Below are 48,978 nucleotides of genomic sequence, written 5' to 3' on the forward strand. Positions count from 1 at the left end.
CAGTTCGTCCTTCGAAAGCCGCTGCAAATCATTTCGATCCATGGCTGTATGGATTCAGAAATCCGTGCCCGTGACAAGGGGGTGGGTAAATACAAGAATGTTACTTTTCGAATATTTTTATCATTATGAAATTTGAAAAATTCAATGCGAAATATATTTTAAGATATATTAATAATATTAATCCAATTTAATATTTATTATTATGGGTATTTACATGTTTTATGCGTAATAAAATAATTTGTTTACATAGAATTTACATAGAATATAATTATCAATGTCGAATAAAAATTTAATTCGGCATTTAATAGTTAAACGAAATAAGAGAGGGTTCACTATGCAGGAAAGAGAGATGGATGATCGCATGTCGCTCCGTACAGATGAGGAGCGCGCAGCCTGGAACCGGTATATGCGGAACTTTCGGCGATCTTTCAAGGAGAAGGGGTTGACCAGTTTGTCGACCGTCGTGAAGACAGAACATGCTGAATTCATTGAACGGTTTGGACGGGAAACGGCTTGTGATTCAAAACGTGAAGCGCTGATGACCATCATTGACAGTTTCAAAAAGCAATATGATCAGGCCAAGAATGAAAAGGCCTAGACTTAAAAGTGCTATCGAAGAGGAGGGTGTGTGAATATATTCACAGGAATATAATCTCACGCCTTTTCCTTTGATGGATGGTTGGCCAAGAATGTTGTGAATGATGTTTTGAGAATATACGGGCTGCATTCTTCAGCTTGTTTGTCACGTTCCAGCATTTCGCCGAAACTGGTCTGCCGCAGGATCTGATTTGGCTGTTTAGGCAGATAGCGTGCCTAGCACCATCGCGGACAAGCCGGTTTCAGTGCGAGCACTGCTTTCCAATTAGGTCGCAGGCTGCCGGGAACTTGCCTTTGCAGCTACCCAATGATTGTGCCGAGCTTTGTGGATCACGCGGATTGATCTTTTACCGGTTCGATTTGGAACGGGAAGTGTCTGTGATATAATAGGGTTTGAGTATAACTGACAGGAAAGTGAATTGCGGGCTCTTTTAACTGTCAGGGTGGCGTGACACCAAGATCAGAAATTTGCAGACGTCCGGTTTCTAAAATCGCAAGTGAGACAGAATTGAACGAAAGAAAAGCACCGGCCAGCTATCCGATGCCGGAACACGAAGAAGGGCGTTTGTCAGCGCTTCAGGAGTATCAGCTCCTCGACACGAAGCCGGAATATAGTTTTGATCGCCTGACAAAGCTCGCCGCACGCCTGTTTGATGTTCCCATTGTCCTGATATCCCTGGTTGACCGGGAACGACAGTTCTTTAAATCCCATATTGGTCTCGATGTCTGTGAGACCGGGCGTGACCTTTCTTTCTGTGCGCATGCCATCCTTCAGGATGACACCATGATTGTGCCTGATGCTCTGGCTGACCCGCGGTTTGCCGATAACGGGCTGGTCACCGGGGAGCCGTTTATTCGGTTTTATGCCGGAAAACCGCTTGTTACTGCCGACGGCTTCAAGCTGGGGACGGTCTGTCTGATTGACAGAAGGCCACGCTACACTTTCAGCGAGGCTGATGTTGCCTTGCTGGGGGATATCGCGGAGCTCGTCATGGAGCATATGGAGGTGCGCCGCGCTAATTTTCTGCGAATATTCAACCAGGCGAGGTTTGAAAGCATTGCTCAGACATCGGCCGATGCGATCGTGTTCGCGGATAGTAAGGAACATATTGTCTTTTGGAACACGTCGGCTGAGCATATTTTCGGATACACCGCTGCGGAGGTTCTGAACCGTCCGGTGGACTTGCTGCTGTCGGATCATAGCCTACACCGCTTCAAGGCTGAGATGGATCGCGTGCTGAATGCGTCACGGCTCAGCGTGATGGACCGTATCATCGAAATGTCCGCCCGTCGCAAAGACGGTACCGAGTTTCCCGCGGAGTTTTCTCTTTCTGTGTGGAAAGAGGCTGGTGAATTCAGTTCAGGTGCTGTTATTCGGGATATTACCGAGCGGCGCGAACATGAGGAGCGCCTGTTCCGGCTGGCCTCCCTTGATCCTCTCACGGACCTTCCCAATCGAAATGCACTGCGCGCGTGCCTTGATCGTGTACTGGCGGAGGCCGGGCAGGCGTGCACATTATTGCTGATGGACCTGGATCGGTTCAAGGAAATCAATGATACGCTCGGCCATTCCGTAGGCGATGATGTTCTCAAGCAGGTCACATCGCGCCTGCTTGAAGTATGCCGTGATGCCATAAAAGTTGCGCGGCTGGGCGGAGATGAATTTGTCGTTCTCTTATCCGGCGATGATCAGGAAGCAGCGCGTCGTCACGCATCCGAGATTATCACCACTCTTTCTGCCCCTTATCATCTCGACAGATTATCAGCAGAAATTGGTGTCAGTGTCGGGATTGCGATGGCTCCAGTGCACAGTCAGCGTTCAGATACGCTTATGAACGCCGCAGACCTGGCTCTCTATAGGGCAAAACAGGCGGGGAAGGGAACCTATGCGTTTTTCGAACCGGCCTTGCGCGAGGCTGTCGTTAAACGCCGCTCTTTTGAAAAGGAGCTAAAGCGTGCCTTCATACAAAATGAGTTCGAGCTTTTTTATCAGCCGCAGTTTTCGACTGACCCGCGTCGATTGACAGGCGCGGAGGCGCTTATTCGATGGCGCCATCCTGACAGGGGGCTTCTCAGCCCGATCAGTTTCATTGATATCCTCAGTCACAAGCCATCTGCACCTGAAATCGGCGAATGGATTTTACGCACTGCGTGTCAGCAGGCCGTGAAATGGCGGAAGAACGTGCCTGATTTCACAATGGGCGTGAACCTGTTTGAGGCGCAATTCAGAAATGGTGATCTCCCGTCGGTTGTCGAAAAGGCTCTGACCGATACCGGTCTGCCGGCTGTCGCGCTGGAACTGGAAATCGTTGAGAACATTTTGCTGCACGATGACCTGAATACTCTCAGAATGCTGAAGGACCTGAGGGCACTTGGAGTCGGGCTGGCTTTCGACGACTATGGCACCGGTTTTGCTTCGCTTAGCCTGTTGAAGCGTTTTCCGGTTTCACGTCTGAAGATTGATCGCACATTTGTAAGGGATGCCGATATCGACCCCGAAGATGAAGCTGTGATCCGTGCCATTTTGTTTCTTGGGCGAAGTTTCGGGATGGAGGTGATTGCCGAGGGGGTTGAAACCGAGGCCCAGTTTAGGCTTCTCAGGCAGATGGACTGCCATCATGTTCAGGGCTATCTCTTCGGCAAACCTGTGTCACCGGAATTGTTTGAACAAGACTTCCTGGCAGCGGCTGTAACGGGTTAGTGGCCAGCCGCAGCTCTATGGTGGAGCACAGTTTCTGGACCAGAATGACCGGCCAGAAGGGCAAGGCTGAATTAGGGTAAGTTTGGGTCGACCTTATTGGAGGGGCTCGCCGGTACGTTTGCAGCAACCTCATTTGCTTTCATTCGTTCTTCCCGTTTGTGTTTCGTTATTCTTGCTCAGTCAATTCGCCCTCTGCACCGATATTGAGAGCGCGGCCCCAGTCGACATATCACGCAGGTTGGAAACGAGAGCAGATGTTTTTTCTGCGGGGTCGGCACGCAAGAATAGCGTGAACCGAGGCGCGCGCGCTTTTTTCTCATTCTTTGTTAAGCACTTGGCAACCAAGCCGCAAATGGCGAGTGAATTGGACTTGAAAACGGAACAAAAAAAGAACAATATAAAAACATAAGTGAACAGGAGGCCATAATGATTGATATTTTGCGTGATGTTGCTGCTTTTGCTTCGATCTCTCTTTTTGTTTTGACCCTTTCATTGATTGTCACAGCTTTTTGAGTTTCGTCGCGATGCTGAACAATAGGCCGGTTTTCTGTGAACGGCGCGCTGAGGCGTTGCGCAGGTGGCCCGCTCTCTGCAATGAATGGAAAATTGATGTGTCTTGATTCCGGTTGCGGTTAAGAGGTTTGTGATAGCGATGGATAAGATTGTTTCAGCCGAAGCCGGTGAGGGAACCGCTGTTCAGGGTGTGCGTTTCGTGCATCTGCGTGTGCATTCGTCGTATTCGCTTCTCGAAGGTGCCTTACCTTTGAAGAAAATTCTGAAACAAACCGTCGAGGACCATCAACCGGCGATTGCCATCACGGACACCAATAATCTTTTTGGTGCACTTGAATTCTCACAAAAGTCGATTGGTGAAGGGCTGCAGCCGATCGTCGGCTGTCAGTTTTCGATCGACATGGAAGATGACAATGACGGAGACCGCAAAAGCGGTTCTCATGCTGTGGCAAAGCTGCCGTCAATTGTTTTGCTGGTTGCTAATGCGCAGGGCTATGCCAATCTTATGGATCTCGTCGGGCTGGCCTATCTGGGGGACGGAGAACAGGGCGCTGTATGTCTCAGGAAGTCCTGGCTCGAAACGCGTGCGGATGGTCTGATCGCTTTGACCGGTGGCCCGGGAGGGCCGGTCGACCAGCCCGTGCTTGGCGGGTTTGAAGAGAAGGGGCGTGAGCGGCTTGAAGCGCTGAAGGTCTGCTTCGGTGACAGGCTTTACGTTGAAATTCAAAGGCACGGTGACTTTAACGTTCAGCAAGAACGGCGAATGACCAGTCTTGCTTACGAACTGGATTTGCCTCTTGTGGCGACCAATGAAGCCTTCTTTCCTAAGCGTGAGGACTTTGAAGCCCATGATGCTCTGATGGCAGTGGCGCATAACGCGATTGTCTCTGATGACCGGCGCTTCCGGCTGACGCCAGATCATTATCTTAAGAGCCAGGAAGAGATGCTGGCTCTGTTTGCCGACCTTCCCGAGGCGCTTGAAAACACTGTGGAGATTGCAAAACGGTGCAGCTTCATTTTGCATACCCGTGCGCCCATTCTGCCCCGGTTTACAGGCGCTTCTGACGATCCGGAACAGGCAGAACGAGCCGAAGCAAGCGAGTTGAGGCGTCAGGCCATTGAGGGCTTGGAACGTCGGCTTTCTTATGTTGGCCTCAGTGAGGGCCATACACATGAAGATTATGTCGAACGCCTGGATTATGAGCTTGGTATTATCGAGAAGATGAAGTTTCCGGGCTACTTTCTGATCGTTGCCGACTTCATCAAATGGGCCAAGGAACATGATATTCCGGTGGGGCCGGGCCGCGGCTCCGGTGCGGGTTCGCTTGTGGCCTATGCGTTGACGATCACGGATGTGGATCCTCTGCGTTTTTCATTGCTCTTTGAACGCTTTCTCAATCCTGAGCGTGTCTCGATGCCTGACTTTGATATCGACTTTTGTCAGGACCGGCGTGAAGAAGTCATCCACTATGTGCAGAAGAAGTATGGCCGGTCTCAGGTGGCGCAAATCATAACCTTCGGTTCGCTTCAGGCGCGTGCGGCCTTGCGCGATGTCGGGCGCGTTCTTGAAATGCCCTATGGTCAGGTCGATCGTATTTGCAAGCTTGTTCCTAACAATCCGGCCAGTCCTGTCCCTCTGCATAAAGCGGTTGAGGATGAGCCGAAATTGCGGGAAGCGGCAGAAGAAGAGCCGATTGTCGGCCAGCTTCTTGAAATCGCTCAAAAGATTGAGGGGCTTTATCGTCACGCCTCTACGCATGCTGCTGGTATCGTGATTGGTGACCGCCCGCTTTCCCAGCTGGTCCCGATGTACCGGGATCCACGCTCGGATATGCCCGTGACGCAGTTCAATATGAAATGGGTGGAACAGGCCGGCCTTGTGAAGTTCGACTTTCTCGGTCTGAAAACGCTCACGGTACTTAAAACAGCTGTCAATTTTATTGCGCGTCAGGGTGTGGAGATTGATCTGTCTGCTGTGCCGCTCGACGATCAGGCCTCGTTCGAGATGCTGGCGCGGGGTGAAACCGTCGGTGTGTTTCAGGTGGAAAGTGCGGGCATGCGCAAGGCGCTGATCGGCATGATGCCTGACCGGATCGAGGATCTCATCGCTCTGGTGGCGCTCTACCGCCCCGGCCCGATGGAGAATATCCCGGTTTATAACGCACGCAAACATGGCGAGGAGGAAGTTGAGTCCATCCATCCTCTGATCGATAACATTCTGGCCGAAACGCAGGGCGTCATCATCTACCAGGAGCAGGTGATGCAGGTTGCCCAGGTTCTTGCCGGATACTCGCTCGGTGAAGCCGACCTTTTGCGGCGCGCTATGGGCAAGAAAATCAAAGAGCAGATGGATCTTCAGCGTGTTCGTTTCGTCGAAGGTGCGGTTGAACGCGGCGTCGGTAAGAAGCGTGCTGACGAGATTTTTGATTTGCTGGCCAAGTTTGCAAACTACGGTTTCAATAAATCGCACGCGGCTGCCTATGCTATCGTCTCTTATCATACGGCTTATCTGAAAGCGCACTATCCGGTAGAATTTCTTGCCGCATCTATGACTCTCGATATGGCGAACACCGAGAAGCTTAACGATTTTCGCCATGATGCGCGCCGGCTCGGTATCGAAGTCGTTGCACCATCCATTCAGACAAGCTTCCGGCATTTCGAGCCGGGTGACAAATGTATCTACTATGCTCTGGCCGCTATCAAAGGTGTTGGTGATGCCGCCGTCGAGCATATTGTTGAGGTTCGCGGCGACAAGCCATTCGACAACCTGGAAGACTTCTGTCAGCGGATCGATCCCAAGCAGGTCAATCGCAGGGTGATCGAAAGCCTTGTTTGCGCCGGTGCTTTTGATTGTTTTGGAAAAGACCGGGCAGCCCTTCTTGCCGGCATGGATCGCATTATCGGGTTCGCGCAGCGTACGCAGGATGACCGGGTGAGCGGACAAGGCGATATTTTCGGAAATATCGGGGAGCCTGAGAAGCTGATCCTGCCGGAATTCACGCCGCTAACAGATTCTGAGCGGCTGATGCGTGAGTATCAGATGCTTGGCTTTTACCAGACCGCCCATCCGCTTGATGCCTATAGCGATCTTTTGAAGAAGATGCGGGTACAGTCGTTCTCGGAGTTTTCTCTTTCCGTGAAGAATGGTGCCAGCCGCGGGCGCCTTGCCGGGACGGTTGTCGGGAAACAAGAGCGAAAGACAAAGACCGGAAATCGCATGGGCATTATTAACCTGTCGGATGGAACCGGTCAGTATGAGGCGGTCCTGTTTTCCGAAGCCCTTTATCAGTATCGCGATATTCTGGAGCCCGGCACCTCTGTCGTTGTCACTGTATCGGCGGATATGCGTCCTGAGGGAATCAGTATGCGTATTGAGACCGTACAGTCGCTCGAAGAAGAAGCGGTCCGTCAGCAAAAGGCGATGCGAATTTTTGTGCGTCCGGATTCTCCCTTGGCGTCACTCGCTGCGCATCTGAATGACAATGGTGATGGCCTTGTGTCTTTTGTCGTGATTCAGCTTGAAGGTGTCCGCGAAGTTGAAGTCGAGTTACCAGGCACATATCGGCTTTCACCGGAGATTGCCTCAGCGATGCGGTCTGTCCCCGGCGTCGTTGATGTCGAGCTTGTGTGATAGCTCTGGCGCGTGGCCGAATTGAAAACCGCAAACGCTTCTGTCGGGCCTTGAGACCCGAATTGCGAATCGTATGAAACCGATTCTCTTCCGCCGCAAACAATTCCGCTTTCTCAAGTCGGGAATCCGGTTGTGTCGGCGAAACGTTTGTTCGGTTTTACCCAGAGCTGGCTTGTTAAGCGTTCTCTTGAGTGCCTGAGACACCGTCTATCTCGTGGCCATTATGCTCCTTGAGGGCACGGGAAGGCTTGTTTTTGTTAGTGTTTTGTTAAGAATTGAGCGGGTGGACCGGCTATCTGTTGCCTATTCGCAACAATGTTTGCGGAAGGTTGGGTGGAAACGCATATTCGGGGCCGTTCTTGATTGCGAACGCGGCCACGTCTTGTATGTTCATATTCGGAAGCGAGGGCGATGCGGCCCAATCTTCTTTAATCCAGGGGATGGGGCAGGGACCGCTTAGCGGAAATCCCAGACCCGCTTTAAAACCTTATTTGGAGGTCATTATGAACGTTAAGAGCCTTCTCCTCGGCTCCGCTGCTGCTGTTGCTGCAGCTACTGGCGCTCAGGCTGCCGACCCGGTCGTGGTTGTTGAGCCTGTTGCTCCGAACTATGTTGAAGTTTGCGACACCTTCGGTGCAGGCTTCTTCTACATTCCGGGTACGGAAACCTGCCTCGATGTTGGCGGTTATATTCGTTTCCAGGTTGACTTTTCCGCAGGCGATGCTGCTCCGCTGAGCAACGGTGCCTGGGGTGCCTGGACACGTGGTCACCTCGATATCACATCGAAAACCGACACCGAGCTTGGTGTTCTGACGGGTAACATCCAGATCAACGCTGAAGCTGACAGCAATAATGGTGCTTCCTACAGTTTCCATGATGGCAACCAGGTTGTTCTCGACCAGACATACCTCGCACTGGGTGGCTTCCAGGCTGGTTACTTCGAAAGCTACTGGGATGAAGGTCTTGTTGGCGAAATCGACGATCTGTCCGGTAACACGAAGTTCAACTCGATCCGTTATGGTTTCGTTGCTGATGGCTTCATTGCCGGTCTGTCGCTTGATGCCCTGACGCCGAGCATGGTCAAGACGCAGGATATGTACTTTGATGGTACGACTGCAACGCACTATGAGCCGGCCATCAACGCTCTCGGCGTTTCCGGTCGTATCGGCTTCGCTGCCGGTGGTGTTTCCGCCAAGTTGGACGGTGGTTATGACACCTACAACGAAGAAGGCTCGCTGCGCCTGATGACCGAATTCGAAATCGGTCCGGGTACACTTGACATTGGTGCTCAGTATGCATCCGGTTGGAACGCTTATGCTAACACCGGCGTCTCTGGTTTTGGTGTCGCTTCTTCGACCGTTTTCCCGGGCACGTCAGGTACAATCAACGGTTCTTATGTTGATTGGGCTGTAGCCGCCGGTTACGCTCTGAACGTTTCGGACAAGTTCACTGTTACCCCTGCCGTACAGTATTCTCATGTTGAAGACTCTGTATGGGTTGACGCTGACGAATACTGGCAGTTCGGCGCTCTGTTCGAGTACGAAATCGTCGATGGTCTGGCTGCCAAGCTGAACCTTGACTACTACCAGGCTGATAACCTGCCTGAAGATAACCTCTTCAGTGGTTGGTTCCGTCTGGAGCGTAGCTTCTAATCAGTTGATCTGATTTGAATACAGAAAGCCCGGCCTTTTGGCCGGGCTTTTTGTGTTGAGCCGGCTCTATTTTCCCCATTGGTCTTTTGGCCTACGCTTGCTGCTTCATCTACTTTCCGTTTTTTCTGGTCGTTCAATTCTGAGGTGGATTGTAAGACATGCCGGTGGATTGATAAAACTGCCATTATCGCGGGTTGTCATGCGTGAACAACGCTCGCTCTTGTGCTTCTTGAGCAAAGGCTTGGCTTTTGGGAGGAGGGCGCAGTTTGGAGATGGTGCGGACGGCGGGAATCGAACCCGCATGACCATCCGGTCGAGGGATTTTAAGTCCCTTGCGTCTACCAGTTTCGCCACGCCCGCAGATGCTTGTTTCCTTAGTATGCCCTGCTGAGGTTCGCAACTCCAGAAAAGAGAATTCACACAGGTTATGGATTAATGCTCTGTTCCTGTGAGCTGTCCCGTTCAGGGCTGCTTTCCTTTTGACGTTCGATCCTCCACGGGCGGCCGCTGAGATGGCGCCGTCGCAGGTCGAGCTTAGCAATCAATCTGCCCGGCTACGTCATTTTCTGACTGCGTTGCCCGGCCGCTTTGTTTGTTGTCCTGGGTGTCGTTTCCGCATTTTTCGTCTCCGAGTTTTTTGTAACTTTTCATGCGTCGTGGTTAGGGGTGATGGGCGTCTTTGAGAGCGCAAGGCTCTGTTGCTCAACTGCAACAGCATTATCGATCAAAATTTCGTATGAAGTATTGCTGAAGTTCTGTCCATTTCCCGCCACAAAGGAAGAGCATTTAAGGACAGAGCCAAAATGACCGCCGGAATTCGGCTTTCCGGAATAAACAGGCAGCGGATGTGATCTTTTCGAATATGAAGAAAAGGTTATGTCAGCGCAATCAGGCTCCTATGGTGTCAGATGATACGTGAAGTTGAAACATTGATGTTCCTAGCTCCAGTGAAGCTATGTTCACTTCTGCTCGTAGCTGCGGTGTGCTCGGCGACCTTGGGGTTGAGCCGTGCCCACGCTTTTGATGTTCAGTCCGATGTTTCCAAAGATGCCGGGCGTTTCGATCTCTTCCGCTTCGGATTCAAGGCTTATAAGGACGGGGATAAAGATAAGGCGGTAGAAGCTTATCGCTACGCCGCAGAGAAGGGACACACCGGTTCACGCTGGGCACTGGCCAACATGTATGCCTACGGAGATGGTGTACCGGAAAATGATTATGAAGCCTTCAAGATTTATCTGAAGCTTGTGAATGAGGATGTCGAGCCAGGATCTCCGGATACAGGGTTTTACGTCAATGCACTCATGGCGCTTGCCGAATATTATGAGACCGGGATCGCCGATACGCCGGTGAAAAAAGATCTTGCTCAGGCGCGGCAGCTTTATTTTCAGGCAGCATCGGTCTTTGGCTACCCTGAGGCTCAGTACCGGCTTGCCAAGATGATATTGCACGGAGAGGGCGGCCCCGAAAATGTGCGGCTTGCCAAGAAATGGCTGAATGTCGCACGTCAGAACGGAAACATTCCGGCTATGGCCGTTTTCGGAAATCTCATCTTCAATGAAGGCCAGCCCGTTCTTGGGCTTGCTTATCTGACAGCTGCAGTCAGTCGGTGCAATCCGAGCGATTGTGCCTGGATTCGCGATCTGCAGGAAAAGTCATTTTCAGTTGTTGATGAAAATGATCGTCGCGGTGCCATCGCACTTGCGCAAAATATGAGCACCGGCAATCACTGATTGTATGAAAGCTGGGCAATCAGAGTTGGATCCACATTTTATGGTCGCCTTGCTCCTACAGCATCGGCCCGAAAATCGGAATCGATTTTCGGGCCGATGCTTATATTCAATAGGTTAGAGCGTCCTTTGTGCATCCGAATGGATGCACGGCGCTCCAGGGTCAGGCCCAGTCGTAATTGATCTCGCAGACAACCGGAACATGATCTGAGGGTTTTTCCCAGCTGCGGGTGTTTTTGTGAATGCTGACGGAGTCGATTCGGTCGGCCGCCTCGGCAGACATCAGCATATGGTCGATACGGATACCGTTATTCTTTTGCCAGGCACCAGCCTGATAATCCCAGAATGTGTATTGCCCACTGGTGTCATTCATGCCGGAGACGGCATCATAAAGCCCAAGGTTCAGCAGTTTGCAGAATGCTGCACGTGTTTGCGGCAGGAAGAGTGCATCCCCGGCCCAGGCTGCCGGGTCGTGGCAATCTGACGGGCGCGGGATCACATTATAATCGCCGGCCAGAATCAGCGGTTCCTCGAGCGCAAGGCGTTCTTCCGCATGACCGGCCAGTCTTGCCATCCATTTGAGCTTATAGGGATATTTCTCGCTATCGACCGGATTTCCATTTGGCAGGTAGATAGATGCAATACGGATGACGCCGCCTTTTACAGCGTAAACACCTTCAATAAAACGGGCCTGAATATCATCGTCGTCACCGGGCAGGCCGCGACTGATCTCATCAGGGCTTTTGGCGGAGATGAGAGCGACCCCGTTAAAGCCTTTCTGTCCATGCGTTTCGACATGATAACCCAGTTCTTCGATCTTATCGCGCGGGAAGGCTTCATCGACGGATTTGATTTCCTGAAGGCAGACAATGTCGGGTTTTTCGTTCGACAGCCAGTTTGTCAGATTGTCAATCCGGGCTTTAATGCCGTTGATATTCCAGGTCGCGATTCTCATTGGGGTTTTGTCCGTGTTGGTTAGCAGGCTTCTTATGCCTGAGACCGCCCGGTAAATGCAAATGCCACCTTTGCCGGTTGCAAAACTGGCTTGTGACAATTTTATGGCACAGTTTTTGCTTTGTAGTTTTTGCACACTCTAAGGGGAAACAGAGCGGCCTACGCCGCTTGAGAAAGAGAAATCTATGAGCGAAACAACTGCTGGTGAAGAACACCACCACATTATTTATAAACTTCACGACGTGCCTTCGCCGGGCGCTTCCTTTCTGGCGGCGATCCAGCACATCCTGGCCAGCATTATCGGCATCGTGACGCCGACATTGATCATCGGCGGCGCATTGGGGCTGGGCGCTCATATGCCTTACCTTCTGGCGATGGCGATGTTTGTTTCCGGTGTGGCGACCTTTATTCAGTGCCGGCGCATCGGGCCGGTTGGATCTGGCCTCCTCAGCCTGCAGGGCACCAGCTTTGCCTTTCTCGGTGTGGTTCTTGCCGCCGGCTTTGCGGTTAAGGAGCGTGGCGGAACACCTGAAGATATTCTGGCCATGCTGTTTGGTCTCTGCCTGTTTGGCTGCGTCGTTGAAATTGTCCTCAGCCAGTTCATAGACAAGATGGGGCGCATCATTACGCCAACCGTTACCGGCATCGTGATCACGGTGATCGGTCTCAGTCTCGTCAAATCGGGTTTTACCGATTTTGCTGGTGGAGCCGGTGCTGGCGATACGTTTGGCGCACCTGTTAATCTGTTCCTCGGCTTTCTGGTTGTGGCTGTGATCGTTTTCTTCTCGTTCAGCCGCCGGCCGATGGTGCGTATCGCTGCAATCATGCTAGGCCTTGTCGTTGGCTTTATTGTTTCGATCTTTTTCGGGATGGTCGATTTCTCGAAGCTTGGCGCACAGCCGGTTTTCGCTCTGCCGATTCCTTTCAAATACGGCATAGATTTCGATATTGGCCTGTTTATTCCGATTGCCTTCGTCTATCTCATCACGGCGATTGAAACGACCGGTGACCTGACCGCAAACTCGGTGATCTCAGGTGAGCTGGTGCAGGGGGAAACTTATCTTAAGCGCATTAAGGGCGGTGTGCTGGCGGACGGCATCAATTCCGGTATCGCCGCGATTTTCGGCACGTTTCCGAACACGACCTTCAGCCAGAACAATGGTGTAATCCAGATGACCGGTGTCGCCAGCCGTCACGTTGGCTACTATATCGCCGGTATTCTGCTTGTACTGGGCTTCTTCCCGATTGTTGGCGGTGCGTTTTTGCTGGTGCCTAAGCCGGTTCTGGGCGGTGCCACGGTCGTTCTGTTCGGTTCGATTGCGGTTGCAGGCATCCGTATTCTTGCGTCTGAGCCTATCGATCACCGCAAGGTTTACATCATGGCCGTCTCGTTCGGTCTTGGTCTCGGCGTTACGCTTGTGCCGCAGTCCATGCAGCAACTGCCAGATCTTATTCAGAAGGTGTTTGCAACGCCGATCACGCTTTCCGGTCTTTCGGCGATTGTTCTTTCGCTGGTCATTCCGGAAAATGCGGGCAAGACCATCAAGGATTAGGCCGGAGAGGGGGGCCAGCCAAAAAGAAAAGCCGCAGCCTTTCAGGGTTGCGGCGTTTCCGTTCGGATGTTCTTATCGGAAAAGATCAGATCGAGAAGCTGGTTCCACAGCCACAGCTCGCGACGGCGTTGGGGTTCTGGATCTGAAAAGACTGACCGATGAGGTCGTCGACAAAATCGATCTCTGAACCAGCCATATAGACCAGCGAAATCTTGTCGATCAGCACTTTTGCATTGTCTCTTTCGATCAGAATATCGTCGTCTTCGGCGCCTTCGACCAGATCGAACTTATAGGAAAAGCCCGAGCAGCCACCGCCTTCGACGGAAACCCGAAGGGCTTGCTTTCCTTCTTCCTTCGCTACGATGCTGGCAATGCGTTTTGCCGCCGCTTCTGACAGCGTGACAGTTTGCGTATTCATTTCGCGTCTCCAATGGTCCCGCTGCTTTCCATCGCGATGGATCAAGGCTTGCGGGCCTCATGCGTTGAGCGCGACCGAAGCCGCGTCTTTTCATACCTCGTCAATTTAGTTAAGAACGGCGCGGGTGTCCGTCAACTGTGAATTCTTTTGATGGCGCCGAGTTGCCCCGCACGCAAACACGATAACCTTCTGGCAAGTGAGACAGATTATGACAATCGATACGAAAGCACTGGGTTTCGGTGATGTGGCGCGTTCTGCCTATGCGTGTGATCCGTGGGCCAGTCGTGGCCGGCTCCACCGGGAACAAGGAAGTCTGACCCGCTCTGACTTCCAGCGGGATCGCGACCGCATTATTCACACCACTGCTTTTCGGCGTCTCAAGCATAAAACACAGGTGTTTATCGCGCAGGATGGCGATCATTACCGGACGCGTCTGACGCATACAATAGAGGTGGCACAGGTTGCGCGCGCGCTGGCACGGGCGTTGCGACTTGATGAGGATCTGGCAGAAGGTGTGGCGCTCGTTCACGATTTCGGACATACGCCGTTTGGCCATACCGGAGAGGATGCGCTGCATGAAAAGATGCGCGATTTTGGTGGCTTTGATCATAATGCCCAGTCTTTGAGGATCGTCACAAAGCTTGAACGGCGCTATGCTGAATATGATGGCATCAATCTTACCTGGGAGACTCTGGAGGGACTCGTAAAGCATAACGGTCCTCTCTTATGCAAAGACAGCTCAGGCAAGACCAAGCCCGTGCCGCAGCCGATTCTGGATTACAGCGCCCGGCACGATCTGTGGCTTGATACCTATGCCAGTCTGGAAGCGCAGGTGGCGGCCATCGCAGATGACATCGCCTACAATACCCATGATATCGATGATGGGCTGCGCTCGGGTTTTTTAACGTTTGAGATGCTGGAAGAGGTTCCTTTTCTCAAAGATCTGATGCGCGAAGTGAGCGGACGGTATCCGGGACTGGAAGAGGCCCGGTTTACCAACGAGATCATGCGACGGCAGATTACTGCGATGGTGGAGGATGTGATCGGGGTCGCGCAGGCCAATCTGGCCGATATCCGGCCGGAGAGTGCCGATGCTGTGCGGCATGCCGGACGCACAATCGCCTGTTTCTCTGATGGGATGGCCGAGGTGGACCGTCAGATCAAGACGCTTCTGTTCAAGAGGATTTATCGTCACCCCGATATCATGGCGATCCGCGAAGGGGCGGGGCAGATTGTTTCTGATCTTTTCGATGTATACTTGTCCGACCCGCAGCTTATGGGAAGTCATCCATGGATTGATGGTCTGGAGAAACTTGAAGAGGGCCAGCTGGCGCGTCATGTCGCTGACTATCTTGCCGGGATGACAGACACTTATGCCTATAATACGCACCGGCGTTTGTTTGACCACACCCCGGAATTGCGTTAGAGCCGCCGAAAACTCGCATTGCCCCATGAGCGGGGCGTTTGATGGATCACGTCATGAATCTTTTTACCGATTTCGAACAAAGACTGAACGAACAGTTGTTGAGCGTACCGGCAATTGCAGAAAAGCGCGAAGATCTCGATTTTACGCGTATTGTTGTCGAACCACCACGTGATCCAAGTCATGGCGATATTGCCGTCAACGCGGCGCTGGTGCTCTCGAAGCCGCTCGGCATGAAGCCGCGCGATCTGGCCGGAGAGATCGTTCAGGCTCTTGAGCGTGATGAGGATATCGCTGAACTGTCGGTCGCTGGTCCCGGCTTCATCAATATCCGTCTTTCTGTAAGTTACTGGCAGCGCCTTTTGTCTGCCGCTATCCGTGAAGGCGAAGATTTTGGCCGCAGCGCGATCGGGAAAGGCAGCAAAATCAACGTCGAGTATGTTTCGGCCAACCCGACTGGCCCGATGCATGTCGGTCATTGCCGCGGTGCTGTCGTTGGCGACACGCTTGCGAATGTACTGGACTATGCCGGCTATGAGGTCATCAAGGAATACTACATCAATGATGCCGGCGCGCAGATTGATGTTCTGGCGCGTTCAGCATTTCTGCGTTATCGCGAAGCGCTTGGCGAGGAGATCGGCGCGATCCCTGCCGGATTTTATCCCGGAGACTATCTGATGCCGGTGGGTGAGGCGCTGAAAGAGGAATTCGGTCCGTCTCTTTTAGAGCTTTCGGAAGATAAATGGATGCCGCCCGTCAAAGAGCGTGCCATTACTGCGATGATGGCAATGATCCGGGCGGATCTTGAGGCTCTGAACGTCAAGCATGACGTCTTTTTCTCTGAACGTGTTCTGCATGAAGATGATGCACAGCGTATCCGCACGACGATTAATGATTTGACCTTCAAGGGGCATGTCTACAAAGGAACGCTGCCTCCGCCGAAGGGGCAGGTGCCGGAAGACTGGGAAGACCGTGAGCAGACCCTCTTTCGCTCGACCGAGGTTGGGGATGATATCGACCGCCCGCTGATCAAGTCTGATGGCAGCTACACCTATTTTGCGGCCGATGTTGCCTACTTCAAAGACAAGTTCGACCGTGGGTTCAACGAGATGATCTATGTGCTCGGCGCAGATCATGGCGGCTACATTAAACGTCTCGATGCGCTGGCCAAGGCTGTGTCCGATGGTGAGGCGAAGCTGACAGTTCTGTTGTGCCAATTGGTCAAGCTTCTTCGCGATGGCCAGGAAGTCAAAATGTCCAAGCGTGCCGGTGACTTCATTACGCTCAGAGATGTGGTGGATGAAGTTGGCCGTGACTCCGTTCGTTTCATGATGCTTTACCGCAAAAGCAGTGAGCCGCTGGACTTTGATTTTGCAAAGGTCACAGAGCAGTCAAAAGATAATCCGGTTTTCTATGTCCAGTATGCCCACGCACGCTGCATGTCTGTCATCCGGCAGGCGCAGGATGTTTTCGGTGATCTTGATCTGGACAGCAAAATCCTCGAAGATGCTGTTAAAGGAGCAATTGAGGACCCGGATGAGCTGCGTTTGATTGCCAAGCTTTCTGAATATCCAAGGGTTATCGAATCCGCAGCACTGGCACATGAACCGCACAGGCTGGTTTTTTACCTTTATGATTTGGCGTCGCATTTTCATGCGCACTGGAATAAAGGTAAAGAAAAGCCTCAATTACGATTTATTAACGCTGAAGACCGACAATCAACCCTCGCAAAGCTGGGATTGGTTTGCGCTGTCGGGGCGGTTTTGCGGTCAGGTTTGAAACTTGCCGGTACCGATGCCCCGGATGAAATGCGGTAACGCTGAAAACTGATCCCAACTGATATGAAGGGCGTTCTGCTGAGCGTCAGACTTAGGTGGTCGTACATTTAGCCTGCCCTTCAAAAGGGCAGGGTGGATGTCTCGTGAAATGATGCGAGACGATCCGGACTATGGCGGCAGTATCGGTGGTTAGGGAATGGCAGAAAAGAATAAACCGGATTTTGACAACCAGAAGTCCGGCGATATCGCACCAGATGATCCTTTTGCCGAACTGGCTCGCCTGATCGCGCCGGAAGCGGAGGCCCCGCGCCGGAAAGAAGAGCCGTCGCTGGAGGATGCGCCTCACTCTGTCACCGAGGCTGATCTGGCAGATGAACTTTTGCGTGGGCTTGATCATCAGATTTCAGCCTATCCGGAAGACCCCCAACCTGGTCAGCCGTCGTCCTTTGAAGATGACGAGCCCTATCGGGAATTCACCGGCTGGTCTCAGCAGGAAACCGGCGACGGCGATAACCGGCAGTGGTCAGCCGACCTTTCCGAAAATGAGCCTGTAACGGGTCATCCCTTCGGGCCGGATCCTGTGGCGGATCAAGAGTTCGGCCATGATGACGCCGTGCAACCCTTTAGCGATGATTTCCTCGCAGACGAGCTGGAGCGCTCGATGCAGTCTCTGGATCAGCCGGAGACAGATCAGCGCGCATTTTCTGCTTCTGCGCAGCAACAGCCCTTCTATACAGACTTCCGTGTACTGTATCCGGCGCCCGAAGTGCCGGCGGAAGATGATGCAACTCTGCCGGATGAACCGGATATTCCCGAGTTTGAGCCTGATGCCTATCACGCGTCTGAAGTCTCGTTCGAAGACGAAAGCTTTGGCTCTGAAACCGGGACTGAATCAGCAGATCCCCGGTTCGAGCCAGCTTATCAGCAGGTTGACCCGCAAGACTGGGCTAGCACCCCTGAACATGCCGCCCTCGAAGAAGATGTCCACGAAGAGCCATTCTCAGTGGAGCAGCCTTATCCAGCGGTGGCGAAGCCTGACGACGTTGCAGCGCCGGAAGAGGCCCCGGAAAACACAGAAGCTGCGTTTGATCTGGATCTGAATGAACTTGAGCTTGAGCTTTCAGGGATTGAGCCTGCCGAAACAGCGCGTGAACCGCTCGAACAGGCTGTCGATAATCAATCGGAAGACGATGGAATTTTCGATCCTGCTGAATTGGTCTCAACGGACGAGCCGCCGGCGCCGGTCGAAGATATGGATCTTCCGCGTGATCATGTTGAAGAGATCGAGAGGCCGTCCCACCAGCCTGAGCCTTACGAATTCGACCTTGATGAGGAACTGGCCGACGCCATGGCTGCTCATGGTCCGGTCGATCCGATCGCTGAAAGCCAGTCTCAAATCAACAGGCCGCAGCCGGTGCAGGCTGAAAGCGAAGAGCGGGTTTCTGAACATCAGTACGATGATGATATCGAGGCCGCGCTTTCAGAGGAGTTACATCAGGCGGTGGGTGCGGCGCCCGTGTCCCATGGCTTCGATGATTACTATGATGAAGACGACGGGGCGTTTGAGACAGAAAAGCGGCCGGGTTGGCTCGCGGTCACATGGATGGGGTATGGTCGTGTCATCATTGGCAGTGTTGCAGTTCTGGGCATCGCTGTTCTGATGATTTTTGCTGGTCTGCGTTATTTCAGCAATGAAGGCGGTGATGATCCAATGGTGATCGCTGCGGACAATTCTGATGTGAAGGAAGCACCCGAAGATCCGGGAGGGGAAGTTGTCCCCAATCAGGATAATGCCGTCTTCAACAATGTCGAAGGTACGCTGAGTGCGCGACCACGTCAGGATAATCTGATTGCCTCTGATCAGGAGCCTGCCGATGTTGAGAATACGGCACCAAATCCCTTGGCCAGCGGCGCTTCAATGCAGAGCAATGACAACGCATCGATTGAAACAGGGATTGAGCCACGCAAGGTTCGCACGATTATTGTCCGGCCGGATGGAACGCTTGTCGAGCGCGAAGGAAGCACTGTCGCCGCCGGCGCAGAGGCCCCGGCAGCAGGCCAGAATGGCCCGACTCCTTCCGCTGGAAGCAATCTTGAGACGGTGACAGCGCTGCCGGATGAAAACGGTAATCTGATTTCCACGGGGCAGCAGGGCGCTGCAACTGCACCTGACGCACAGACCGGCGTTGAAAATGGCGCCGACACGGCTGGTGCCTCGCAGACCGACACTTCGGAAGAAACGAATGCGTTTGACGGTTCCGGGCTGACGTTTGACCCGTACAGCGTTCCACTTCCTGAGCGGGCGCCGTCAAACCGTGTTTCGCAGGCCTCCTCCTCAGCGCCAAGCCCGGCACCATCCGGGGGAACACAGTCTGCGGCGCCTGTTAATGCCGCAGCCAGCCAGACCGGTTCTTCGCAATACGCGATGCAGATTGCATCGCTGCCGTCAGAACAGGAAGCGCGTCAGGCCTATCAGAGGCTTGCTTCCCAGCATCCGTCAGTTCTTGGCAGGCAGGGCGTTGAGTATGTTGCTGCGAATGTTAACGGAAGCACGTATTATCGTGTTCGCATACCGGCAGCGAGTCTCGGTGACGCCATTTCATTATGCGAACGTTACCGCGGCGATGGTGGCAGTTGCTTCGTGCCGCGATGACGTAAAATGCTTTTGTGGTGTAGTGCACACCCTGCGGACCTCTTATTCGAAAGGTTCGCAGGGTTTCGTGCTCTTTAGGTCCAAGAAATCTGTGCAAAACGAACTCGAGGCTCGCGCATTGTCTCTTTGTGTTCCTATGATTCGGTCATGACAGATGTAAACGCGATGATTCTTGGGTGCGCCGGGCCGGAACTGAGCGCAGAGGAGGTTAGCTTTTTTCAAGAAGCTCAGCCCTGGGGCTTCATTTTGTTCGGACGCAATATCGAAACGTCTGAACAGGTGCGCCGGCTGGTCTCGGATTTGCGCGCGTCTGTCGGGCGCAAAGCACCTGTCTTCATCGATCAGGAGGGCGGTACAGTCAGGCGATTGCGCCCGCCAATGGTCGCAGACTATCCTGCCGCTTCCCGTATTGCCGGGCTTTATCGTCTTGATCGCCAGGCAGGCGTTGAGGCCGCCTGGGCTTGTGGTCGTCTGATTGCGGCCGACTTGTTGGCGCTGGGGATCAACTGTAATTGTGCGCCCGTTCTTGATATGCCGCCAGCGACCGGGTCTGGCTTTATGGCAGACCGTTCGTATGGGACTGATGTCGCACAGGTTGCCGCACTCGCAGGTGCTATGGCGAGAGGCCTTGAGGCTGGTGGCGTGCTGCCGGTCATCAAACATATTCCCGGTCATGGCCGCGGTCTTGCGGATTCACACAAAGAGTTGCCACGCGTTTCTGCCAGCCTTGACACTTTGAGATCGAGCGATTTTCTGCCTTTCAAGGCGCTGAGTGCGGCTTTGATGGCGATGACGTGTCATGTGGTTTTCGAGGCCATTGATCCTGAAAACCCCGCGACGACATCGAAGCGGGCTATCGAAGACATTATCCGAGACGAGATTGGTTTTGATGGCCTTTTGATCTCGGACGACCTTTCGATGAATGCGCTTTCGGGTGACATTGCCACGCGCGCTTTGGCCGTTGCTTCTGCGGGGGTGGATATCGTTTTGCATTGCAATGGCGATCTGGCGGAGATGAGCGCCGTTGCAGAGCGTGTTCCGCGCTTGCAGGGCAGAGCGTATCAACGCAGTGAAGCCGTTTTGAAAGCAGAGCCCGTTGCCGACGATACGGATCTTGAAGCCCTGCGGGCGCACCTCAACCGCCTTTTGACGATGGAATCGGGGTGATGCAGGAGCAGTTTTTTCCAGAGGCAGAAACGACGGCCGTCGCTATAAGCGACGCGGATGACAAGCGGCTGGTGATTGACGTTGGCGGTTTTGAAGGCCCTCTTGATCTTTTGTTGCATCTGGCGCGCACGCAGAAGGTTGATCTGTCGCGCATTTCTGTTCTGGCCTTGGCCGAGCAATATCTCAGTTTCATCGAAGAGGCGCGCCAGATCAGGATCGAACTGGCGGCTGACTATCTGGTTATGGCGGCCTGGCTTGCCTACCTGAAATCTCGGCTTCTCATACCGCGCAGGCCCAGTGATGAGGAACCATCCGGTGATGATATGGCGGCCACGCTTGCATTCCGGCTGAAACGTCTTGAAACGATGCGTGACGCATCGTCGAAGCTGGTTAATCGCAACCGGCTGGGTCGTGATATGTTTCAGCGCGGCGCGCCGGAGCATATCCCGGACGAAACCGGATCTGCTTTCAAGGCCACGCTCTACGAACTTCTGGAGGCTTATGCCAATCTTCGTCAGCGGCAAGCGGTGAGCGAAGTGACCATCCAGAAACGTCACGTATGGTCGCTTACAGATGCGCGTGAATTGCTGCAATCGCTGATCGGCGATATCGGCGAGTGGACAGTGCTTGACCGTTACCTGTTGCGTTATCTTAAATCCCCGGAAGAAATGCGAACGGCCATCGCCAGCACCTTTGCAGCATCACTGGAGCTGGTGCGGGAAGGACGGCTTGATTTGAGGCAGGACGGGGCTTTCGCACCGATCCAGATGCGGCGCGGAACCCGTAAACCTGTTTCCCTTCCACAATCAGGTGGTGAAGGGGAGGATAGTACGTGATCGGTGAGCGTGAAGACCTGCCGGAGGAAACAGAAGCCGAAACCGCAGATGCGCAGCAGTCAGCCTCGTTCAGTCCGGAGCTGAAGCTGGAGGCCGAACGTATTGCTGAGGCCCTAGTTTTCGCATCGTCTGAGCCTGTGAGCGAGGGGTATATTGAGGAGCGCATCCCTAACGGGATTGATGTTCCTGAGCTTATGCAATCGCTGAAAACGCAGTATGAAAACCGTGGGGTCAACCTCGTTCGCGTCGAAGATCACTGGGCATTTCGCACGGCGCCGGATCTTTCGTTTGTGCTCCACCGTGGCGAGCGCGAGGCCCGGAAACTCTCACGCGCTGCGCTCGAAGTCCTTGCGATTATTGCGTATCATCAGCCGGTGACCCGTGCTGAAATCGAGGAGATCCGCGGTGTTCAGACATCCAAAGGCACACTCGATGTGCTGATGGAAGCGGGCTGGGTGCGTTTTCGCGGACGAAGGCGCAGTCCGGGGCGCCCTGTCACCATGGGTACCACCCGTTCTTTTCTGGACCATTTCGGGCTGGAAGAGGTGCGCGATCTGCCCGGTCTGGAGGAGTTGAGGGGCGCGGGGCTTTTGTCCGGTCGCATTCCTCCTGATTTTCAGATTCCGCTTCCCCTTAATGACGACGATGATCTGGAAGAGAATGAAGATCCGCTTTCGGCTGCAGATATTGAAGAACTGGGCCTTTTGACACCGGGCAGTAAACATGATGAATAGGCTCTAGAATTAAGACCATCTCTGTCAATCGGCAGGCCTCGTGCCATTCCGTGTGGTTCTGGAGTCGATGAATGAATATAGCTGCGCGCAATGTCGGCGAAACCGGAAAGGCTGCCCGGCTCGGATTTGAGAATGTCGTGCACCGATATGGTGCAGACGATGTCGTGCGCAATGTATCTTTGACGGCCAATCCCGGCGAGGTGCTGTGCCTGCTTGGGCCGTCGGGTTCGGGGAAGAGTACGCTGTTGCGTATCGCGGCCGGGCTGGAAGTGCCGACGCGTGGTCGCTTGCTTATCAACGGGATCGAGGTGTCCGGCCCTTCCGTCTTTTTGCCGCCCGAGCGCCGTGGCGTTGGCCTTATGTTTCAGGATTTCGCTCTTTTTCCACACATGACGGTGGCGTCCAATGTCGCCTTTGGCCTGACAGCGACCCCGAAGCCGATGCGGGCACAAGTGGTTGATGATGCTCTGGCGCGTGTTGGCCTGATGGGTTACGGCGAAAAATACCCTCACATGCTTTCCGGTGGTGAGCAGCAGCGTGTAGCGCTTGCCCGTGCAGTTGCACCGCAACCTTCCGTTCTGCTGATGGACGAACCCTTTTCGGGTTTGGATTCCCGACTGAAGGATCAGGTTCGCGCGGAAACGTTGGCCGTTTTAAGAGAGACGGGAGCAACCGTCATTATCGTCACCCATGATCCTGAAGAAGCCATGGGCATGGCTGATCAGATAGCCCTTTTAAAAGATGGTGAGCTTGTTCAAGCCGGCCCGCCGCATATGCTGTTTAAACAACCAGCGAACCTTTTTGCTGCGTCTTTCTTCTCTGAAACCAATGTTCTGGATGTAAGTGTCGAGGCTGGTAAAGTCGATCTGCCTTTCGCCACGTTAACGGCGCCGGCAGGCTTTTCCGATGGTAAAGCCACAGCGGCTATTCGCCATTCGGATGTGCGTCTGAGGAATGAAGGCCGCGGTGATGCCGCAAAGGCTCACATTCTGCAGCGTCTTTATCTCGGGCGGTCTGAACATTTCGTTTTGCAGATCGACGGGCTTATTCAGCCCTTGCATGCACGTATCAGTGCCGGGCATATTGCAGAGAATGCGGAATCGGTTTTTGTTGAAGTGGCAAACACCGCGATTTTGCTATTTGAAAAACGGCCCTAAACGTCTTACACCAAAGGGCAAATGAACCAGGAGAATTGGACGTATGGGTAATCTCGGTATCTGGCAGTTGCTGATCATTCTTGCGATTGTCGTTTTGCTGTTCGGTCGCGGTAAAATTCCGGAACTGATGGGCGATGTTGCCAAAGGCATCAAGAGCTTCAAAAAGGGCATTTCCGACGACGAAGACAACAATGAAAGCGACGACAAGAAAAGCAAGACCGTTGAGCATAACGCTGACGAAAACAAGCAGGGCTGACGGCAACAGACAGGCTCTTTGAAGTCTGTCTGCAGGAGTATTTGAATGCTTGATATTGGCTGGACGGAGCTTCTCGTTGTAGCCATCGTCCTGATTGTCGTGGTCGGTCCGAAAGAATTGCCGCATGTCTTGAGAACATTCGGCAAGACGATGACAAAGCTGAGGCGTATGGCGACCGATTTTCGCTCGCAGGTCGATGACGCTTTGAAAGAAGCGGATATGGAAGACGTTTCGAGCGCTGTCCGCGATGTTCGAAAACTTAATCCTGCCAACCAGTTGCGTGATGCAATGAATCCTTTGCGGGAAACGGCAAGGGACATTCAGTCGGACCTCAAAAAGTCTACTTCACTCGAAAATAAGCCGTCTTCGGGAGCCGGTACACCCGATCTGCCGAAGCAGTCATACCCGACGCCGGGGAATGCGCCTGATATTTCCGGATCTGATATCTTCAGGCAGGCCCGTGACAGTGCCGAATCCAGTCAGGCAGATGGTCTGGTTTCCAAACGTCACGATGGCGGTCTTGTCAGCCAGCGCAAGTCTTACAAACCGGCGCCACGTCCGGTCAAAACCTCTGCCGGCAAAGGCAGTAGCCGCCGGAGGAAAAACTCATGAGCACTGAAGACGGGATTGACGACAAGCCGCAGCCGCTTGTCGAGCACCTGATGGAGCTTCGCAAACGCCTTGTCTGGTCGCTGGCAGCGTTCTTTCTGGGGTTTCTGCTCTGTTTCGCCTTTGCGAAAGACCTCTTTAATCTGCTGGTTCTGCCGTACAGGTGGGCTGTTATCTGGGCAGGTTTTGATCCTGCCAAGATGCAGTTGATTTATACCGCTCCGCAGGAGTTCTTCTTCACCCAGATCAAGATTTCTCTGTTTGGCGGTTTGCTTCTGGCGTTTCCTGTCATTGCGTTTCAGGTCTATAGTTTCGTAGCGCCTGGGCTTTATAAAAATGAGCGCTCGGCTTTTCTGCCGTTCCTTGTTGCTTCTCCGGTATTGTTCATCATCGGCGGTGCGATTGTTTACTTCTTCCTGATCCCGGTGGTGATGCTGTTTTTCCTGAACATGCAGCAGGTGCCTGAAGGTGGCGAGGTCGCGATTTCACTTCTGCCGAAGGTTTCGGAGTATCTGAGCCTGATCATGTCGCTGGTTCTGGCGTTCGGGCTTGTGTTCCAGTTGCCGGTGGTGACGACCCTTCTGGCCCGTGTGGGACTGACCTCTTCGCAATGGCTTGCCAAGCAGCGCAAGTTCGCCATTGTCATCGCTTTCATCATCGCGGCTGTGCTGACACCGCCCGATCCGCTGTCGCAGCTTGGTCTCGCTTTGCCGACCATCCTTTTGTATGAAGTTGCGATCTATGCGGCGCGTGTTGTCGAGCGTCAGCGTAGACGCCGTGAAGTTGAAGCCGAGGAGACGGAGGACGACGCCTGATAAGCGGGAAGGCTGATCTGTTTCCTGTTCAGACTTGTCCGGTTTTGTATTGCCTTGCGCCTTGCGCTTTGGCTGAGAGTTAGGCAAGAAGAGACCCGCTGTTCCAGCTCTGGTTCAGCGGTTCTTTTATTTTCAGAAAGCGGAAACGATGCTCGATATCAAATGGATTCGCGAAAACCCAGAAGCGCTTGATAAGGCGCTGGAAATCCGCGGTGCTTTGCCGCTCGCGGCAAAGGTTGTCGAACTTGATGAGAAGCGCCGCTCCGTTTTGCAAAAGCTTCAGGACATGCAGTCCAGACGCAACAGTGCCTCGAAAGAAATCGGTGCTGCGATGGGACGGAAAGATCTCGAGCTTGCAGAAAAGCTGAAAGCTGAGGTCGCCGATCTTAAAACCACGATGCCCGCCGTTGAAGACGAAGAGCGCATCGTTTCAGCCGAGCTGAATGACCTTCTGGCCGGAATTCCGAATATTCCTCTGGAAGACGTGCCGGTTGGTGAAGACGAGGATGACAACGTCGAAATACGCCAAGTTGGCCAGAAGCCCGGCTTTAACTTTCCGGCCAAGGAGCACTTCGAGATCGGTGAAGCGCTTGGTGGAATGGATTTTGAACGTGCATCGCATATGTCAGGCGCACGATTTACGGTGCTGACAGGCGCTTTCGCCCGTCTTGAGCGCGCGCTTGGTCAGTTCATGATCGACATGCATGTTCAGGAGCATGGCTATCTTGAAGTCAGCCCGCCCTTGCTGGTGCGTGACAATGCCCTGTTTGGGACAGGTCAGCTTCCGAAGTTTTCAGAGGATCTCTTCAAGACATCTGAAGATCGCTGGATGATCCCGACTGCTGAAGTTCCGCTGACCAATCTCGTCAGCGGTGAGATCCTGCCCGCGGAGAAGCTTCCCCTGCGCTACACCGCTCTGACCTATTGCTTCCGTTCTGAGGCTGGTTCGGCTGGCCGGGATACGCGTGGCATGCTGCGTCAGCACCAGTTCTTAAAATGCGAAATGGTTTCGGTTACCGATGCTGAGTCTTCGCTGGATGAACTGGAGCGTATGACGTCGGCCGCTGAAGATGTGCTGAAACGTCTGGGGCTGCACTACCGTGTTATGGCGCTTTCGAGTGGCGATATGGGCTTTTCGGCGCGTAAAACCTATGACCTTGAGGTCTGGTTGCCGGGGCAGAATACCTATCGCGAAATTTCCTCCTGCTCGGTCTGCGGTGATTTTCAGGCACGTCGCATGAATGCGCGTTACCGGGTGAAGGACGAAAAGCAGAACCGCTTTGTCCATACGCTGAATGGTTCTGGTGTGGCTGTCGGCCGGGCATTGATTGCCGTTGTTGAGAATTATCTGAATGAAGATGGTTCTGTCACAATACCCGAAGCGCTTCGGCCTTATATGGGCGGGATGACCAAAATCGAACCGCAGGGTTGAGTGATATGCGCATTCTTCTGACAAACGATGACGGTGTTCATGGCCCCGGACTGGCCGTGCTGCAGAAAGTTGCTGCAAAGCTATCAGACGATGTCTGGACCGTGGCGCCTGAGACCGATCAGAGCGGGCTTGCCCACTCTCTGACACTTTCAGAGCCGCTGAGGCTTCGCCAGTACGGTGAAAAGCAGTTTGCGCTGCGCGGAACACCGACTGATTGCGTGATCATGGCGGCCCGGGAGGTTCTGCCGGAACCGCCGGATCTGGTGCTATCGGGGATTAATTCGGGCGCTAACCTCGCGGATGATGTTACATATTCGGGAACCGTGGCTGCGGCGATCGAAGGAACCTTGCAGGGGGTGCGGTCCATTGCTCTCAGCCAGTGCGGCGATTACAGCAATGGCCGTCACTTTCCCTGGGAAGTCTCCGAAGAGCAGGCCGTGCCGCTTCTTCAGAAACTGATTGATCTGGAGTTGCCGCGCGGAACGTTGCTGAACGTCAATTTCCCATGCTGCAAACCGGAAGATGTTGCTGGCGTTCAGGTGACCGCGCAGGGAAAGCTGGAGATGGGCCTTGCGACCGAGAAACGTGTTGATGGTCGCGGCCTGCCTTACTACTGGCTTTGTTTTCAGGACCGCCTGAGCGAATTCAGCCATGGCAGCGACCTTCATGCTGTTGGTGAAAACTTTGTTTCCGTCACACCTTTAAAGCTCGACTTGACCGATTATGCGGTTCAGGAGAAGGTGAAACGTGCATTGGGCGCTTGACGCGTCCTCCAACCCATTAAGAGCGATTACCAGCGATGAGAGACCAGGAGCGGGAAGGTTTTGCTGCCCTCGTGATGCGGCTTCGTAAAAGCGGTGTGACCAACCTTGATCTGCTGACTGCGGTTGAGGCTACACCCCGTTCGCTGTTCACCCCGCCGCATCTGGTTCCTTATGCCTATAGCGGCCGCTCGCTGCCGATTGAGTGTGGCGCATTTATGGAAAGTGCTGATCTCGCAATCCGGCTCATTGACATTCTCAAGGTGAAGCCCGGCCAGCGTGTTCTCGAAATTGGCACAGGGTCGGGTTACACCGCGGCGATTATGGGCCGAATTGCCGAGCGCGTTTTGAGCGTTGATCGTTACAAAACGCTGGTAGAGCGTGCGCGCGAACGAATCGCTGAGCTTGAGCTCAAAAGTGTCGTCATTCGCCAGACTGACGGGCGCGAAGGTTTAACCGGGGAGGGCACATTTGACAGGATCCTCTACACGGCAGCCGTTCTTGAAATTCCGCGGGCCCGCGTCGAGCAACTGGTTTCCAATGGTGTGATTCTGGCGCCTGTCATTCAGGAAAATGCCCCGCCGCTGATGGTTCGAATGACGCGGATCGGCAGCCGTTTTGAGCGGGAGGACCTGTTTGAAGTTCCTTATCTCAATGTCGAGCGTGGTTTGGCAAAAGCGCTCTGAATCGGGCTTCTGATAACGCGGAAGGCTGGCATTTGTTGCCTTAAACCATCTAAATTTTAAATCAGAACCGATGCTTTAACCGTGCGGTAACTCTGTTGCGGTTAAAACCTGTGCAAGTTGAGTTCTAGCGTACAGGTCAGTTCATGCGTATTTCTGGGATGCCGGAAGTCGGCAAAGCTACACAAGGTTTTCTCCTCGTTTCGGCGCTTGCCATTATGGCCGCCGGTTGCACATCGCAAAGCGCGCGTATCGCCAGTTCGCCCGATAGCATGACCACCGGTTCAGTTGCACCTTCAACCGGTTACCAGAACATGGTGCCGCCTGCCAACGTCGGGTCGGGAGGCTATCAGGGGCTTCCTTCGCAGTCTTCGGGACAGGCGGTCGTGAGCCGTCAACCGATCAGCACGGCAACGACGGCTGGTTCCGGCGCGCGCATGGCCACGACGCCGGTTTCCGTTCAAAGCAACAACCTGCCAGTACCTTCGCAGTCACAGCAGACCGCAGCACTTGCACAGCCCGCCAATCCTGCGACGACCTACAGCAATACACAGGCTGTTGTCGGGCAGCCGAGTGCGTTGCCATCTCAGTCGAGCGATGCCAATGCAAAGCGCGTCGTGATGCGCTCCGATGAAACCCTGTCCGAATTCGCACGGCGCAATGGTGTCTCCGAGCAGGACATTCTGCGTGCCAACGGCCTGACAAGCACGAGCCAGGTGCGTCCGGGGCAGGTTCTTTATGTTCCGCTTGTCTCCGGTCAGTCTTCTGCAGCACAGACGGCAGCCCAGACGCCGGGCCTTACACCGGGCGCACCAGCGCCCGCACCTCAGAAACAATCTGATAACCGTGTCGCCGTGCTGCCAAGCACGCCAAGTACGCGGGATCGCGAAAGCAGCCGGTCAGCCAGCAGTGCATCCTCGCGCAATGGTGATACCGGGGCAGGCAGCGCCAAGCCACAGACGGCGTCCTCCGGCAGCGAGTACACCGTCAAAAGCGGCGACAGTCTCTACAAGATCGCGCAGGCTAACGGCGTATCGGTCGATGCTCTCAAACAGGCCAACGGCCTGACAACCGCCAATATCCGTATCGGTCAGCAGCTCGTGATCCCGACGGCCGGTTCTGTTCCGGCAGAGCCTGCAGCCAAAGTGCAGACTGCCGAGCTTGATACCAGCGCCAAGCCTCAGCCGCAAAAACAGGCCAGCGCGACGTCCGGTAGCCAGAATGGATCGTCTGCCGGAAATCCCGAGCCCTATCAGCCGCCGATTGCTGAAAGCAAAGAAGCCGTGGTGGAAGAGGTTTCCGTTCGCAGTGATGCCGGTGAAGCCGTGCCGGAAGGAACAGGAATCACAACCTATCGCTGGCCGGTTAATGGTGCGATTGTGGTTGGCTATGGTCAGGCTGATGGCGACGAGATCAGCGAAGGTATCGATATTTCAGTGCCTCAGGGCACGCCGATCAAAGCCGCTGAAAACGGCGTCGTTGTTTATGCTGACGACGGGCTGACGGACTATGGAAATGCAATTCTGGTGCGTCACGATGACGGCCGTGTCACCGTCTATGGCTACGCCGAAGAGCTGAAGGTCAAGCGCGGCGATCGTGTTCAGCGCGGGCAGACCATTGCCGTTTCTGGCATGACAGGCAAGGCATCCAGGCCGATGGTGCACTTTGAAGTCCGTGAAAATACCAAGGCAGTCGATCCGATGCCTTATCTGAACGGTTGAAGTTAAGCCTTTCAGCCATCTGCCGAAAATCAATTCACCTCCGTCATAGACGGAGGTGTTTTCTTTGGCGGCCTGCAATGTCTTGAATGAACTGCCAGGCGACGCGGCCTGATCTTCCGCCGCGTGTCGTCGCCCATGTCAGGGCTTCGCGGTGCAGCGTCTCCTGCTCGCTTTCGAGGCCGAAATGTCGGGCATATCCGTCAACCATGGCAAGATAGTCCTCCTGGCTGCACTTATGGAACCCGAGCCAAAGGCCGAATCGGTCTGAAAGGGAAACTTTTTCTTCGATTGCCTCGGAGGGGTTCACCGCGGTTGACCTCTCGTTTTCAATCATGTCACGCGGCATCAGGTGGCGGCGGTTGGATGTTGCATAAAGCAGGACGTTCTCCGGTCGTCCCTCGATCCCGCCATCAAGTGCCGCTTTGAGCGATTTATAGGCCGCATCGTCGTGGTCGAATGACAGGTCATCAGAAAAAAGCAGGAAGCGGCAATCCGATTGTTTGAGGATATCGAGAAGCGCAGAGAGCGTGCCGATATCTTCCCGGTAGATTTCCACAAGCTTCAGGCGATTCCCTGTTGTCGCGCTGATGTCGGCATGTATCGCCTTCACCAGTGAGGATTTACCCATGCCGCGTGCACCCCACAAAAGTGCATTATTGGCCGGATACCCTTCAGCAAAGCGCAGCGTGTTTTCATGAAGAATGTCGCGAACATGGTCGACGCCGCGGATCAACGAGAGAGAAACCCGATTCGGGGATTTGACGGACTCGAGGTAGTTCTGTTCAGGTTTCCAGATAAAACAGTCACTTGCGCTGAGATCGCTTGAACGGGAAGAGGGGCCCGCCATACGTTCCAGCGCGTCTGCAAGACGGCTGACTTCACGCAGGAGGGCTGTTGTCATTTTCTTGCCCACATTCTTCTCCCATGGTCTGGAACTAATGAATTTTGTGCCAGATTTTGCTTTTTTGCAGATGTTGCAAGGTCGATTTCGATGAAAAACGGCCACGCGCGCCGAAAAAGCTGCGTGGTGCCTAAAGCCATTGTTGCATTAAACAGGCCCGGACATATATACCGTCGGCACGTTTAACGGGCTTGGCCCGCATTCTTGGTTTGAGGAGTTTGACATAATGATCAACGAGGCTTTTGCCCAATCGGCAGGCGGCATGGGATCCGGTCTGGAAATGATTTTCCTGTTCGTCCCACTTATGGCGATCTGGTATTTTCTGCTGATCCGTCCGCAGCGCCGCCAGGCCAAGAAGCGGGAAGAAACGCTGAAGGCCATCCGTCGTGGTGACCAGGTCGTTACGGGCGGTGGTATTCTCGGTAAGGTGACGAAGGTCATCGACGATGCCGAGCTGGAAGTTGAGATTGCCGAAGGCGTCCGCACCCGTATCCTTCGCGCCTATGTGACCGATGTTCGCGTCAAGGGCGAGCCTGTCAAAACCGAAGACACCAAAGCCAAGTCCTGATCGCTGCTTTCAACGCGGTCGTCCGGCCGCATTGAAACAAGCGGAGACGGGCGGAAACTGGTACCGTTTCGGTATCTTCAAATTGACGCCCGTCTCGGATAGGTTTACCGGCGCCTTGTGGGGCCTGAACTTGCCTCACATCACGCGCATGCAACCGACGATTCGAGACCTTTATGCTGTATTTTTCCCGTTGGAAGACTTTGTTCATCTGGCTGATCGTGGCGATCGGCGTGGCCGTAGCTGCTCCTAACCTGTTCAGCGATCAGCAACTGGCCAAACTTCCAGGCTGGGTTCCAGACGGCAAAGTCACGCTCGGTCTCGACTTGCAGGGCGGCTCCTACATCATGCTGCAGGTTGACCGCAGCAATATCGTGCAGGACCGTCTGAACACGCTGGTTGACGATGTCCGCTCTGACCTTCGGGAAGCACAGGTCCGCTACACCGGGCTTTCAGGTTCAGGCGATACCGTGCAGGTGCGTATCACCGACCCCGCTCAGTATCAGGCCGCCACTGAGGCACTTAGCCCGCTCACTGAGCTGATTAACGCCGGCACGCTGAATGGTGGCTCGTTTCAGGAAGTCACTTTGTCGGATAACGGCCAAGGCCTGATCCGCATGACGCTGACCGACGCAGGGCTTGAATATCGCATGCGGTCTGCCGTTGCGCAGTCAATTGAGGTTATCCGCCGTCGTGTTGACGAACTGGGAACAACCGAGCCGCTGATCCAGCGACAGGGCGATGATCGTATCATCGTTCAGGTGCCGGGCCTTGATGACCCGCAGCGCCTTAAATCGCTTCTGAACCGCACCGCCAAGCTGACCTTTCACATGGTCGATACCTCCGTTTCCGCGCAGGATGCGATTGAAAGCCGTCCGCCAGCCGGTGATGAGCTGGTTTACTCCATGGATGATCCGCCGGTTCCCTATGTCATCGAAAAGCGCGCGCTGATTTCCGGTGAGCAGCTTGTCGATGCAAAGGCAGGATTTGATCAGCGCACCAATGAGCCGGTTGTGAATATCCGTTTCGATTCCCGCGGTGCTCAGCGGTTTGCGCAGGCCACGCAGCAGAATGTAGGCCGGCCTTTCGCGATTGTTCTCGATAATCAGGTCGTATCCGCTCCGGTTATCAATGAACCCATTCTCGGCGGGCAAGCACAGATTTCCGGCAGCTTCACCGTACAGGGCGCCAATGATCTCGCGGTTCTCTTGCGGGCCGGTGCTTTGCCTGCGACCCTGACCGTTGTCGAAGAACGAACTGTCGGCCCGAGCCTTGGCGCTGACTCTATCCGTGCCGGTGTCATGGCCTCCGTTATTGGTGCCGCGCTGGTCGTTGTCTTTATGCTCGGTTTCTATGGCATGTTTGGTCTGATGGCCAACGTCGCGCTGTTCTTCAACATCGTGCTTCTGGTTGCCGTCTTAAGTCTCATCGGTGCAACGCTGACACTTCCGGGTATTGCGGGCATCGTGCTCACCATCGGTATGGCCGTTGACTCCAATGTGCTGATTTACGAGCGCATTCGTGAAGAACGAAAGAACGGGCGCAGTGTTGTGCAGGCTGTCGATTCCGGTTTCCGGCGTGCTTTTGCAACGATTATCGACGCCAACCTCACAACCCTGATTGCGGCGGTCATCCTCTTCTTCCTTGGCTCAGGTCCGGTGCGCGGTTTCGCCGTTACCCTGGCTATCGGTATTATTACGACGATCTTCAGCGCCTTTTATCTGACCCGCTGGATGGTGTCTGAATGGGTGCGTCGCCGTCGTCCGAAGGAGCTGCCGAAAGGCATCCGGACGGCTATGTTCGACGGGATCAATTTCTCCTTCATGCAGTTCCGCCGCTATTCGTTCGCACTTTCCGCTGTTCTGGTTGTTGCCTCAGTGGTTGGTTTCGGTGTCCATGGCATGAATCTCGGTATCGATTTTACCGGTGGTTCCGTTGTTCAGGTCCAGTCGAAGGAAGGCTCTGCTGATATTGGTAAGATCCGTTCCGATCTTAATGAACTGAATATTGGAGCGATCCAGGCTCAGGGTTTTGGTACCGATAAGGATGTTGTGATTCGCGTTCAGTCCCAAGAGGGCGGGGCGAATGCAGAGCAGAGTGCGATCTCCAAAATCCGCGGTGCGCTGGAAAACAGTTACAACTTCGTCCGTGTCGAGGTGGTTGGTCCGGTCGTTTCCGGAGAGCTGACGCGATCGGCCACGATCGGTGTCCTGGCATCACTGATGGCGATCCTCATCTATATCTGGTTCCGCTTTGAGTGGCAGTTTGCCGTGGGCGCAATTATCGCCACAACACATGACGTGCTGCTGACGATTGGAATCTTCGTGCTGACCGGTGTCGAATTCAATCTGACCAGTATTGCGGCGGTTTTGACCATCGTGGGTTATTCGCTCAACGATACAGTGGTCGTTTATGACCGCGTGCGTGAAAATCTGCGGCGCTATCAGAAAATGCCACTGCCGGAACTGCTCGATATTTCGATCAATCACACTCTGTCGCGTACGATCCTGACAGCGGTTACCACGCTTCTGGCACTGGCTGCGCTTTACATTTTCGGCGGCGAGGTGATCCGTTCCTTCACCTTTGCAATGCTGTTCGGTATTGCGGTTGGTACCTATTCTTCAATCTATATTGCTGCACCGATCCTCATCGCCTTTAAGCTGCGCTCTGATACCTTCAAGAAGCGCGATGCCGAGGCTGCGGATGCAGCAGGCAAAGGCGCAAAGGTATAATTGATGGCACGCGGCATTGAGATCCGGGAAGCGCATTTTCCAGGCCGCGCGCCGATTGATACCTACGGTAATGGCGGATTCCGGTTCGCAGATATGTCTCATCGCGGCTCGCTTCTGTGTCTGCCTTCCGGCATTCACGGCTGGGATGTCGAAAGCCCTGAAGGGTTCTCGATCAATAGTTTCGAGATGATTCTGGCACAGGCCGATGAGATCGAAGTGCTTCTTGTCGGTACCGGGAATGATATGGTGTTACTGCCGCGCGATCTTCGGGCGGCTCTGCGCGAAAAAGGGATCGTGGCCGATCCGATGAACACCGGTGCTGCTGTGCGGACCTTTAACATCCTGCTGGAAGAATCGCGTCCGGTTGCCGCAGCACTGATTGCGGTATAACCGGGCTTTGTCACCGGGCGAAACGTTTCAAAAGGCACAATCGCGAAACCGCGATGAAACGGAGCATGACGATTGACTGAAGCCCCCGAAACAGAACAGATGCTTCTGAGGCAACTGCGTGCAACGGATCGGGATCGCTATCTTTCAACGCTGCTTGCGCCTGCCAATAAACGTCAGCCGCTTGCTGCCCTTTACGCCTTTAATGCCGAGATAGCCCGCGTTCGACAGCTTGTCAGCGAACCACTTCCAGGCGAGGTGCGTCTTCAATACTGGCGCGACATTCTGGAGGGCGAAGAACACGGCGCAACAGAAGCCAATCCTGTCGCTGCTGCGCTTCTGGAAGCCGCAGAGGCTTATTCTCTGCCGCGTCAGACGCTCATCAATATGACTGAAGCGCGGATATTTGATCTTTATGATGATCCGATGGGACGTGTTTCCGACTTTGAAGGATATGCCGGTGAGACGGCTTCGGCGCTGATCCAGCTCGCAAGTCTTATCCTTGGCCCGGATCTGGCTGCCAGTCACGCAGAGCATGCCGGTCACGCAGGGGTGGCGCAATCTGTTGCCGGGGCCATTCTGCTTCTGCCCGAGCACCACGCGAAGGGGCAGGTGTTCATTCCCTCGGAAATTCTCTCAGCCACTGGACTGACGCGCGAGAGTTTTCTCAAAGGCGATGACAAGGAGCGTATTGGCAATGCGATACGGGCCTTCGTTTCGTTCGGTCGTCAGCACTTCGACAGTTTCAGAAAGCAGGGCGCTATTGCGGCGCCGCTCATTCCGGCATACCTTCCGATGGTATCCTGCAAACGCGTATTTTCAGATGCTGAGCGTTGCGGTGCTGGTTGTCTGGAAAAGGCCCTCCAGCCGCCTCAATGGCGCAGACAGCTTATGATGATGCGGTCTTTGCTGTTTCGTAAGTTTTAGTCGGTACTATTTTCGTGTGATCCGGCTGCGCCGGGTCACAGAGATAATGCGTCGCATCGGAAAATTGTCCTCGGTTTCGAACGAGTGCTTTGCCCCACCGGTTCGGTTGCATCCTTTCGGGGAGGAGGTTGTACATGGACATTATCATGTGGGTTTTCGTGATTGCGCTTTTAGGCGGTGTTGCCTATTTCCTGTTCGGTCCCAAGAAACGTGAAGATAAAGAATCCGCCTTTTCAAAAGATGAGGCACATGAATGGGCATCGCGTGAGTTTCGCCGTGCCGTAGCAAATGAGAAAGTCGTTGCTGTTATTGCTGATGAAGACTTCGAAGCCTTCTTCCTGAAGCTGGAGAATGGTGGTTTCGGCATATATCGGTCAAGACGCGGCAAAGGACAGGCTTTAAAGGTAGAACCGGGCGAGTATCGGCTGCGCGCGCTGGACGAGCCTAATGGCCTTCAGGTCGACTTTCCGGAACATGATTTCTTCAGCGGTAACTACTTTTTTGAGACCGAGGAAGATGCCGCTGACGTATCGACGTGGTTTCTGAACGCGCGCTGAAATCAATCAGAGTTCCAATGGAACAGCCGTGCTTCAAATCGACAGAATGACATGGTGTTCGGCAAAAGCTGATACAAAAACGGGCGCGATCACAGCGCCCGTTTTATAAGTTCATCAGTCTTTCACATGCAGCGCTTGCTTGCAGCTCAGTCGCCCAGCCATGCTTTGCAGGCATCCAGCGCACGCTTCGCCATCAATTGCTTTTTAACAGACGATTTTGCTTTCCCGCGTGGCTTTTTGCCGGTTTCCGGATCGATCAGACTACCCGGCTCAAGTTCAGGGAAGAGCCCGAAATTTACATTCATAGGCTGGAAAGAGCGTTTGCCTTTTTCTTCCTCGTGGGAAATATGACCGCCGGTGACATGGGCCAGGAGCGCACCAAGGGCCGACTCAGGTGGTGGTGCAACCGGCGCATGGCCAAGCCGCTCGGCCGCTGCAAAGCGCCCGGCGAGAAGGCCGATGCTTGCACTTTCCACATAACCCTCGCAGCCTGTAATCTGTCCTGCAAACCTTAAGCCCGGACGGCCCTTGAGTGTCAAAGTACCATCGAGCAGTGTCGGTGAGTTGAGGTAGGTATTGCGGTGCAGGCCGCCCAGTCGCGCAAATTCCGCATTCTCCAGACCGGGGATCATACGAAAAATATCTTTTTGCGCGCCATAACGAAGCTTGGTCTGGAAACCAACCATATTATAGAGCGTACCCAATGCATTGTCCTGCCTGAGCTGAACCACTGCATATGGCTTGACGGTCGGATTGTGCTGGTTGGTCAGCCCCATGGGTTTCATCGGGCCGTGGCGCAGCGTTTCCCGCCCGCGTTCTGCCATGACTTCAATCGGCAGGCAGCCATCGAAATAGGGCGTGCCTTCCCATTCTTTGAACTCTGTCTTGTCACCGGAGATCAGGGCATCAATGAAGGCATTGTACTGGCTCTCGTCCATCGGGCAGTTGATGTAATCCTTGCCCGTGCCGCCCGGACCGATCTTGTCATAGCGCGATTGATACCAGGCTGTTTCCATGTCGATCGTATCGCGATGAACGATGGGCGCGATCGCATCGAAAAAGGCGAGTGCTTCCTTGCCGGTCCTGGCCTGAATGGCTTCGGCAAGGGCAGGGGCCGTGAGCGGGCCCGTGGCGATAATTGCCTGGTCCCAGTCTTCCGGTGGAAGCGCCATAATCTCTTCGCGAACAATCGTGATCAGAGGGTGTTTGGCAAGCTGTTTGGTGACGGCATCGGAGAAACCGTCGCGATCCACTGCAAGAGCGCCGCCAGCGGGAACCTGATGCGCATCGGCTGACGCCATGATCAGAGAACCGGCAAGGCGCATCTCAGCATGAATAACACCCACGGCATTGCTGGTTGCATCATCAGAGCGAAATGAGTTGGAGCAAACCAGCTCGGCAAGGCCGTCGGTCTTGTGGGCTGCTGTCTCTCGTGTACCGCGCATCTCATGAAGTATGACGGGAATCCCGGCTTTCGCGATTTGCCACGCAGCCTCGGAACCGGCCAGACCGCCGCCTATGACATGAATTGGGTCTGTAGTGGTGTTTTGCTCGGTCATGATGTGTAAACCTGTCTCTAAAAGCGCCGTTTTTTGGGGATCTGTCCGGGCCGCTCCTGCTATTTCGGAAGCGCTCAAGCCTTGGTGATCGCCGTTTTTCTTGATGCAAGCCAATGCCAGATCAATGCCCCTGCGTCGAGAGGCGCCCGCGATATTGTGATCGTTGGTGTGTCCTTCATCGAACTGTGTTTCTCTGCGGTATCCGGAGGTGGGTTCAGTCGTGCGATGCGTCTGGCTGAATTGTTTTTTCTCTTTTCTGGTTCCGTCAACTGATTGTCACAGTCCCACCTTTAAAATCCCTCCAACAAATAGCATTCATCAAGCCGTTGAAAGGTCAGAAACTTTCACTATGGTGTGGAAGAGTTGTCTACCCGATGGCTTTTGGAGGACCATGCTCTCTGAAATGAGAAACGTGCATCTTGCTGAGGAAAATCCACGGAAACCGGTGCACTTGATTTAGGTCATGTGCTCATCCGCCCTGCTGATGGATAAAACAAATCGATTTAATTGCCACTTTGATTTCGAAAAGGGGAAATCGACATGGAACAGATTACGCCCGATAGCGTCCAGAATATTCTGGGCCCTGAAGAGCTGGATCTTATGAACAGACACTGGCAGGCGGCGAACTACCTGTCCGTCGGTCAGATCTATCTGATGAATAACCCGCTTCTGAAAGAATCGCTTCAGGAAGAAGATGTTAAGCCGCGCCTTCTCGGTCACTGGGGTACGACGCCGGGTCTGAACTTTATTTATACGCATCTGAATCGCGTCATCAAAAAGAATGACGCCGACATGATCTACATTTGCGGTCCCGGTCACGGTGGCCCCGGCCTTGTCGCGAACGCATACATCGACGGTACGTATACCGAGGTCTATCCGGAAATCACGGAAGACGAGACGGGTATGCAGAAGCTGTTCAAGCAGTTCTCCTTCCCCGGTGGTATTCCCAGCCACGTCGCACCGGAAACCCCCGGATCAATCCATGAAGGCGGTGAACTTGGTTATGCGCTCGTGCACGCATTTGGTGCTGCCTACGATAACCCTGATCTGATTGTTGCATGCGTTGTCGGCGACGGTGAAGCTGAAACCGGCCCGCTGGCCGCTTCGTGGCATTCCAACAAATTCTTAAACCCGATCAATGATGGTGCTGTCCTCCCTATCCTGCACCTGAACGGGTATAAAATCGCCAACCCGACTGTTCTGGCCCGTATGACCAAGAAAGATCTCACCGATCTCTTCAAGGGTTATGGCTATGAACCCTTCTATGTCGAGGGCAATGAACCTGAATACATGCATCAGCGCATGGCAGAAGTCATGGATGAGTGCTACGCACGTATCCGCGACATTCAAAGTGCAGCCCGCGCCGAAGGCACCTCTTATGAAATGCCCCGCTGGCCGATGATCATCCTGCGCAGCCCGAAAGGCTGGACCGGTCCGAAGTTTGTCGACAACAAGAAGGTTGAAGACTTCTGGCGTTCGCATCAGGTTCCGATTTCCGCAGCACGTGAAAATGCCGATCACCGCAGCCAGCTTGAAGACTGGATGAAGAGCTACGCTCCGGAAAACCTGTTCGACGAGAACGGCAAGCTGCTCCCTGAGCTCAAGGCGCTGGTTCCCGAAGGCAATCGCCGCATGAGTGCGAACCCGCACGCCAATGGCGGTGTTCTGCGCAAAGAGCTGAATATGCCGAACTTCCGTGATTTTGCGATCCCGGTTGAGCAACCCGGCCAGATCATGACCTCGGCGACCAAGCAGCTTGGCACGCTTCTGCGCGAAGTGATGCGATTGAATGCGGATGAACGCAATTTCCGCATCATGGGCCCTGATGAAACGGCTTCAAACCGACTGCAGGACGTTTTCGACGTCACAGAACGTGTCTGGATGGCTGAAATCAAGGACTATGACGAAGGTGTGGCCCGGGATGGCCGTGTCATGGAAGTCCTGAGTGAACACCTTTGCCAGGGGTGGCTGGAAGGCTATCTGCTGACAGGTCGTCACGGCTTCTTCTCATGCTACGAAGCCTTCATTCACATTATCGACTCGATGTTCAACCAGCATGCAAAATGGCTGAAGACAACCCAGCATATGGCATGGCGCAAGCCTATTTCCTCGCTGAACTATCTTCTGACATCGCATGTCTGGCGTCAGGACCATAACGGCTTCAGCCATCAGGATCCGGGCTTTATCGATCATGTGGTGAACAAGAAGGCTGACGTTGTCCGCACGTATTTCCCGCCGGATGCCAATACGCTTCTGGTTGTTGGTGATCACATCCTGCAGACATACAACCGCGTCAACGTCATCGTTGCCGGCAAGCAGCCACAGCCGCAGTGGCTGACCATCGACGAGGCTGTTGTGCATTGCGATGCCGGCCTTGGCGAATGGAAGTGGGCTGGCAATGTTCCCGAAGGGTATGAGCCTGATGTTGTGATGGCCGCTGCCGGTGACGTTCCCACGCTTGAAATGATGGCGGCTGTTTCGCTTCTGCGCGAACATCTGCCGGATATGAAGGTGAAAGTCGTCAACGTGGTGGATCTGATGGCGCTGCAGCCGAAGGAAGAGCATCCGCATGGTCTGCGTGATGCTGACTTTGATGATCTGTTCACGCTCAATAAGCCGGTGATCTTCGCTTATCACGGCTATCCCTGGCTGATCCATCGTCTGGCTTACCGCCGTCACAACCACAACAACATCCATGTTCGTGGTTATGTTGAAGAGGGTACGACGACCACGCCATTCGACATGGTTGTCCAGAACAGGCTCGACCGTTACCATCTCGCTATGGATGCGATTGAGCGGGCAGGCGGCTTTGGTGAAAAAGGCGCTGCCGCATTGAGCTACTTCAAAGAAATGCGTGAAAAACATCACCATTATGTTCGCGAGCATGGTCAGGACATGCCGGAAGTTCTCAACTGGAAATGGCCCTATCCCAAGGGCTGATCCATTTCCCTGAAATCTGCGCATCGCGAGGGCTTTTAATGCCTGAGCGGTGCGCCCGTTTATTTGGATATCGGATATGAATGGCACCATTTTGGCGTTGAACGCCGGATCATCCAGCCTCAAATTTCGTCTATACGAAGTGCAGGGTGATCAGTTTTATCTAATTCTGCGCGGCCAGTTCGATGGCGTTAACGAAAATCCGCATCTGGCGGTCAAAGAAGCGGATGGCAAGGAAATCTGCAATATTGACCTGAAGATCGGCGAGCATATGCAGGAAGATATGCTTGAACGGATTTTTGATGTCATCAAACCTTATACCGCAAAGAGCCCGCTTCAGGCTGTCGGGCATCGCGTTCTGCATGGTGGTGGTCGTTTTGCCGATCCGGTTCTGCTGAATGACGAAATCGTCGATTATCTCGAAACACTGATTCCGATGGGCCCGCTGCATCAGCCCGCCAATCTGGCTTCGGTGAAGCTTTTCCGGCGCATTCGCCCCGAGCTGCCGCAGGTTGCCTGCTTCGATACAGCGTTTCACGTCAACATCGACGAGCGTGCGGCGCGTTATCCGATTCCGCTTGAATATGAAGCCAAGGGTTATCGCCGCTTCGGCTTCCATGGCCTGTCCTACACATATATTGCTGATCGCCTGCGTGAGATCTCCGATTACCTTGTTCGCAAGCGCACAGTCGTTGCTCATCTGGGCAGCGGTTCGTCCATGTGTGCCATGCGCGATGGTAAGGCTATCGACACGACCATGGGGCTTACGCCGCTTGGCGGACTGATGATGGGCACCCGGTCGGGCACCGTTGACCCAGGTCTCGTGCTGACACTGATGGAGAAAGAAAATCTCTCTCCGGCCGAAATCAAGCACATGCTTTATTACAAATCCGGACTGCTCGGTGTTTCGGGTATTTCGGGCGACCTGCGTGTGCTGATGTCGAGTGATGATCCGAATGCGAAAAAGGCAATCGACCTCTTCGTCTTTCGTGCCTGCCGCGAGCTCTCGATCATGGTCGCGACGATGCAGGGCATTGAATCGCTGGTGTTTAGTGCCGGTATTGGAGAAAATTCATCTGTCATCCGCAAGCTCATCTGCGAGCGGGCTGCATGGCTTGGTATCCAGATCGACGATGAAGCGAATAATGCGAATGCCGAAATCATTTCTTCGCCGGAAAGCCGCGTTGAGGTTCGTGTGATCCCGACTGATGAAGAAATCGTGCTGGCCAAGCAAACTGCAAGTGTCATTGCCGAAAGTGCCAAGGCTGGAACCAGCCCTGTCATGGCCTGAGAAGCACTCTGACGCTTCAGATATATGAACGAATCAGAATACCGCCCGGCATCCTCCCAACGGGCGGTATTTCTTTGTCGGCTCGGATGTCAAAAGCGTATCGGGGGTGGCTGCCAAGGGGCTCTGATCAATGCTATCCGCATACAATACTGCGCATCAATCAGCGTCATTGCGTCGCAAACGCAATCATTAAGGTCTACAGCAGCGGTCCGAAAATCGGGCCTGATTTTCGGGCCGCTGCTGTAGTTTGTATCGTCATCCAGACGATGCCCGTTAGATCTGTGGTCACTGTTGTTCAGGTGCACCTTTCAGCGATCCAGCTTCGATGAAGCGGTTGGCCTGGCCATTCGTTTTTGCCATATAATTCATGGTGCAGAAGGGTATTTGCCGGCGCTCATACAAATGGGCCTCATCAAAGGGCGGTCGTGACGTCAGGACGAAAAAATGGATAGCCCCGTTGAGGGCCGTGCTCTTCCTATGCAGACGTGTCAAGGTAAACAGTTGACCGCCATTGACCCGCCAAGCACTCTTCAGGCTCAACCTTTTTGAGAGCGGCCCTCTCAGTTCCCGATCTTATTGCGCAAGAGTGTGTTTTTCATGGACGATCCCACGGCTTCTCTGGACAGACCCGGCAACAGAAACGCACAGGTGCGATACGTGCTTCTTGCCGGCGTCGCCGGTATCCTGACAGGGACTGTCGGTTCTTTTTTTCATCTGTTGATTGATCGGCTCCATGTCTGGCCGAAGCTGTTATCGGATCATCTGAGCGGCCCGCTTCTGGTGCTATGTGCGGGACTGATCGTGATGTTTGTAACCGTCGTTGTCGCCTATCTCGTTCGGCGATTTTCACCTGAAGCCAGCGGTAGCGGCGTACAGGAAATCGAAGGTGCGATGCTTGGGTTGAGGACCGTGCACTGGCGCCGGGTATTGCCCATCAAGTTCTTCACAGGCATCTTTGCCATCGCGTCGGGACTCGTGCTCGGGCGCGAAGGGCCGACGATCCATATCGGAGCATCGTTTTCCGCTGCGATCACGGAATTCTTCAAGGTCAGCGAAACTGAGCGGCGCGGCATGCTTGGAGCTGGTGCAGCAGCTGGCCTGGCCTGCGCATTCAATGCCCCGCTGGCGGCAATTCTCTTCATCATCGAGGAAACCCACCGTCAATTTCCTTACACGTTTCGTACCTATATGGGCATTATCGTCGCTGCTGTGCTGTCGACAGCGATGACACAGATCATTGGCGGCACGGCTCCGGATTTCTCGATGTCCGTTGCCGAACCCCAGATATTTCTACTGCCTGCTTTCGTCGTTCTCGGCTGTGTGCTGGGTGTGTTGGGTGTTGTGTTGAATGCTGGATTGATGCGCACCGCAGTTATCGCCGCTGCTTTGAACGCGCGTATTTGCTTTCTCTATCCAGCGCTTGTTGGCTTTGCAGTTGGTGCTCTGCTGGTCACCGTGCCGTTATCCGTGACTGGCGGCGAACACGCAGTGACCTTTCTGGCTGAACATCAAAGGGGGCTGATGTTCCTTTTGCTTCTGGCGGTGCTGCGCTATTTCACGATGATCACCAGCTATTCGGCCGGCACGCCTGGGGGCATTTTTGCGCCCATGCTGGCGCTTTCCATGTGTGTCGGTCTCCTGTTTGGCGGGCTGCTGGATGCAATCACGCCGAGCGAAACGGTTGTGCCGCTGGCATTTGGCATGGCCGCGATGGGCGGATTATTTTCGGCTTCTGTGCGGGCGCCAGTCGTGGGCGCGGTTCTGACACTCGAATTGACCGGGGCATATACGATGGTGATGCCGCTTATTGTGACCTGTGTAACGGCCAATATGGTCGCACAATGGGTTGGCGGTCGGCCAATCTACGATCAGCTTCTCGAGAGGACACTCGCGCAAGCCGGCATCAAGCCCGAGGCAAAAGGTGCAGATAATACCGGCCTGGCATGATCAACTGACGATCCGCGTCCCCCACACCGCGCAAACCGAAGATGTCTGGATGTGAGGGACGAGGGATCGTTTTTACAGGATTTCGCCCGACGCGCCAAAAGAAAGAATCTATAGCATTGGGCGATGTCGGTTAATCGCTCAATACTATAGATGATAGGCAAAATGCTGTTTCAGCGTGCTCCACAATCATCGCTTTCACTGACGATGCAGAGGTGCGGAATAAGATGATTGAGACGGTTACTTTCCGGTCTGAACTACATTCGCCGCTATAGTATGCGGTTCGACTTGGTACGATGGTGCACTATATCGATTGTGAGTATTAATAGATACAACTAAAGGTTATTTCGGTCTTCGGTAGGTGGAAGTCTCCAAGAGCCGATGGCCGCAAAAGCCGGGCGAGAAGTCGGAACATGGCATTTTGCCGTGTGTGGTTGGAATGCAAGCATTAAAGTTGCCCCCTATAGATGTTCACTCTGTGCTTACCACTTTGACCACTGTCAACTCTGACAGTTGGCAAGTCGCGGCTTAACGCGTTTCCATAGGCTGTATCTTCGATACCTGGTCAGTCTTCATGAAAGTGAAGTGGGGTCTCGGAAATTGAGTTTCATCGCCAATCGAAAGTACCTGCTTTTTGCGGCGCGGTCATGACGAGCCTTTTGAAGAAGCATAAGGTTCTGACCACAAAGATCCTTTTGCTTGAGTTTCTCATCCTCGCAGCGTTGATCGTCATTGTCTGGATCGGCGGCTACGATCCGCACTACATCGCCTATGCTGTAAGCTTCGTCGCTGGCATGCAGGGCAATGCCTATCACAAGAACCACGGCATGCTTTACGGCAACGTCGCCGTCACGTTTGTCGTGCAGATGGCATTCAATTTCCTGATCCAGTCTTTCTTCAGCAAGAAGGGTATCAACGGCGAGCCGAACCTGATGTGGTCGGGTATCTTCTTCCTGGTTCTTCTCGGCTTTGCAGGCGGCGGCGCGATCGGTTTCTTTGTCGATCAGGTCGTTACGGCAGGCGCACTGATCATGCCGGCAGTGATCGCGTTGATCCTGTTCATGATTGCTCGCAATGACACCGAAGAAGGTGAGCGGGTCGATCCGCTGCCCGGCGGCAACTTTGCCTGATACGCACCAGCGTTTCTGCGGAAGGTCAGCCTTCCGCAGGCATTTCAACCAAACGGCTAAACTTGAAAGAGAATGAATATGACCAATGAAAAGGCACCCCAGCCGATCCGCGGAACACAAGGTGCGGACGACCCGGGTCCGCGCAATGTCGTGCTGGACAAGATGAATCCGGATATCTTCATGCCGCCTTCCACGGACAATGGCGGCATCCCGAACCTTAAATTTCCCTTCGCCATGGCGCATAACCGTCTAGAGGATGGCGGCTGGGCACGCGAAGTGACGCTGCGTGAATGCCCTGCGCTGAAGGAACTGGCGATCGTCAATATGCGCCTCGGTCCCGGCGTCATCCGCGAGCTGCACTGGCACAAGGAAGCCGAATGGGCCTATGTGACGCAGGGCCGCGTTCGTTTCTATCTCGTTGACGAGAACCGCAACACGCTCGTTGAAGATCTCGAGCCTGGCGATCTGTGGCTGGCGCCTGCCGGCTTCCCGCACGCGATTCAGGGACTTGAGGAAGGCACGGAATTCGTTCTGGTCTTCAATGACGGTAACTTCTCCGAAAACGAAACGCTGCTGGTCACCGAACTCTTCGCGCATATGCCGAAGGAGGTTCTGGCCAAGAACTTCGGTGTTCCCGAAAGCGCGTTCGACAACATTCCCGCTTCGGAAAAATACATCTTCCGTCAGCCGATCCCGCAGCCGATCGAGCAGGTTCGCGAAGAGCTTGGCGCTGACAACATGACCGGCAAATATGTTTTCCGCGGCGCGGATGTGCCGGAAAGCAAATGGCCCGGAGGCGCGACCAAGATCATCGACTCGAAGAATTTCGAGTTGACGCCGATGGCTATGCTGATGATCGAAATCGAGCCCGGCGGCATGCGCGAGATCCACTGGCATCCGGATGCCGACGAGATTCAGTACTATCTCAGCGGCGAAGCCCGGATGACGGTTTTCAACGCCGTCAGCAATGCGCGGACTTTCGACTATTCGGCAGGTGATGTCGGCTATGTGCCGAAGAACCTCGCGCACTATATCGAGAACATCGGTGACGAGCCTGTTCGGGTTCTCAATGTCTTCAATCAGGGTGACTACCGCGATGTTTCGCTTAATCAGTGGCTAGCACTGACACCTTCGCAGATCGTGCAGGGACACCTTGATGTGGGCGACACGCTGATGAAGGCGCTGCGCCGCACGCGCCAGCCTGTCGTAAAATAAGGTCAGGCTTCACCGCGAACTCAGGCCGGCCCCTCGGGGGCGGCCAACTTTGTTTTGTAGGGCGCATAAGCGCTGTTCCGTCGATATTGCCTCTTCAAAGCGGTCGGCGCAGATCCAAGAGTCATCATGATGGCCATTCCAAATCGCTGGCTCGTTCTTGCCGCCATGACCGGGTCGCTCTCTATGGTTCTTCTCGACCAGACGGTTGTGTCTGTGGCATTGCCGACGATTGCGAGTGATCTCCATCTCGGGCCGACGCAGCAGCAATGGATTATCAACGCCTATCTGCTGACCCTTTCCGCCTTGGTTGCGCTTTGCTCGCGCCTGGGCGACAAGTTCGGTGGTGTTACGCTGTTCAGGCTTGGCGTGATTGTTTTTTTTCTCGGCTCCGCCGGGTGTGGGTTAGCGCCAGACACCGATATGGGCGGTGCGTGGATTATCGGCTTTCGTCTGGTCCAGGGGGCCGGTGCCGCGATGATGATGCCGGTTTCCGCTGCCATCGTGCTGAGCGTTTTCGACAAGAGCGAATCCGGTCGCGCCATGGCGATCTATGGCGGCATAGGGCAGCTTTTCCTTGCACTCGGGCCGCTCGTCGGTGGCTTTCTGACCGAATACGTATCCTGGCGAGCCGTGTTCTGGCTCAATATTCCTGTTGGCGCGGTGGTTCTGTTTCTGGTGTTTGTTGCAAAACCGCCAGACCGGCAGGCGCCTGACACCTACGTCTCACTGCGCAATGCCGCTTTTCTGGTTTTTGGCATCGCAACGACGGTCTTTGCGCTTCAGCAAGGCGCCCACTGGGGATGGTTGTCCGCTTCGACATTGATTGCAATTGCAGCCGGCCTTGCAAGCTGTGCGGCCTTTGCCGTGCTGTCTCTGCGCGTCAGGCGACCCTTGGTGAATCTGCGATTGCTCGGCGATATCGGGTTTGCCAGTGATCTTTTCATCGCGTTCTTCGTCCGGTTTTCGCTCCTGTCCGTGTCTCTCTATTTCGCGATGTATCTTCAGGATGTTCTGGGGCTGCCTGCATCCCGGGCCGGTCTGCTGATGCTGCCCATGGTGGTGCCGCAGATCATTGGTTCGCAGGTGAGTGGCTGGACCTATGACCGGCTGGGGGTACGCACGCCGACACTGACCGGACTTGCGCTTTGCATATGCGGTCTTGCATGGTGGAGTTTTGCACTTACAACCAGGCAATATCACCTTCTGATACCGGCGATGATCCTGAGCGGATTTGCATTCGGGCTGACCCTGTCGGCGCCGGGAACCGATGCGCTTGCAAGAGAGCCGGGGGAGCTGCGCAACCAGGCCTCCGGCATGTTGCTAACCTTCAGGCAGGTGGGCGGTGCGCTGGGCGTGGCGATCATCGGTGCGATTATTCTTCATTTGTCGCCGCAGGCGACCCGCGCCCCCGATCCTCAGACAAGCGCCGACGCGATTTCAGCAGGCTTTGCAGCGCTTGCTGTCGTTGCCGTTGTCGTTGCGATTCTGTCGTTTCTTCTTCTTCCCCGAACCGGCGGCAGAACCGGTTCCCAACTTCCATGACCTTTCGACCGATACAAGGAATATTTTCATGTGCACATCTCTGCTTTATTTCGATGCCGCCAACCGGCCCTATCTCGGTCGGACTCTTGAACTGAGCATCGAGCTTCCCTACCAGATTTCCGTTTTCCCGGAGGCGCTTGCTCTTGGTTCGAAGCCCGAAGGTTACCTGCCGTTGTCATGGCAGACCAGGTTCCCGTTCATCGCCATCACCATGCCGGCCGCTGTTCCGGAGCCGGATCATGTTCCCGGAGCCGGCGACCTGAAGGTCATCGAGGGCATGAACAGCGCCGGATTGACCTTTTCCGTTCAGTCCTATGCAGCTGCTGGCGGTCCTGATGCCGAGAGCGACCCATCGCGGACAGCTCTTTCGGCTGCCGATCTTGGCAGCTTCGTGCTCGGTCAATTTACCTCGGTTGAAGAGGTGAAGCAGGCGCTGGCTGACCTTGAGATCCTTGTCGAGCGGGTCCCGATTCTCGGTGGTCTGAAGATGCCGTTCCACTATTCCGTTCACGATGCCACAGGCAAAAGCATCGTCATCGAGTTCCATCATGGTGTGCGTACGATCTACGAGAACCCGGTTGGTGTGATGACCAATGCCCCGCAGTTTTCATGGCATCTGACCAATCTGAATAACTACACCTTCCTGACCAATGTCGATCATTCGAAGGCGACGTTCGGAACCTATGAGGCGGTACAATCAGGCGCCGGTATCGCCAAGGCCGGGCTTCCGGTGACCGATACCTCTGTGGATCGCTTCATTCGTGCCGCCTTTTATGCGCAGTTTGCCGAAAAGCAGACGGATCCAGAAAAGTCCGTGCAGATGATCGCGCATATCATGAACAATTTCGACCGGCCGCGCGGTGTCACGGTGGACTATCCCGATCAGGGCAGCGGCCATCTTCAGGTTCAGGGCAATGAAAGCGACAAGGTTCCGACCGAATTTACCTCGTGGACCAGCCTCTCCGATCTTGAACGCAGAAAGTTCTTCCTGCGCGACAGCGGCGGCATGAACTTCGCTGAGTTCGACGTCGGGGCACTTGGTGATACCGTCAAGACGTTCACGTCGAAACCGATGGCGAAAGTGCTGCCGAAACCTTTCAACCTGACAGCAACTTTTTCGTGATGCAAGAAACTGGACCTGGTCACGGTTTCGTGCCGCCCCAGGTGCCTGTTTAAGCCACTTTCCGTTCGAAAGCGACGGGGCTGGTCCAACCGAGTGCCGACAGTCGGTTATGCGACGGCTGCAGCATCGGTCCGAAAATCGAAATCGATTTTCGGAAAGCACAATGCGTAGTTTCAATAGGTTAGAGCGCCGTGCATCCGAATGGATGCACGGCGCTCTAGTACGGCTTTGACGCTGTTCAGCGCAGCGTTGCGCGAGGATAGAGCTTCTTTGTCCGCCGTATCCCGTGACCTGCCCCCCGCTGTCCGTTGTCATATAAAATGGGACATCAGAGCGGCTTGAGCATTGGAGGCTCTGGCTGGTTTGTGTGATTGATTATGCTGCTTGTTTTTGATGT

Annotated in this window: 37 protein-coding genes and 1 tRNA gene; 33 read left to right on the forward strand and 5 right to left on the reverse strand. The window is 54.3% G+C overall.

Annotated elements, in window-relative coordinates:
* The first annotated feature begins 442 nt into the window (after positions 1–442).
* From EDC90_RS20920 to EDC90_RS15665, 4 genes are all read left to right on the forward strand, one after another.
* Positions 443–598 carry a hypothetical protein gene (locus EDC90_RS20920; RefSeq protein ID WP_165972857.1) on the forward strand — a complete coding sequence of 52 codons (156 nt, stop codon included), beginning with the start codon at positions 443–445 and terminating at the stop codon, positions 596–598.
* Between the two features lie 507 nt (positions 599–1,105).
* Positions 1,106–3,298, forward strand: coding sequence for a putative bifunctional diguanylate cyclase/phosphodiesterase (locus EDC90_RS15655; RefSeq protein WP_207903933.1), 2,193 nt, complete (start codon positions 1,106–1,108; stop codon positions 3,296–3,298).
* 652 nt (positions 3,299–3,950) lie between these two features.
* Positions 3,951–7,442 (forward strand): DNA polymerase III subunit alpha, encoded by a 3,492-nt coding sequence (dnaE, locus tag EDC90_RS15660; protein WP_132313297.1) that lies wholly within the window; start codon positions 3,951–3,953, stop codon positions 7,440–7,442.
* Positions 7,443–7,945: 503 nt separating this feature from the next.
* A complete protein-coding gene (locus EDC90_RS15665) occupies positions 7,946–9,094 on the forward strand; it encodes a porin (RefSeq protein WP_132313299.1) in 1,149 nt (382 codons plus the stop codon).
* A 273-nt stretch (positions 9,095–9,367) separates the two neighbouring features.
* On the opposite strand, the gene EDC90_RS15670 is transcribed toward EDC90_RS15665, so the two are convergent.
* Positions 9,368–9,454 (reverse strand) — tRNA-Leu (locus EDC90_RS15670).
* Positions 9,455–10,026: 572 nt separating this feature from the next.
* Between EDC90_RS15670 and EDC90_RS15675 the strand changes: the two genes are divergently transcribed.
* Complete coding sequence (locus EDC90_RS15675; RefSeq protein ID WP_132313301.1) at positions 10,027–10,824, forward strand: tetratricopeptide repeat protein; 798 nt, start codon at positions 10,027–10,029, stop codon at positions 10,822–10,824.
* 160 nt (positions 10,825–10,984) lie between these two features.
* Here the strand turns inward: EDC90_RS15675 and xth are convergent, their stop codons facing one another.
* Entirely contained in the window at positions 10,985–11,776 is a 792-nt protein-coding gene (xth, locus tag EDC90_RS15680) for an exodeoxyribonuclease III (protein WP_132313303.1), read from the reverse strand.
* A 184-nt stretch (positions 11,777–11,960) separates the two neighbouring features.
* On the opposite strand from xth, the gene EDC90_RS15685 reads away from it, so the two are divergent.
* Positions 11,961–13,328 (forward strand): uracil-xanthine permease family protein, encoded by a 1,368-nt coding sequence (locus tag EDC90_RS15685; RefSeq protein ID WP_132313305.1) that lies wholly within the window; start codon positions 11,961–11,963, stop codon positions 13,326–13,328.
* Between the two features lie 85 nt (positions 13,329–13,413).
* On the opposite strand, the gene erpA is transcribed toward EDC90_RS15685, so the two are convergent.
* Positions 13,414–13,746: an iron-sulfur cluster insertion protein ErpA gene (erpA, locus tag EDC90_RS15690; protein WP_132313307.1), complete on the reverse strand. Its 333-nt coding sequence runs from the start codon at positions 13,744–13,746 to the stop codon at positions 13,414–13,416.
* Between the two features lie 208 nt (positions 13,747–13,954).
* Between erpA and EDC90_RS15695 the strand changes: the two genes are divergently transcribed.
* The 14 genes from EDC90_RS15695 to EDC90_RS15760 all read left to right on the forward strand — a co-directional run bounded on the left by EDC90_RS15695 (position 13,955) and on the right by EDC90_RS15760 (position 29,771).
* Positions 13,955–15,172: a deoxyguanosinetriphosphate triphosphohydrolase gene (locus tag EDC90_RS15695; RefSeq protein ID WP_132313309.1), complete on the forward strand. Its 1,218-nt coding sequence runs from the start codon at positions 13,955–13,957 to the stop codon at positions 15,170–15,172.
* Positions 15,173–15,225: 53 nt separating this feature from the next.
* Positions 15,226–16,986, forward strand: a complete 1,761-nt coding sequence (argS, locus tag EDC90_RS15700; RefSeq protein WP_132313311.1) for an arginine--tRNA ligase — start codon at positions 15,226–15,228, stop codon at positions 16,984–16,986.
* A 157-nt stretch (positions 16,987–17,143) separates the two neighbouring features.
* Entirely contained in the window at positions 17,144–19,600 is a 2,457-nt protein-coding gene (locus tag EDC90_RS15705) for an SPOR domain-containing protein (protein WP_132313313.1), read from the forward strand.
* A 147-nt stretch (positions 19,601–19,747) separates the two neighbouring features.
* Positions 19,748–20,767, forward strand: coding sequence for a beta-N-acetylhexosaminidase (nagZ, locus tag EDC90_RS15710; protein WP_132313315.1), 1,020 nt, complete (start codon positions 19,748–19,750; stop codon positions 20,765–20,767).
* The gene (locus EDC90_RS15715; RefSeq protein WP_132313317.1) at positions 20,767–21,603 is read left to right on the forward strand and encodes a segregation and condensation protein A; all 837 of its coding nucleotides are present in this window, start codon (positions 20,767–20,769) and stop codon (positions 21,601–21,603) included. Before nagZ ends, EDC90_RS15715 begins: the two co-directional genes overlap by 1 nt.
* On the forward strand, positions 21,603–22,337 hold the full coding sequence (gene scpB / locus EDC90_RS15720; protein WP_132313364.1) for an SMC-Scp complex subunit ScpB: 735 nt from the start codon (positions 21,603–21,605) through the stop codon (positions 22,335–22,337). Before EDC90_RS15715 ends, scpB begins: the two co-directional genes overlap by 1 nt.
* Positions 22,338–22,408: 71 nt before the next feature.
* Positions 22,409–23,494, forward strand: a complete 1,086-nt coding sequence (locus EDC90_RS15725) for an ABC transporter ATP-binding protein (RefSeq protein ID WP_132313319.1) — start codon at positions 22,409–22,411, stop codon at positions 23,492–23,494.
* Between the two features lie 43 nt (positions 23,495–23,537).
* Positions 23,538–23,750, forward strand: a complete 213-nt coding sequence (locus tag EDC90_RS15730; protein ID WP_132313321.1) for a twin-arginine translocase TatA/TatE family subunit — start codon at positions 23,538–23,540, stop codon at positions 23,748–23,750.
* Positions 23,751–23,795: 45 nt separating this feature from the next.
* Complete coding sequence (tatB, locus tag EDC90_RS15735) at positions 23,796–24,362, forward strand: Sec-independent protein translocase protein TatB (RefSeq protein WP_132313323.1); 567 nt, start codon at positions 23,796–23,798, stop codon at positions 24,360–24,362.
* Positions 24,359–25,174, forward strand: a complete 816-nt coding sequence (gene tatC, locus EDC90_RS15740; RefSeq protein WP_132313325.1) for a twin-arginine translocase subunit TatC — start codon at positions 24,359–24,361, stop codon at positions 25,172–25,174. Before tatB ends, tatC begins: the two co-directional genes overlap by 4 nt.
* 148 nt (positions 25,175–25,322) lie before the next feature.
* Positions 25,323–26,606 carry a serine--tRNA ligase gene (gene serS / locus EDC90_RS15745; protein ID WP_132313327.1) on the forward strand — a complete coding sequence of 428 codons (1,284 nt, stop codon included), beginning with the start codon at positions 25,323–25,325 and terminating at the stop codon, positions 26,604–26,606.
* Between the two features lie 5 nt (positions 26,607–26,611).
* Entirely contained in the window at positions 26,612–27,370 is a 759-nt protein-coding gene (gene surE / locus EDC90_RS15750; protein ID WP_132313329.1) for a 5'/3'-nucleotidase SurE, read from the forward strand.
* Positions 27,371–27,405: 35 nt separating this feature from the next.
* Positions 27,406–28,053 carry a protein-L-isoaspartate(D-aspartate) O-methyltransferase gene (locus EDC90_RS15755; RefSeq protein ID WP_132313331.1) on the forward strand — a complete coding sequence of 216 codons (648 nt, stop codon included), beginning with the start codon at positions 27,406–27,408 and terminating at the stop codon, positions 28,051–28,053.
* A gap of 143 nt (positions 28,054–28,196) precedes the next feature.
* On the forward strand, positions 28,197–29,771 hold the full coding sequence (locus tag EDC90_RS15760) for a peptidoglycan DD-metalloendopeptidase family protein (protein ID WP_132313333.1): 1,575 nt from the start codon (positions 28,197–28,199) through the stop codon (positions 29,769–29,771).
* A 43-nt stretch (positions 29,772–29,814) separates the two neighbouring features.
* On the opposite strand, the gene EDC90_RS15765 is transcribed toward EDC90_RS15760, so the two are convergent.
* Positions 29,815–30,672: an ATP-binding protein gene (locus tag EDC90_RS15765; RefSeq protein WP_132313366.1), complete on the reverse strand. Its 858-nt coding sequence runs from the start codon at positions 30,670–30,672 to the stop codon at positions 29,815–29,817.
* 223 nt (positions 30,673–30,895) lie between these two features.
* Between EDC90_RS15765 and yajC the strand changes: the two genes are divergently transcribed.
* From yajC to EDC90_RS15790, 5 genes are all read left to right on the forward strand, one after another.
* The gene (yajC, locus tag EDC90_RS15770) at positions 30,896–31,240 is read left to right on the forward strand and encodes a preprotein translocase subunit YajC (protein WP_132313335.1); all 345 of its coding nucleotides are present in this window, start codon (positions 30,896–30,898) and stop codon (positions 31,238–31,240) included.
* Between the two features lie 173 nt (positions 31,241–31,413).
* Positions 31,414–33,969, forward strand: a complete 2,556-nt coding sequence (secDF, locus tag EDC90_RS15775) for a protein translocase subunit SecDF (RefSeq protein ID WP_132313337.1) — start codon at positions 31,414–31,416, stop codon at positions 33,967–33,969.
* A 3-nt stretch (positions 33,970–33,972) separates the two neighbouring features.
* Positions 33,973–34,359 carry an Mth938-like domain-containing protein gene (locus tag EDC90_RS15780; protein ID WP_132313339.1) on the forward strand — a complete coding sequence of 129 codons (387 nt, stop codon included), beginning with the start codon at positions 33,973–33,975 and terminating at the stop codon, positions 34,357–34,359.
* Positions 34,360–34,431: 72 nt separating this feature from the next.
* Positions 34,432–35,283, forward strand: coding sequence for a phytoene/squalene synthase family protein (locus EDC90_RS15785; RefSeq protein WP_432420013.1), 852 nt, complete (start codon positions 34,432–34,434; stop codon positions 35,281–35,283).
* Between the two features lie 134 nt (positions 35,284–35,417).
* Positions 35,418–35,840: a hypothetical protein gene (locus tag EDC90_RS15790; protein ID WP_132313341.1), complete on the forward strand. Its 423-nt coding sequence runs from the start codon at positions 35,418–35,420 to the stop codon at positions 35,838–35,840.
* A gap of 146 nt (positions 35,841–35,986) precedes the next feature.
* Here the strand turns inward: EDC90_RS15790 and trmFO are convergent, their stop codons facing one another.
* Positions 35,987–37,399 carry a methylenetetrahydrofolate--tRNA-(uracil(54)-C(5))-methyltransferase (FADH(2)-oxidizing) TrmFO gene (trmFO, locus tag EDC90_RS15795; RefSeq protein WP_132313343.1) on the reverse strand — a complete coding sequence of 471 codons (1,413 nt, stop codon included), beginning with the start codon at positions 37,397–37,399 and terminating at the stop codon, positions 35,987–35,989.
* 81 nt (positions 37,400–37,480) lie between these two features.
* On the opposite strand from trmFO, the gene EDC90_RS15800 reads away from it, so the two are divergent.
* The 8 genes from EDC90_RS15800 to EDC90_RS15835 all read left to right on the forward strand — a co-directional run bounded on the left by EDC90_RS15800 (position 37,481) and on the right by EDC90_RS15835 (position 48,581).
* Positions 37,481–37,672, forward strand: a complete 192-nt coding sequence (locus EDC90_RS15800) for a hypothetical protein (RefSeq protein WP_132313345.1) — start codon at positions 37,481–37,483, stop codon at positions 37,670–37,672.
* A gap of 267 nt (positions 37,673–37,939) precedes the next feature.
* The gene (locus tag EDC90_RS15805) at positions 37,940–40,339 is read left to right on the forward strand and encodes a phosphoketolase family protein (protein ID WP_132313348.1); all 2,400 of its coding nucleotides are present in this window, start codon (positions 37,940–37,942) and stop codon (positions 40,337–40,339) included.
* 76 nt (positions 40,340–40,415) lie between these two features.
* A complete protein-coding gene (locus tag EDC90_RS15810; protein ID WP_132313350.1) occupies positions 40,416–41,627 on the forward strand; it encodes an acetate/propionate family kinase in 1,212 nt (403 codons plus the stop codon).
* A 597-nt stretch (positions 41,628–42,224) separates the two neighbouring features.
* Complete coding sequence (clcA, locus tag EDC90_RS15815; protein WP_132313352.1) at positions 42,225–43,574, forward strand: H(+)/Cl(-) exchange transporter ClcA; 1,350 nt, start codon at positions 42,225–42,227, stop codon at positions 43,572–43,574.
* A 596-nt stretch (positions 43,575–44,170) separates the two neighbouring features.
* Complete coding sequence (locus EDC90_RS15820) at positions 44,171–44,701, forward strand: DUF1275 family protein (protein ID WP_281015414.1); 531 nt, start codon at positions 44,171–44,173, stop codon at positions 44,699–44,701.
* Positions 44,702–44,779: 78 nt separating this feature from the next.
* Complete coding sequence (locus EDC90_RS15825; protein WP_132313356.1) at positions 44,780–45,916, forward strand: cupin domain-containing protein; 1,137 nt, start codon at positions 44,780–44,782, stop codon at positions 45,914–45,916.
* A gap of 126 nt (positions 45,917–46,042) precedes the next feature.
* The gene (locus tag EDC90_RS15830) at positions 46,043–47,458 is read left to right on the forward strand and encodes an MFS transporter (protein WP_132313358.1); all 1,416 of its coding nucleotides are present in this window, start codon (positions 46,043–46,045) and stop codon (positions 47,456–47,458) included.
* A gap of 28 nt (positions 47,459–47,486) precedes the next feature.
* Positions 47,487–48,581, forward strand: a complete 1,095-nt coding sequence (locus tag EDC90_RS15835; RefSeq protein ID WP_132313360.1) for a linear amide C-N hydrolase — start codon at positions 47,487–47,489, stop codon at positions 48,579–48,581.
* Positions 48,582–48,978: the final 397 nt, after the last annotated feature.

Source organism: Martelella mediterranea, assembly GCF_004342225.1.
Classification (GTDB): domain Bacteria; phylum Pseudomonadota; class Alphaproteobacteria; order Rhizobiales; family Rhizobiaceae; genus Martelella; species Martelella mediterranea_B.

Excerpts from the sequence above, each read along its gene's own strand:
- EDC90_RS15695 (WP_132313309.1), top strand. The coding sequence starts at position 13,955 with ATGACAATCGATACGAAAGCACTGGGTTTCGGTGATGTGGCGCGTTCT.
- surE (WP_132313329.1), top strand. The coding sequence starts at position 26,612 with ATGCGCATTCTTCTGACAAACGATGACGGTGTTCATGGCCCCGGACTG.
- EDC90_RS15830 (WP_132313358.1), top strand. The coding sequence starts at position 46,043 with ATGATGGCCATTCCAAATCGCTGGCTCGTTCTTGCCGCCATGACCGGG.
- argS (WP_132313311.1), top strand. The coding sequence starts at position 15,226 with ATGAATCTTTTTACCGATTTCGAACAAAGACTGAACGAACAGTTGTTG.
- dnaE (WP_132313297.1), top strand. The coding sequence starts at position 3,951 with ATGGATAAGATTGTTTCAGCCGAAGCCGGTGAGGGAACCGCTGTTCAG.
- erpA (WP_132313307.1), bottom strand. The coding sequence starts at position 13,746 with ATGAATACGCAAACTGTCACGCTGTCAGAAGCGGCGGCAAAACGCATT.
- tatC (WP_132313325.1), top strand. The coding sequence starts at position 24,359 with ATGAGCACTGAAGACGGGATTGACGACAAGCCGCAGCCGCTTGTCGAG.
- clcA (WP_132313352.1), top strand. The coding sequence starts at position 42,225 with ATGGACGATCCCACGGCTTCTCTGGACAGACCCGGCAACAGAAACGCA.
- EDC90_RS15725 (WP_132313319.1), top strand. The coding sequence starts at position 22,409 with ATGAATATAGCTGCGCGCAATGTCGGCGAAACCGGAAAGGCTGCCCGG.
- EDC90_RS15805 (WP_132313348.1), top strand. The coding sequence starts at position 37,940 with ATGGAACAGATTACGCCCGATAGCGTCCAGAATATTCTGGGCCCTGAA.
- EDC90_RS15780 (WP_132313339.1), top strand. The coding sequence starts at position 33,973 with ATGGCACGCGGCATTGAGATCCGGGAAGCGCATTTTCCAGGCCGCGCG.
- EDC90_RS15825 (WP_132313356.1), top strand. The coding sequence starts at position 44,780 with ATGACCAATGAAAAGGCACCCCAGCCGATCCGCGGAACACAAGGTGCG.
- EDC90_RS15755 (WP_132313331.1), top strand. The coding sequence starts at position 27,406 with ATGAGAGACCAGGAGCGGGAAGGTTTTGCTGCCCTCGTGATGCGGCTT.
- EDC90_RS15675 (WP_132313301.1), top strand. The coding sequence starts at position 10,027 with ATGTTCCTAGCTCCAGTGAAGCTATGTTCACTTCTGCTCGTAGCTGCG.
- serS (WP_132313327.1), top strand. The coding sequence starts at position 25,323 with ATGCTCGATATCAAATGGATTCGCGAAAACCCAGAAGCGCTTGATAAG.
- EDC90_RS15765 (WP_132313366.1), bottom strand. The coding sequence starts at position 30,672 with ATGACAACAGCCCTCCTGCGTGAAGTCAGCCGTCTTGCAGACGCGCTG.
- EDC90_RS15715 (WP_132313317.1), top strand. The coding sequence starts at position 20,767 with ATGCAGGAGCAGTTTTTTCCAGAGGCAGAAACGACGGCCGTCGCTATA.
- nagZ (WP_132313315.1), top strand. The coding sequence starts at position 19,748 with ATGACAGATGTAAACGCGATGATTCTTGGGTGCGCCGGGCCGGAACTG.
- xth (WP_132313303.1), bottom strand. The coding sequence starts at position 11,776 with ATGAGAATCGCGACCTGGAATATCAACGGCATTAAAGCCCGGATTGAC.
- EDC90_RS15760 (WP_132313333.1), top strand. The coding sequence starts at position 28,197 with ATGCGTATTTCTGGGATGCCGGAAGTCGGCAAAGCTACACAAGGTTTT.
- EDC90_RS15810 (WP_132313350.1), top strand. The coding sequence starts at position 40,416 with ATGAATGGCACCATTTTGGCGTTGAACGCCGGATCATCCAGCCTCAAA.
- EDC90_RS15835 (WP_132313360.1), top strand. The coding sequence starts at position 47,487 with ATGTGCACATCTCTGCTTTATTTCGATGCCGCCAACCGGCCCTATCTC.
- EDC90_RS15730 (WP_132313321.1), top strand. The coding sequence starts at position 23,538 with ATGGGTAATCTCGGTATCTGGCAGTTGCTGATCATTCTTGCGATTGTC.
- EDC90_RS15790 (WP_132313341.1), top strand. The coding sequence starts at position 35,418 with ATGGACATTATCATGTGGGTTTTCGTGATTGCGCTTTTAGGCGGTGTT.
- EDC90_RS15665 (WP_132313299.1), top strand. The coding sequence starts at position 7,946 with ATGAACGTTAAGAGCCTTCTCCTCGGCTCCGCTGCTGCTGTTGCTGCA.
- EDC90_RS15685 (WP_132313305.1), top strand. The coding sequence starts at position 11,961 with ATGAGCGAAACAACTGCTGGTGAAGAACACCACCACATTATTTATAAA.
- tatB (WP_132313323.1), top strand. The coding sequence starts at position 23,796 with ATGCTTGATATTGGCTGGACGGAGCTTCTCGTTGTAGCCATCGTCCTG.
- trmFO (WP_132313343.1), bottom strand. The coding sequence starts at position 37,399 with ATGACCGAGCAAAACACCACTACAGACCCAATTCATGTCATAGGCGGC.
- secDF (WP_132313337.1), top strand. The coding sequence starts at position 31,414 with ATGCTGTATTTTTCCCGTTGGAAGACTTTGTTCATCTGGCTGATCGTG.
- EDC90_RS15705 (WP_132313313.1), top strand. The coding sequence starts at position 17,144 with ATGGCAGAAAAGAATAAACCGGATTTTGACAACCAGAAGTCCGGCGAT.